Source organism: Celeribacter sp. (genome assembly GCF_048266405.1).
In the GTDB taxonomy this organism is placed as follows: Bacteria; Pseudomonadota; Alphaproteobacteria; order Rhodobacterales; family Rhodobacteraceae; genus Celeribacter.
This window is the reverse complement of sequence record NZ_JBLWZO010000003.1, coordinates 287,666-342,715: the sequence shown is the minus strand read 5'-3', so window position 1 is coordinate 342,715 and position 55,050 is coordinate 287,666. Positions and strand designations below refer to the sequence as shown.

Here is a 55,050-nt window from a genome sequence, read left to right as displayed (position 1 = left end):
TTATGGCCGCTTTGCCCAACCTGTGGGTTGGTTGATTTTTCGCGTCATTATCGGGGCATTATTTGTCGTTGAGGGCTGGGCGAAAATTCAGCACCCAATGGCGCAAGTCGGATTTGTCGAGATGATCGGATTCGCTCCGGGGTGGCTGTTTTCGCCGCTGTTGGCCTTTGTGAACTTCTTTGGCGGCCTGCTTGTCGTGATCGGCTTTTTGACCCGCCCAGCGGCGTTCGCGAGTGCGATCGTATTGGTGATTACCTATTGGTTCCATGTGACGCATCCCTATGGCGACGCATTCCTGACGCAAGAAGGGGTCGCCTATTTGAATGAACATGTGGACCTGCTTACTCAAGAGGGACAAAGATTCCTTCTGAGCGATGGCGGTGCGGGTTTTCTCATGGGGCCGACAGGAGTTCAGCTGAAGGCAGAATGGAATTCTCTGTTCTGGTCGGCAGGTATGGCGTTGATTGCGGCCTTCGGTGGCGGGGCCTACTCGATTGACCGTTTATTTATGCGCAAAGAGTTCTGATCTGAGTGTCAAAGCGGGGCCGTAGGCTGTGGAGTTTGCCTGCGGTCCCTGTTGATCGTTTTACTGGGCGGTATGAAAATGCCGCCCAGTTTTTTGTGGGGTAAGCGCGCGGTGATTGCGGCAAGCTCCCCACACTAAATCGGCAAAATCTAGGACATGAGCTTCTCGGTGTGCGCTCGGCTCTTTCATCGGGGCGCGCACCCGTGTAATAAGCGTTTAAACAAAATCTCGGAGGGGGCAGAGCATATGCGCCGCGTAGTAGTCACAGGACTTGGAATGGTTTCACCGCTTGCGTGCGGTGTTGAGGAAACATGGACACGGCTGTTGGCGGGCGAATCCGCTGCCGGCACGATCCAGCGGTTTGACGCGAGCGGTTTGGCCACGGACTACGCCTGCGAAGTCAAACGCGGCGACGGGACCAACGGGACGTTCAATCCCGACGACTGGATGCCCAAGAAAGAGCAAAAGAAGGTCGATGATTTCATTCTTTACGGGATTGCTGCGGCCGAACAGGCTCTGACTGATGCCGATTGGAAACCCGAGGACGAGGAAGACCGTCTGCGCACGGGTGTTTTGATCGGGTCGGGCATTGGCGGGTTGTCGTCGATTGCCGAAGCTGCTGTCCTTTTGAAAGAAAAAGGTCCGCGTCGGATTTCGCCCTTCTTTATTCCCGGCTCTCTGATCAACCTGATCTCCGGTCAGGTCTCGATCCAGTATGGCTTCAAAGGCCCCAACCATTCGGTCGTGACGGCTTGCTCCACGGGCGCACACGCTATTGGTGATGCCTCGCGCCTGATTATGCTTGGCGATGCCGATGTGATGGTAGCAGGTGGCGCGGAAGCGGCCATTTGTGAATTGGGCATTGCGGGCTTTAACGCCTGTAAAGCGCTCTCGACCAAACGCTCCGATGATCCCCAAGCGGCAAGCCGCCCCTATGACGAGGACCGCGACGGGTTCGTCATGGGCGAGGGCGCGGGCATTGTCATTCTGGAAGAATACGAACACGCCAAGGCGCGCGGCGCGAAAATCTACGCTGAAATCGTGGGCTATGGCCTGTCGGGTGACGCCTATCACATTACGGCGCCTGCCTCGGATGGGGACGGCGGATATCGCGCAATGGATGCAGCGATCAAGCGCGCGGGCCTTACGCCCGACGATATCGACTACATCAACGCGCACGGCACCTCGACCATGGCCGATACCATCGAATTGGGCGCGGTTGAGCGTCTGATGGGCGATGCGGCGTCGAAAGCCACTATGTCCTCGACCAAATCTTCCATCGGCCACCTTTTGGGGGCTGCGGGGGCGGTTGAGGCGATCTTCTGCCTGCTTGCGATCCGTGATCAGGTGGCACCACCAACGATCAACCTCGATAATCCTGCGGTCGAGCCAAAACTGGACCTCGCCCCCAATGCGAAACGCGAGCGCGAGATCAACGTGGCGCTGTCCAATTCCTTCGGGTTTGGTGGCACGAACGCCTCTCTCGTGATGAAGAAGGTCACTGATTGATGTGGCGATCTATCGCGTCTAACGCATTGACGCTGTTCATTTTTGTCCTCATCGCTTTGGCGGCTGTCATCGGATGGGGCAAAAATCAATATACGTCCGAAGGCCCGCTTGCCGAGGCGATCTGCTTGCGCGTGCCGCAGGGATCGACCTTTACAAAGGTGTCGGCTGATCTGGAGGATAAAGGTGCGGTGTCTAACGCGTCCATCCTGCGGATTGGAGCGAAATACACCGAGAAAACCGCGCTTTTGAAAGCGGGGGCGTTTCTTGTACCCGAAGGGTCGTCGATGGAAGAGATCGTCGATATCGTCACCCGTGGCGGCGCGTCAACCTGTGGCACGGAAGTGGTCTACCGCATCGGTGTGAACCGCACCCAAGTGCAGGTGCGCGAGCTTGACCCTGCCACGCAGAACTATGTTGTGAGCGCTGAGTTCCAGCCTGGTGAAGCGGGTGAGGAAGGCGAGGCGATCCCTGAGGTCTTTACCAAGGTGCGTGATGCCTCGGACACACGTTACCGCGTGTCGGTGGCAGAGGGCACAACGGTTTGGCGTGTGGTTGAGAGCCTCAAGAATGTGGACGTTTTGGAGGGCTCTGTGGAGGCCGACGAGATGCCCGCCGAGGGGATGCTTGCACCTGACAGCTATGAGGTCGTTGCGGGATCGGACGTTGACGATCTGATTGCCCGTATGATCGAGGCACAAAAGGCGCGGATCGATGAGATTTGGGCAAATCGTAGCGACGATCTGCCGATTTCTACGCCTGAGGAAATGCTCACATTGGCATCGATCATCGAGAAAGAGACGGGTATTCCGACCGAGCGTCGCCAAGTGGCCTCTGTGTTTGTGAACCGTCTCAATCAAGGGATGCGCCTGCAAACGGACCCGACGGTGATCTACGGCGTGACCAATGGTGTTGGCTATCTGGGACGCGGTTTGCGTCAGTCCGAATTGCAATCGGATAGTCCTTACAACACCTATGTGATCAATGGCTTGCCGCCTGCGCCAATTGCCAATCCGGGCGTTGCCTCGATGGAAGCGGCCGTTAATCCCGATAGCACGCCTTATATCTTCTTTGTGGCGGACGGGACGGGAGGTCACGCCTTTGCGGAGACCTTGGCCGAGCATAACGCCAATGTGGCGAAATGGCGCAAGATCGAAGCCGAACAATAAGACATAAAGGAGCGCCCGATCGGGGCGCTCTTTTTCATTGAGGATGCAGATGGGTTTGGAAGATTTCGCGATTTTGGCCGCGAGCCTTGCTGTGGCGGGGCTTTTGGTGTGGCCGCGTATTTCCAATGCGCCATTGTGGCGTGCGACCATTACGCCGCTCGCCTCGATTATTGGTAGCGGTTTTTTGGTGCTTGGGCCGATCCTGTCGCAATCCTATGGGCAATGGACCCCTGTGGCGATGGCGCTGCTGTGTGCCTTGGCCTATGCCATCGGGTCGGCCATTCGGTTCAATATCGCGGCTCTTGATCACGGGGATCATGGGCGCACGGGCGCAATGATGGAGCAGGCCGCCTCGTGGGTCTTGGCCTTCGCCTATGTGGTGTCGGTGGCCTATTACCTCAATCTTCTGGGGGCCTTTGCGGTCAGTTTGACCCCGTGGGATACAGATATTGCCGCGCGTGGCGTCACCAGTGCGGTGTTTGTGGTGATCCTTGTTGTCGGGTGGACAAAGGGCTTTGCCGCTCTGGAGCGGATGGAGGAGCTGTCCGTCGGTCTCAAACTGGCCATTATTGCGGGCTTGTTGGTCGGGCTTGGATGGTTCTTTGCCCAAAAGGTTGGTGCAGGGGCGCTGATCTTTAACCCCGCGCAGCGCACCGGATTGGGGGCGGCGACATTGCTGTTCGGTCTGGTGGTCACAGTGCAGGGGTTTGAAACATCACGCTATTTAGGGCGCAATTACGATGCCGCCTTGCGGGTGAGATCCATGCGTCTTGCACAGTGGCTCTCGACGGGGATCTACATGGTTTACGTCATCTTGATGGCCTATGTGTTCGAGGCGGACCAGATTGAAACGTCTGAGACGGCAATCATCGGGATGATGGCATTCGTCGCCCCTGTGTTGCCGTTCATGTTGGTAGGGGCTGCCTTGGCGGCGCAGTTCTCGGCCGCGGTGGCTGACACCTCTGGATCAGGCGGATTGATCGCGGAACTGACCAAGGGGCGGGTGTCACAGCGCACAGGCTATGCCGTATTGGTGCTGTGTGGCTTGGCTTTAACGTGGACCTTGGACGTGTTCGAGATCATCTCGTGGGCCTCACGCGCCTTTGCTGGTTACTACATGATACAGGGGCTTATCGCGGTGGTTTTGGCCCGCAGGCATGGACGGCCGACTGCGGTGATGGCCTACTTCGCGCTTGTGGCGGCACTGGCAGCACTTGCGATGGTGTTTGGCCAAGCGGTTGAATAGGCGGTTTTCGGGGCGCGGTTAATACTGGCCTTCTGTCTCGATATGCACCACTGCGCCGCAGTGCTTGCAATGGGAGGCATCGGCATCGTGGAGCATCAAGCCGCAGTCTTTGCACTCAAAGCGCACCTTTGAGGGGCGAAACAGCACTTGGGCCAGTCGCAAGAACAGGGTGACGCCAAAGAACATCACGCCGATGGACAACAGACGTCCTGTGGTGCCCTCAAGGGTGATGTCGCCAAATCCCGTGGTGGTTAGGGTGGTAATGGTGAAATAGAGCGCATCGGCGTAGTTGCGGATATTGGCGTTATGGCCGTGTTCGATGGCGTAGATCAGTCCGGTGGTCACAAAGATGAACACTAGCAGGTTGAGAGCGGCGACGATGATCTCTTCGCGGCGACGGAAAAAGGTGAAGTCTTTGCGCAGACGGTTCATCAACTGGTAGGTGTGCAACAGGCGCAAGGTGCGCAAAATCCGTAAAAATCCCAAGCCTTCACCCGCAAGGGGGGCCAGAAACGAGATCATCGCGGCAATGTCGGCCCATGTGGCAAAGCTGCGGAATAATTTTGCGCGTTTGTTCGTCACATAGACCCGCGCGGTGAAATCCATGAGGATCAATAGGCCGAACACCATGTCGAGGCCTTCGATCAACGCGGTGTGCGCGACAAAGGATGTGGCGATCACAAAGAGAATGGTGAACAGATCAAAGGCCAGAAGCGCATAGCGAAAGCGGTGCGCACGGTCGGTTTCACTTTCGTAAAGCTCGTGCAGTGTCGCGGAGAATCGCTTGGCCATCTGGGCCTCCAAAGGTGCTTTTTCTGTGCTGTCTATCATGGTTATGGCGAAAAAGGGCCTCAGGACAAGGGGCCTGCGTATCGCGCAGCGTTTCATTTGGGCGACGTGTGAAAGGGTTAACAAGACCTTGGGCCGCGCGCACGGCGCTTTAGCGGCAAATTTCCCATCTTCGCAAAATACTAGGACCATGCTGGAAGGCGTGGGTACGTGTTCTGTTTTTGCCTGAGGGGGCATTTGGAGGACACGGGTCGTGCTTGATCACCCGCAAGCTGCGGGTTTTGAGGGCGCTGCCTGCGGCTCTTGTGCGGAGGACAACAAAGCATGAGAGGCAGAATTCATGAAAGTGACTTCATCTGTGGGGGATGAGTACGAATGCGTCGACCTGATTTATGAGGCGGTCGGCGATCAGTTGAAACGGACCATAGTCGCCTTGCAAGAGGCGATGGAGGGTCTGGATAACGGCGATACGCGTGCGGGAAAGGAGATCAAAACCCTGCTTGGGGATCTGCGCCGCGCTCAAACCGCCGCCGTAACGGAAAGGCAAAAGCTCGATGAAGACCGACGCAAAAACGGAGAGCTTGGGCGGGGAGAAGTCGACCTCGACGCCGCCCGATCTCAGATCGTTGATCGCTTGGCTCGCCTGCGAGACACGACAAACGCAGGACGCGTTTCTGAATGATCTGGGGGAGGGGGCGCTGACAGCGCTCCCTTTCCTGTTCGATGCATGGGCACTCGATCATCAACTGCCGCCTGAGGGCGATTGGCGCACATGGGTGATCATGGGCGGTCGTGGTGCGGGCAAAACCCGTGCGGGCGCCGAATGGGTGCGCACGCAGGTCGAGGGGGCCAAGCCGCTGGATGCGGGGCGGGCCCGACGGGTGGCGCTCATTGGCGAGACCTATGACCAAGCGCGCGAAGTGATGGTCTTTGGCGACAGTGGCATTCTGGCCTGTTCACCGCCTGACCGTCGTCCGAAATGGGTGGCTACGCGTCGCACTTTGGTCTGGCCCAATGGCGCGGAGGCGATGGTGTTTTCTGGGTCGGATCCTGAGGCGTTGCGCGGTCCGCAGTTCGACGCGGCATGGGTGGATGAATTGGCGAAATGGAAAGACCCGCGCGGGGCGTGGGACATGCTGCAATTCGGGCTGCGTCTGGGCGATGATCCGCGTCAGGTTGTGACAACGACCCCGCGTAATGTGCAAGTGCTCAAGGACATTATGGATGCGCCGTCGAGTGTGACGACCCATGCGCCTACAGATGCGAATGCGGCGAATTTGGCGAAGTCCTTTCTGGAGGAGGTACACTCGCGCTATGCGGGCACGCGCCTTGGCCGTCAGGAATTGGACGGGGTATTGCTCGACGAGGAAGAGGGGGCTTTGTGGTCGTTGGCAAAGCTCGACGGGAGCCGTGTGGATGACATACCCGAACTGGACCGCATCGTCGTGGCGGTGGACCCGCCTGTGACGGGCCACAAGGGATCAGACGAATGCGGTATCGTGGTCGTGGGGGCTGTGACCCGAGGTGAGCCGCGCAACTGGCGGGCGTATGTGTTGGAGGATGCCACCGTTTCGGCGGCCTCTCCGACTGTCTGGGCTGAGGCGGCGCTGGGGGCTCGTGCGCGGTGGAACGCGGATAAAATCGTGGCGGAGGTGAACCAAGGCGGTGACTTGGTGGAAAGTGTCTTGCGCCAGATTGAACCGATGGCGCCGTTCAAAGCGGTGCGGGCGACCAAGGGAAAAGCGGCGCGGGCCGAACCTGTGGCGGCGCTCTACGATCAGGGTCGCGTGGCGCATACCCGCAACCTCGGGGCGCTTGAGGACCAGATGGTCAAGATGACAGCGCAGGGGTTTCAGTCGGGTGGGTCGCCTGATCGGTTGGACGCTTTGGTCTGGGCGGTGCATGAATTGATGATCGCGCCTGCTGCGGTGGCGATGTGGCCCAAGATACGGACGCTTTAAGGCCCACAAATAGGAGAAAACAACGGATCGCTTCGGCGGTCCGTTTTGCGTTTGGTGCGCGTGATGCAACGGCTGTGGGCAGCGGCATGTGCGCGAACCCCACGTCTATTGGGGGATGCGTGGGGGGTGTTGCGCGAAGGGCGGGGCAGCGCACGGCCTGCTTAGAAGTTCTTTTAACCTCTCATTTAGAACTTCTCTCAACGACGGCGCGGGCAACAGCCAAGGGCGCGAAACGATCAGGAGACGAGAGACATATGTTTGATTTTCTCAAGCGCAGCGTAGACGGTCCGCAAGAGGTCAAGGCCTCGGCCACTGGCGGTGTAGTGGCGGCCATGTCGGGGGCAGGGCGCGTGGCATGGAGCCCACGCGATACAGTCACTTTGACCCGTGTGGGCTTTACCGGAAATCCCGTCGGGTTTCGGGCGGTCAAGCTGATCGCGGAAGCGGCCAGTGCCTTGCCATTGGTTTTGCAGAGCGCCACAGAGCGGTTCGAGACGCATCCCTTGTTGCGCGTCATTGAGCGTCCAAATACGGCACAGGGGCGTGCTGAATTGTTCGAGGCGCTGTATGCGCAGATCCTCTTGTCGGGCAACGGCTACCTTGAGGCTGTGGGCGAGGGGTCGGTGGACGAGTTGCATGTGCTGCGTTCGGACCGCATGAGCCTTGTGCCTGGTGCAGACGGGTGGCCCGTGGCCTACGAATATGCCGTGGGTGGGCGCAAGCACCGCTTTGTGGTGGGCGAAGGGGCAAGCCCGATCTGCCACATCAAATCGTTTCACCCCGCCGATGACCACTATGGTCTCTCCCCGATCCAGGCGGCAGCCACGGCGATTGACGTGCATAACTCCGCAAGCCGTTGGTCCAAGAGCCTGCTCGATAACGCGGCGCGGCCATCGGGAGCGATTGTCTATAAGGGTGTCGATGGTCAGGCGGCGATGAGTGCCGATCAATATGACCGTTTGCTTAGCGAGATGGAGAGCCATCATCAGGGCGCACGCAATGCGGGCCGTCCGATGTTGCTCGAAGGCGGGTTGGACTGGAAGCCGATGGGTTTTTCACCCTCCGACATGGAATTCCAAAAGACCAAGGAAGCCGCCGCTCGCGAGATTGCTGTCGCCTTCGGGGTGCCGCCCATGTTGCTCGGCCTCAACGGTGACGCGACCTATGCCAATTACCAAGAGGCCAATCGTGCCTTTTTCCGTCTGACGGTGCTGCCTTTGGTGTCGAAAGTCACAAGTTCGGTGGGGCATTGGTTGTCCGAGATGACGGGCGAGGCGGTGACGCTGAAACCCGATCTCGATCAGGTCCATGCTCTCTCGAGCGAGCGCGATGCGCAGTGGAACCGCGTGGCGGAGGCGACATTCCTCACCGCCGACGAGAAACGCACCATGCTCGGCCTGCCGCCTTTGGCAGAGGATGATGTTCTGGATGAAGGGGAGCAGTGAGATGACAAACGACACAGATTTTAAGGCGGGTTTTGGCCTTGAGCACAAGTTTTGCCGTCTCGGTGAAACCGAAGTGATCGCGGATGGTGTGCAGATCGAAGGCTATGCCTCGCTGTTTGGCACAAAGGACCAAGGCGGCGATATCGTGGCCAAGGGGGCCTATGGCAAGTCTCTCAAAACGCTCGAGAAAAAGGGCGCAAACGTCAAAATGCTCTGGCAGCACGATCCTGCGCAGCCCATCGGCATTTGGGATGAGGTGCGTGAGGACGGCAAGGGGCTTTACGTCAAGGGCCGCATTCTGACCGACATTGAAAAAGGCCGTGAAGCGGCCGCGCTCATCGGGGCGGGTGCGATTGACGGATTGTCGATCGGCTACCGCACGGTTCGAGCGCAAAAGGATGGCAGCGGCGCTCGCGTCCTGTCTGAACTGGAGCTTTGGGAGGTGTCGCTCGTGACCTTCCCGATGCTTCCCGAAGCGCGGCTTGTCGCAGAAGCCAAAGGGGACGACCCATTGGCGGCTGAGACTATGTTGCGTGACATCGCGGAGGCTCTGACGAGCGCCCGCACGTTGCTGGCCGATGGGAACTGAAGCCGGTGCACTCACCGCTAACCGACAAACAAAGGATTGTTTGGATGAGCAAAACCGAGACGAAGGCTCGGGTCGCAGATGCTGTGATCCGTACCGGGGCAGAACCTGCCACGGAGGTGAAGGCCGCGCTGGCCGGTTTCATGAGTGATCTCAAGGACTTCCAGTCCGAAATCAAAACGAAGCTGAAAGAACAGGAAGAGCGTTTGACCATGCTTGATTATAAATCACAAAACACTGGCCGTCCGGCCCTTTCCGCCTCTTATGAGGTGGACCTTTCCCACAAGTCCGCAATGGAGACCTATGTGCGCAATGGCGACGATGACGCGCTGCGCTCTCTCACGCTTGAGGGAAAATCCATGTCCACCGCCGTCAATGGTGACGGGGGCTACCTCGTCGATCCACAGACGTCTGCGACGATCCAGACGGTGCTTAAATCCACCGCTTCGATCCGCTCTATTGCCAATGTGGTGAATGTGGAATCGACGTCCTACGACGTGTTGATCGACACCACCGATATCGGCTCTGGCTGGGTTTCCGAAACAGGGTCTGTGAGCGAAACATCGACACCCACCATCGACCGTATTTCCATCCCGCTCTACGAGCTGTCGGCCCTGCCGAAAGCCTCGCAGCGCCTCTTGGATGATGCGGCCTTTGACATCGAAAGCTGGCTTGCGGCCCGTATCGCTGACAAATTCGCGGCGTCTGAGGCCTCGGCGTTTATCAATGGTGATGGCATCGACAAGCCCACAGGCATTCTGGCCCATGCGCAGGTTGATAATGATGTCTGGACCTGGGGCACGCTTGGCTATGTCGCCACTGGCACAGATGGCGCGTTTGACGCGACCAACCCTGCGGATGCGATTGTCGAGTTGGTCTATGCGCTTGGGGCGCAGTATCGCTCCAACGGTGCTTTCGTGATGAACTCGAAAACAGCGGGTCAGGTGCGCAAGCTCAAAGACGCCGATGGCCGCTTCTTGTGGTCCGACGGTCTGGCGGCAGGCGAGCCTGCGCGTCTCATGGGGTATCCCGTCTTGGTGGCCGAAGACATGCCAGACATCGCGTCCGATGCGGCTGCGATTGCCTTTGGTGACTTCAACGCGGGTTACACCGTCGCAGAGCGTCCTGATGTGCGCATCCTGCGTGATCCGTTCTCTGCCAAGCCACATGTTTTGTTCTACGCCACCAAGCGCGTGGGCGGTGATGTGTCCGACTTTGCAGCGATCAAATTGCTGAAGTTCTCGGTCTCCTGATCCTGAAACGAACCTGCTTCGGCTTGCGTCATTAGGGCGTGGGTCGGAGCAACGGGATGCGCGGCACAACGCCCGACGTGTTGTCTAGCTGCTCCCCCTCCGTCCGAGCGACACGGGCGGCCGCGCATCCTTCACAAGAGTTGGTCAGGGGGACCGGTATTCGGAGATATGCAATGATGTTGATGGAGCAGACACAGGTTCCCACGGGTGCGCTTCCCATGTCTGGGTTCAAGGACCACCTGCGCCTTGGCACGGGGTTCGGTAATGAGAGCGTGCAGGACGCTGTGCTTGAAACCTATCTGCGTGCGGCTATGGCCGCTGTCGAGGCGCGCACATCCAAGGCGCTGATATCGCGAGACTATTCTTACACGCTGACGGCGTGGCGTGATTTGGGGGCACAGGTGTTGCCCGTGGCTCCGGTGAGCGCGATTACGGCGTTCGTGATTGTGGATCGCACCGGAGGCGAGGCCATCGTCGCTGAGAGCAAGTATATGCTCGAAGAGGACATGCACCGTCCCCGTCTTGTCTCGACGGGGTTTGTCCTGCCGCAGGTGCCCGTGGGTGGCAAGGCGCGGATCGAATTTACGGCGGGTTTTGGCCCTGCGTGGAGCGACGTGCCAAGCGACCTCGCTCAGGCGGTGTTCCTGATGGCGGCGCATTACTACGAGCATCGCCAAGAGGGCGCGTCCTCGGAAAGCACCATGCCGTTCGGTGTCTCCACGCTGTTGGAGCGCTACCGCAACATTCGTTTGTTCGGAGGGCGTGGTTAATGGGCGCTGTACCGTATCTCAATCGTCACCTGACGTTGGAGGAGCCGCAGCGCGTCTCTGACGGGGCAGGCGGCTATGTGGAAAGTTGGGTGCCCCTCGGGTCTCTCTGGGCCTCTATTGAGGCGGGCACAGGGAGCAAGCGGAGTGAGGATTTCGCGACGATTTCTGTGGTGCCATTGCGCATCACAGTGCGCGGCACACCTGTGGGCAGCCCGAGCCGCCCAAAGCCCGAACAGCGGTTTACCGAAGGGGCGCGGACTTACGTGATCCTATCGGTCACGGAAGCAGATCCGATGGGGCATTATTTGATTTGTCAGGCCCGCGAGGAGGTGTCGTCATGAGCTATGGAGTTTCAGCCGCTCTTCAGACCGCAGTCTATCAGGCCCTCGTCAATGACGCGACGATCACGGGATTTGTGGGAACGGACGTGTTCGATGCGCCGCCCACGGGCACACTGCCGTCCCTTTACATCAGCCTTGGCCCCGAAGACGTCGTTGACGCTTCGGATCAGACCGGGCGCGGGGCCCGACATGCGTTCATCGTGAGCTTGGTGTCTGACACGGCAGGGTTTCTGACAGCCAAGCAAGTCGCGGCGGCGGTGTCCGACGTGCTTTTGGGGGGCAATTTGACCCTCACACGGGGCCGCGTTGTCGGGCTCTACTTCGTGTCCGCAAAAGCGCGGCGCGTTCAAGACAGTGATGTGCGTCGGATCGATCTGACCTTCCGCGCACGCGTTGAAGATAACTGATTTCACACGAGAAAACGGAGCACGACATCATGGTTGCGCAAAACGGAAAAGATCTCCTGATCAAGCTGGACATGGACGGCGCTGGTCTATTTGAAACCATCGCGGGGCTACGCGCCCAGCGGATCTCATTCAATGCGGAAAGCGTTGATGTGACCTCACTTGAAAGCGGCGGCGGTTGGCGCGAGCTTCTGGCTGGCGCGGGCGTCAAAAGCGCTGCGATCTCTGGCTCTGGCGTGTTCAAAGACGCCAATACCGACGAACGGGCCCGTCAGATTTTCTTTGACGGCGAAGTGCCCAATTTTCAGGTGATCATCCCTGATTTCGGCGTCGTCGAAGGCCCGTTCCAGATCACATCGATTGAATACGCAGGCAGCCATGACGGTGAAGCCACGTATGAATTGTCGATGGCTTCTGCGGGGCAAATGACCTTCGTGGCGGATTGATCGCATGGCCAACCCGTTTCAAGGCGAAGTGGCTCTGACACTCAACGGTGAGCGGCGCGTTCTCAAGCTGACGCTTGGGGCCTTGGCCGAACTGGAGGCGGGGCTTGAGGTGGACACGCTTGTGGGGCTCGTCGAGCGCTACGAAGCGGGTCAGTTCTCCTCGGCGGATGTGCTGCGGGTCGTGGTCGCGGGGTTGCGCGGCGGCGGCTGGCAGGGCGGATATGGCGACATCCTCACCGCCGAAATCAAGGGCGGACCGCTTGAGGCGGCACGGGTCGGGGCGGAGCTGATTGCGCGCGCCTTCACCGTGCCGAGCTGAGGGGGCGCCGATGGGATTGATGTCAGATCAGAACCTGGATCAGGGCGGCGTCGATTGGCCCGCGTTGATGCGGGCGGGCATTCGCGGGCTTGGCCTGCGCCCGTCCGAGTTCTGGGCGCTCACGCCCGCCGAGCTGTTGATGATGCTCGGGTCGGGCAGCGGATCGGCCCCGATGGGACGGGCCCGTTTGGACGAATTGGCGCGGGCCTATCCCGATGCGCCGGATAACTCACCTGAGAAGGAAGGGTAACACGATGGACGATATCAATGGTCTGGACCGGTTCGAGGATCGCGTGTCCGAGATGGAAAGCGTCATGGGCGGGGCGGGATCTATGGCCTCTGCTTTTAACGCCGAGATGGTGCGCTTGCAGGCCACTGCGGCGCAGACCCAACGCGAGATCGGCACGTTGGAACGTGGCATGTCGCGTGGATTGCGCCAAGCCATCGACGGATTGGTGTTTGATGGGGATACGCTCTCAAGCGCACTCAAGGGTGTTGGCCGCTCTATGCTGGACGCTGCCTATACCGCTGCGGTGAAGCCTGTGACTGATCATGTGGGATCGATTTTGGGCACAGGACTAGAGGCCGTGATCCAAGGGCTGATGCCGTTCGAGAAAGGCGGGGCCTTTGCGCAAGGTCGAGTGCAGCCCTTTGCCAATGGTGGGGTGGTGTCGCAGGCGACCTATTTCCCGATGCGCGGCGGCACGGGGTTGATGGGCGAAGCGGGGGCGGAGGCGATTATGCCGCTGTCGCGCGGGGCCAATGGCAAACTCGGTGTGCAGGCCACAGGCAGCAGCCGTCCCGTCAACATCACAATGAATATTTCCACGCCCGACGTGCAGGGGTTCCAACGCTCGCAGTCCCAGATTGCGGCTCAGATGGCCCGTGTGATGGGGCGCGGGCAACGCAACCGCTAGGGCCGCACCCTGACGCAGATTTGACATCCGCAGCGCCATACGTGGCCCGCCAGATCGGCGATTTTTCGGAGGATAAGACATGGCTTTCCATGATGTAAGATTTCCCGCGAACTTGAGCTTTGGCTCGGTGGGTGGCCCTGAGCGGCGCACCGATGTGGTCACATTGGCCAACGGGTTCGAAGAGCGCAACACGCCGTGGGCGCATTCGCGTCGCCGGTATGACGCGGGACTTGGTATGCGCTCGCTCGATGATATCGAGACCTTGATTGCGTTTTTCGAGGCGCGTCAGGGGCAGATGTTTGGATTTCGCTGGAAGGACTGGTCGGATTTCAAATCCTGCGCGGCGTCTGCTGCGGTGGCCTATGACGATCAGGAAATTGCCAAGGGCGATGGCGAGACGCTGACCTATCAGCTCAACAAGCTCTATGCCTCTGGCACAGCCAGTTACCGCCGTCCCATCATCAAGCCCGTGTTCGGCACGGTGGTCGTGGGAACGGGCGGTGTGGAGCTGCAAGAGGGCATCCACTGGACGGTTGATATCAATACGGGGCTCATCACATTTGACTCGCCGCCAGAGGAAGACATTCCGATCACGGCGGGGTTCGAGTTTGACGTACCTGTGCGTTTTGATACCGACCGCATCGCTACCTCCGTGGCTTCGTTTCAAGCGGGTGAAGTGCCCAATGTGCCGATTGTGGAGGTGCGGGTCTGATGGCTGTTCCTTCCGATCATTTCCCAAGTGCAATGAAAGCGCACCTTGAGAGCGGCAACACCACCGTGGCGCGGTGTTGGGCGCTGACGCGGCGCGATGGGATCGTGCATGGCTTCACCGACCACGATCTCGACCTGAGCTTTGAGGGGATAACCTTCAAGGCGGACACGGGGCTAACGGCGCAGGCGCTTGAGCAGACCACAGGGTTGTCGGTGGACAATACCGAGACCCTTGGCGCGTTGTCGTCGGCGGCGGTGGATGAGCGCGATATCGAGGCAGGGCGCTATGATGGTGCCAAGGTCCGCTCGTGGCTGGTCAACTGGGCCAACACGGATGAGCGCGTGATGCAATTCAACGGCACCTTTGGCGAGATCACCCGCGTGGCGGGGGGCTTTCGCGCCGAATTGCGCGGTCTGACGGAGATGCTGAACCAGACGCAGGGGCGGGTGTATCACTCGGCCTGTTCGGCGGTTTTGGGTGGCAAGGGCTGCGGGTTTGACCTCGACAGCCTTGGCTACACCGCGACGGTAGCCGTCGAGGCGGTGGAGAGCGCCCGCGTGTTCCGCTTTGCCGATATGGTTGAGTTCGATGATCGGTGGTTCGAGCGTGGCCGCCTGATTGTCCAATCGGGCGCTGCGGCGGGGCTGATCGGGATCGTCAAGAATGATCGCCTGAGCGGTGATGGTCGTATCGTCGAACTTTGGGATCCGATCCGCGGCGAGATTGCCGTGGGTGATACCATTCGCATTGAGCCGGGTTGTGACAAGCGAGCCGAAACCTGCCGCCTGAAATTCAACAACTTCAATAACTTTCGTGGCTTTCCTCATATTCCTGGTGAGGACTGGATGGCCGCTTATCCATCGTCGCAAGATGACAACGATGGTGGCAGCCTGATCGGAGGCGCGTGATGAACGGGCAGGATGTCGTCGCTTTGGCGCGGGCGTGGATTGGCACGCCGTACCGCCATCAAGCCACCGTTAAGGGCGCAGGCGCGGACTGCCTTGGGCTGCTGCGCGGGGTGTGGCGCGAGGCCTTCGGGACCGAGCCTGCGCCTGTGCCTGCCTATAGTTTTGACTGGTCCGAACCTGCGGGAGACGAGCGGCTGTGGCGGGCCGTGGCCACGCATATGACCGAGACCTCCGTGGCCGATATAGCGGCGGGCAAGGTCGTGTTGTTTCGGATGCGTTCGGGGGCGGTGGCCAAGCATCTCGGTATCGTGTCGCAGATGGGTGATCACCCCACATTCATCCATGCCTATAGCGGGCATGGGGTGGTGGAGAGCGCGCTATCGGCCCCTTGGATGCGTCGCATTGTGGCGTGTTTTGCCTTTCCTGACCTGAGCTGTGCCCCAGATGTGGGGGCGCCGCTGTCCCAAGAGAATTTCCAGAACGGAGGCCTGTGATGGCGACGATTTTACTTTCTGCTGTAGGTGCGGCTGCGGGGGCATCCGTGGGCGGTGGCGTTCTGGGCTTGTCCTCGGTGGTCATTGGTCGCGCCATTGGCGGCACCATTGGCGCAAGCATTGATCAGCGGATCATGGGGGCCGGCAGCACGGCGGTAGAGACGGGCCGCGTGGACCGTTTCCGTCTGACAAGTGCCTCTGAAGGCGCTCCGATTGCGCAGCTTTATGCGCGGATGCGTATGGGTGGTCAGATTATTTGGGCCACACGGTTCAGCGAGACGTCGACCACCACCGAGACGCGCGGCGGCAAAGGCACGCCATCGTCTTCGGTAACGGAGTATAGCTATTCGGTATCGCTCGCCATTGCGCTGTGCGAGGGCGAGATTGCGCGGGTGGGCCGTGTTTGGGCGGACGGGCAGGAAATCAGCCCGAACGACCTCAATATGCGCGTCTACACAGGCTCTGAGGATCAGCTTCCCGATCCAAAGATCGAAGCGGTCGAAGGTGCAGGTGCGGCCCCTGCCTATCGCGGGATTGCCTATGTGGTGCTTGAGGATCTCGATCTGTCGCCCTACGGCAACCGTGTGCCGCAATTCACCTTTGAGGTGGTGCGCCCCGAACAGGAAGGCGAGCCGGAGGTCGGCACGGGTGTTGAGCCTGATCTGCACGAGATCGTCAAAGGGGTCTCGATGATCCCCGGCACGGGTGAATATGCGCTGGCCACCACGCCGGTTTATTTCGAGGACGGATTGGGCAATGTGGAGAATGCCAATGTGCATTCCGCATCGGGCAAAACCAACTTTGCCACGGCGCTTGATGATCTGGTGGGTGAATTGCCCAAGGCCAAGTCCACCTCGCTTGTGGTGTCTTGGTTCGGCAATGATCTGCGCTGCGGCTCCTGCACGCTCAAACCCAAAGTCGAGCAGAACAGCATTGACGGCTCGCCAATGGAATGGAGTGTTTCTGGGCTGACCCGCGACACCGCCGAGACCTTGCCGCGTTTGCCTGATGACCGTGTGGCCTATGGTGGCACGCCCACCGATCAATCGGTGGTGGAGGCTATTCAGGCGCTGCATGACGCAGGCCGCGAGGTGATGTTCTACCCGTTCATCTTGATGGATCAGATGCAGGGCAACAGTTTGATCGACCCGTGGACGGGCGTTGCGGGGCAACCGCATTTGCCGTGGCGCGGACGTATTACTACCTCGCTCGCACCCGGTGTGGCGGGCAGCCCCAATGGCACCGCTGCGGCGGACGCCGAGGTTGCGGCGTTTTTCGGGACGGCTCAGGTCTCCGATTTCACCCAAGAGGCGGACCGCGTCCACTACACAGGGCCAGAGGAATATTCCTATCGCCGCATGATCCTGCACAATGCGCATTTGTGCGCGGCGGCGGGGGGCGTGCATTCGTTTTGTATCGGCTCGGAGATGCGCTCGCTCACTACGATCCAAGGCGCAAACGGCTTTCCTGCTGTCGATGCCCTGATCCAACTGGCAGCGGATTGTCGCGCTATTTTGGGACCGGAGTGCAAAATCGGCTATGCGGCGGACTGGTCTGAGTATTTCGGCTACCAGTTCGGGGGCAATCTCTATTACCACCTTGATCCGCTTTGGGCCGATGACAACATCGACTTTATCGGTATAGACAACTACATGCCGATTTCCGATTGGCGCGACGGCGACGATCATGCCGATGCCGCCTATGGCTCGATCTATAATCTCGACTACCTCAAAGCCAATATCGAGGGCGGCGAGGGCTATGACTGGTATTATGCTCACCTCAACCATGCAGCGGCCCAAATCCGTACGCCGATCTATGACGGCTTGCACGGTGAAGACTGGATCTGGCGCTACAAGGACATCCGCGCGTGGTGGGAGAATGACCACCACGACCGTATCGACGGGGTGCGTATAGAGACGCCCACCGCGTGGGAGCCACGGATGAAACCCGTGTGGTTCACCGAGATCGGCTGTGCTGCTGTGGACAAAGGCTCAAATGAGCCGAACAAGTTTCTGGACCCGAAATCCTCCGAAAGCTCCTTGCCCAAATACTCCAATGGGCGGCGCGATGATTTTATTCAGTTGCAATATTTGCGGGCGCACACCCAATATTGGACGGACCCTGAGAACAACCCGACCTCGGACGTCTACGGCGGGCCGATGATCGACATGGAGCGTGCTTACGTCTGGGCGTGGGATGCGCGGCCATACCCCGCGTTTCCCAATGCCACCTCCGTGTGGTCGGACGGGATCAACTATGTCAAAGGGCACTGGCTGAACGGGCGGGCAGGATCGCGATCTCTGGCCGATGTGGTGGCCGAGATATGCCGCCGTTCTGGCGTGACGGATTACGATGTGAGCGAGCTTTGGGGCGTCTTGCGCGGTTACACCGTGGGCGATGTCACAGATGCACGCAGTGCGCTTCAGCCGTTGATGCTGGCCTATGGGTTCGACGCGATCGAGCGCGAGGGGAAGCTCATTTTCCGCACGCAGGACGGCAAGACCTCGACGGTGATCGACGAGCCAAATCTGGCGCAGATCGACACGCTTGACGGTGTGGTTGAACGCACCCGAGCGCCCGAGGCCGAGATTGCAGGGCGCGTGGCGATGACCTTTGTCGAGGCGGACGGCTCCTTTGCCGCGCGCACCGAAGAGGCGATTTACCCCGATGAGGAAACCCGCGCGGTGTCGCTCTCTGAGTTGCCACTGGCCCTCACACGTTCCGAGGGCAAACAAGTGGTTGAACGGTGGCTCGCGCAATCGCGTGTGGCCCGTGACACCGCCCGTTTTGTGCTGCCGCCTTCCATGGGGGCTTACGGCGCGGGGGATGTGGTTGAAATTGAGGAGGACGCAGGACCAGCGCTCTACCGCATTGATCATTCGACCCTCGACACCGCCCGTCAGGTCGAAGCGGTGCGCATAGAGCGCGCCAATCTGGAGCCATCTGACGCGGCAGAGGAGATTGTCGAGGCGCGGGCCTTCGCAGCACCTGTGCCTGTGTTCCCGCTGTTTCTCGATCTGCCGCTGTTGTCGGAAAGCCAAGTGCCTCATGCGCCCTTTGTGGGGGCGGTGGCCAAACCGTGGCCGGGATCGACGGCGGTTTATGCGTCAGCCTCGGATGAGGGCTACACGCTCAACACGCTGTTGCCGACATGGGCGACCTTTGGTGTGACCGAGACGGCGATGGACCCTGCTGTGGCGGGGCAATGGGATCGCGGTGTGCCGCTGCGCATCAAACTCACCCGTGGCACCCTGTCGTCCGCCACGCAAGACGCCGTTTTGAACGGGGCCAATGCGATGGCCATCGGCGATGGCACGTCGGGGCGTTGGGAGGTGTTTCAGTTCGCCAATGCCACTTTGGTCGGCGCGGGCACCTATGACGTCTCGCTGCGCCTGCGCGGTCAGGCGGGCACCGATGCGCTTGAAGACGGAGCCTTGCCCATCTGGCCTGTCGGTTCGCAAGTGGTGCTGCTCAACGAGGCGCTCAAGCAGATCGACCTGCCATCGTCCGAGCGCGGACTGGCGCGTCACTACCGTATCGGCCCTGCGCAGCGCAGCTTTGCCGATCCGAGCTACAAACATCGGATTGAGGCCTTTGACGGCATCGGATTGCGCCCCTATGCGCCAACCCATTTGCGGGCTTCGCGCGATAGTGCAAGCGGCGATCTCGCCCTGACATGGGTGCGCCGCACACGCATTGACGGCGACAGTTGGGCCTCGGTCGAGGTGCCACTGGGCGAGGGGATGGAAGCCTATAGCGTCCGCGTCGTCAAAAACGGTGTGGTGCTGCGCGAGGCGACCACGGGCTCGCCCGCGTGGAGCTACGATTTTGCCACCCAAACATCGGACGGGGCCGTGCCTCCGTTCACCATCGAAGTTGCTCAGCTGTCCGACAGTTTCGGCGCGGGCCTGTTCACAAGGACCATGATCAATGACTGATACATCCCGTCTCAACCTGCCACTTCTCGCCCCGTCACAGGCGCAAAAACACGTGACCGTCAACGAGGCGCTCTCGCGTCTTGATGCCTTGGTGCAACTGGCGTTGTCCTCTGTGACCCAAACCACTCCACCGTTGTCGCCCATGGAGGGTGATGCCTATGGCGTGCCGGTGGGCGCGGTGAACGATTGGGCGGGCCAAGAGGGCCAGATCGCCATCTTCGTCAACGCGGGATGGGCCTTTGTGCCTGCCACGCAAGGGATGCGGGCCTATGTTGTCGATCAGGGCTTTTACGCGTCCTTCAATGGCACCGATTGGGTAGAAGGCATGCAATCGCTGTCGCCAAGCGGCGCGGGCATGATCCAACGCACCATCGAGATCGACCATGTGATCGGCGCTGGGGCGACCTCCAACGTGCCTTTCGCGCTGCCCGCGCAATCGGTGGTCTTTGGCGTTACAGGGCGCGTGACCACCGCCATTACGGGCACGGCTACGGGATTTTCGCTCGGTGTTGCGGCGTCCTCAAATCGCTACGGTTCGGGGCTTTCGCTGCCGCAAGGCTCATGGCTGCGCGGTCTCACAGGCACACCTGTGACCTATTACGGGTCCGAAGATTTAATCCTCACAGCCGAGGGCGGCAATTTTGCGAGCGGTGAAATCCGACTGGCGGTGCATTGTTTGCAATTTGCCCTGCCGAACTAAGCGGCTAGGATTTATTGAGGAAAAGACCCATGAAGCAGGGGCGCATCCGCAGTATCGCGGTTGCGCCTTTGTGGTGTATGGGGATCATCACGCGCTGAAATTCTCCACATCACACTCTTGCGTTTTGGAACTTGGCTCTATCTATAGTACGCTCCTGCGCAAAGAGGATGTGAGACATGGCAAAAACCAAAGTCCAGATTTCAAAGATTGATCCTGTGTGGACACGGATCGTGACCGAGGCACGTCAGGCTGTCGGTGACGAGCCGTTGCTCGGTGGGATGGTGCATGCCTGTATTTTGCATCACGAGACCTTTGAGGATGCACTGGCGTACCGTTTGGCGCAAAAACTGGCCTCGCCCGAGATGTCGGAGCAGTTGATCCGCGAGATTGCCGATGAGGCCTACGCCGATGACGAGGGGCTTGCCGATGCCGCGCGTGCCGATCTGGCCGCTGTCTTTGATCGCGACCCTGCGTGCCATGCCTACATTCAGCCCCTGTTGTATTTCAAAGGCTTTCAAGCGATCCAAGCCCACCGCGTGTCGCATTGGTTGTGGAAACGGGGGCGTAAAGACCTGTCGTATTTCTTCCAGATGCGGGTCTCGGAGCTGTTCTCCATCGACATTCACCCCAATTGCCGCATCGGCAAGGGGATTTTCCTCGACCACGCTCACAGCCTCGTCTTTGGCGAGACTGCGGTGATCGGGGATAATTGTTCAATCCTCCACGATGTGACGCTCGGCGGGACGGGTAAGGAAGAGGAAGACCGTCACCCGAAGATTGGCGATGGCGTATTGATCGGGGCAGGGGCCAAGGTGCTTGGCAACATCCAGATCGGTCATTGCTCTCGCATTGCTGCGGGATCGGTCGTGTTGGCTGATGTGCCGCCCAAAACCACAGTCGCGGGCGTGCCTGCAAAGGTCGTGGGCGAGGCCGGCTGTTCACAGCCATCCGTGTCGATGAACCAGTTGATCGGTGCACGGGCCTCCGACAGCTAACCCGCGAGAATTATTGCATTTAGACAAGAACAATCCCCCACGGAGTAATCCTTGGGGGATTTTTGTTCGATTTGTGCAAGTTTAAATCGGGATGCCCTTTGCGTAGAGCGCGTCATATTTTGAACCCGCCAATGTTATGTCGAACGCGCCGACGCCATATTCGCGCGCGCCAATGTTGCGGGCTGCGGTGGCCACCACGTCAAACGGGACGGCTTTGAAACCTGTCGTTTGTGATCCGAGCACCGCGTAGTGCGGCTGTGTGCCAACGGGCGCAGGGGTTAATGTGCGCACGCCCTCTGCCAAGGAGAAAATCGCAGCCCCTGTGGGAACGCCACCTTCCGACTTTGCCTCAAGGCCAAGCCATTGGCGCAGTTTACTGACAACAGTAGGCCAGATGGAGGGGGCGTTTTTTCGGAGCAGTTTGGCGACAAAAATCTCTTCGTCGCGGTCGATCTCTTGGAGCGCAACGCCGTCCGCCATGACCGCGTCGATGCGGGCGCCCAATGAGCCCTTCGCGCCTTTGAACATCGCTGTTGTGACATTGAACGGGCGGCGGTAGCCGAAAATGGTCAGCGGGTTGTGCGGATCGGTCCCCTTTTGGTGACGTGTCACCATATGCGCCTCTGCCATGCGGTCGGCGACCCACGCCGCGCCGCCGTAAAGCGCCACTTCGTCGCTCGATACTGCGACATCGCTGTCCTCGGGTTTTACCTCGGCTTGCGTCACCCTGCCCAAACATTCTGCGAGATCACGGGCCAAGATGGCGTCACAGGCGGGGGTGAAGGCGTTGACGCCGACTTCATACCCGTCCTTGCGGGGGTAGACCATCGCACCGCGCAACGACTGCTTGGGGATGTAGAAGGCCAGATCTCCGTCCTCGGTTTTCATGACCTCGACCTCGGGGCGTGCCAGTGCGGACAAAATATCGTGGGGCTCGGGGCGTTGATCGGTTTTGACGTAGAAATAGAAGCTCATCGTTGACCTTGCCTGATTTGGTTCGCGCTTTTGATCTTACCATATGCCCATAAAAAACCCGCCGAAAAGCGGGTTTTCTAAAGGGTTTTGATTGGTGGAGCGTGCCTTAGGCGAGCATTGCCACGGGGTTTTCGAGATTGTCCACGATGGCCTTGAGTAGGTTCGCACCCACGGCGCCGTCGATCACACGGTGATCCACAGACATGGTCATCGACATCACGGTGGCCACTTTCAACTCGCCATCCTCACCCACAACAGGCGTCGGCTTGCCTGCGCCAACGGCGAGAATGCCCGCGTGTGGCGGGTTCACGATGGCGTCGAAATTGTCGATGCCGAACATGCCGAGGTTGGAGATTGCGAAAGAGCCGCCTTGGTATTCATGCGGTGCCAGTTTGCGATCCCGTGCGCGACCTGCGAGGTCTTTCATCTCTTTGGACAGAGCCGAGAGAGACTTCATATCGGCGTCTTTAAGCACAGGCGTAAACAGCCCGCCCTCAATCGCAACAGCCACCGCCACATCGGACGGTTTGAGTTGCAACACACGGTCGCCCGCCCAGACCGCATTGGCCTCTGGGACTTCTTGCAGCGCGTTGGCCACGGCCTTGATGATGAAGTCGTTGACCGACAGCTTCACGCCCTTGCTCTCAAGCTGCTTGTTGAGCTGCGAGCGGAACTTGAGCAGTGCGTCCAGTTGGACATCGCGGCGCAGGTAGAAGTGCGGGATGGTCTGCTTGGCCTCGGAGAGACGCGCGGCAATGGTCTTGCGCATCCCGTCGAGTTTGACTTCCTCGTAGTCGCGATCCGCATACATCTGGGCCACGACATCGGCGGACATACCCGTGGGGGCAGCTGTCGGTGCAGCGGCGGTAGCGGCTTTGGGGGCTTCGGCCTTGGGCGCGGCTTGTGCGGCTTCAACGTCGGCTTTCACAATGCGACCTTTGGGGCCTGTGCCTGTGATGCTTGCCAGATCAATCCCGTTTTGCGCTGCGATGCGCCGCGCCAAAGGCGAGGCAAACACGCGGGTGCCATCCTTGGACGGAGCAGCAGGGGCAGGGGTAGCGGCAGGGGCGGCTGCGGGAGTGGCTTCGGCCTTGGGCGCGTCTGCGGCGGCAGGTGCAGCAGGGGCCGCGCCCCCACCGACATTGTCCATCGCAGAGGCGTCTTCGCCCTCTTCGAGCAGCACCGCAATCGGGCTGTTCACTTTGACGCCTTCGGTGCCTTCCGCGACGATGATCTTGCCGATCACGCCCTCGTCCACGGCTTCGAATTCCATCGTCGCCTTGTCGGTTTCAATCTCTGCAATCACATCGCCAGATGTGACCGTGTCGCCCTCTTTGACGAGCCATTTTGCAAGCGTGCCTTCCTCCATCGTTGGAGAAAGCGCGGGCATAAGTAGTTCAATAGCCATTGTTTTTCTCCTTAACGGTAGGTGACTTCTTTGACAGCGGCGACCACCTCGTCAGTGGTGATCAGTGCGTGTTTTTCAAGGTTCGCGGCATAAGGCATCGGCACATCTTTACCAGTGCAGTTGATCACAGGCGCGTCGAGATAGTCGAAAGCACGTTGCATGATCGTCGCGGACAAGTGGTTGCCAATCGCGCCTACGGGCCAGCCTTCTTCGACGGTGACACAGCGGTTGGTTTTCTGAACCGAGGCCAGAACCGTGTCGTAGTCGATGGGGCGCAGGGTGCGCAGGTCGATGACTTCGGCGGAAATGCCCTCTTCGGCCAGCTTGTCGGCGGCTTCGAGTGCGTAGGTCATGCCGATGCCAAAGGAAACGATGGTCACATCTGTGCCTTCGCGCCAGATGCGGGCCTTGCCGAATGGCACCGTGTAATCCTCAATGTCAGGCACATCGAATTGCTTGCCGTAGAGGATCTCGTTTTCGAGGAAGATTACAGGGTTGTCGTCGCGGATCGCGGTTTTCATCAGACCTTTGTAGTCGGAGGCGGAGTAGGGCATCACGACCTTGAGGCCCGGAACCTGTGCATACCATGCGGCGTAGCACTGCGAGTGCTGCGCGCCCACGCGGGCGGCGGCACCGTTGGCCCCACGGAACACCATCGGAGCGCCCATCTGACCGCCAGACATATAAAGTGTCTTGGCCGCCGAGTTGATGAGGTGGTCAATGGCCTGCATCGCGAAGTTGAAGGTCATGAATTCCACAATGGGGCGCAAACCGCCGAAGGACGCGCCGGTGGCGATACCGGCAAAGCCGTGCTCGGTGATCGGCGTGTCGATGACGCGCTTGGCGCCGAACTCGTCGAGCATCCCTTGCGAGATTTTATACGCACCTTGGTATTCTGCGACTTCTTCGCCCATCAGGAAGACGTTTTCGTCGCGGCGCATTTCTTCGGACATCGCGTCACGGAGCGCTTCACGCACCGTTTGCTTTTTCATCGGTGTGCCCTCGGGCCAATCAGGCGTGACCTCTTTGACCTCGATGGGCGCTGCGGCGGTCGCAGGGACCGAAGCAGGTGCAGCGGCGGGGGCCTCAGGGGCCTCGGTCGTTGCGGGCGCAGATGGGGCGGAGGCGCTGAGGTTGGAGGCGTCTTCGCCTTCTTCCACGAGGATTGCGATGACATCGTTCACTTTGACACCTTCGGTGCCCTCGGCGACGAGCAATTTGCCAACCACACCTTCGTCTACAGCTTCGAATTCCATCGTCGCTTTGTCGGTTTCAATTTCCGCGATGATGTCGCCAGCGGAGACAGTGTCCCCTTCTTTGACGAGCCATTTCGCGAGCGTGCCTTCTTCCATCGTCGGGGAGAGGGCGGGCATAAGAAGTTCAGTAGCCATTGTCTAAATTCTCCCTCGGATCACGCGTAAATATCGGTCCAGAGTTCTTCCAAAGCGGGCTCGGGGCTCTCTTTGGCAAACTCTGCCGAGGCGTTGACCACCTCTTTGATTTCTTTGTCGATCGCCTTGAGGTCTTCCTCAGTGGCGTGGTTGCCTGTCAAAAGTAGCCCGCGGATGTTCTCGATCGGATCGCGTTCCTCGCGCATTTTCTGCACCTCTTCGCGGGTGCGGTATTTTGCGGGGTCGGACATGGAGTGGCCGCGGTAACGGTATGTTTTCACTTCGAGAATGTAGGGGCCTTTGCCTGCGCGGCAGTGTGCGACGGCCTTCTCGGAGGCTTCTTTCACGGCCAGAACGTCCATGCCGTCAACCTCTTCGCCTGCAATGCCATAAGCGGCACCACGTTCCCAAAGGGAGGGTGATTTGGTGGAGCGTTGCACGGAGGTGCCCATTGCGTATTGGTTGTTCTCGATGACGAAAATCACCGGAAGATCCCAAAGCTGCGCCATGTTGTAGGTCTCGTAGACCTGACCTTGGTTTGCCGCGCCATCACCGAAGTAGGCGAAGGTCACGTTGTCATTGCCTTTGTATTTGTCGGAGAACGCCAGACCCGCACCGAGCGGCACCTGTGCGCCGACGATGCCGTGGCCACCGTAGAAATGCTTCTCTTTGGAGAACATATGCATCGAGCCGCCCTTACCTTTGGAATAGCCGCCTTCGCGACCGGTAAGTTCCGCCATCACCCCTTTGGGGTCCATGCCGCAGGCGAGCATATGCCCGTGGTCGCGGTAGGATGTGATGCGTTTGTCGCCCTCTTTGGTCGCGGCCTCCAGGCCCACAACAACGGCTTCTTGACCGATATAAAGGTGACAAAAACCGCCGATGAGACCCATGCCGTAAAGTTGGCCTGCTTTCTCTTCAAATCGGCGGATAAGGAGCATGTCCTTGTAATAGGCGAGCATCTCGTCTTTCGACACATTGGGCTTGCTCGCCGCTTTTGCGGTGGTTTTTTTGGCTGCCATACGGCTACCTCCTCCAAAGTCGCGGCTCACTCTGTCGCTCATTCAACAGAGTTTCGTTAGATAGTTTAACGTTAAACAATACAATACAGCACTCCCGCGCCGATTGCACCAAGAAATTACGGTGCGTCGTGGAAGGCAGCTATGCGCCGCACGAATGCCTTGCGCGCAAAGCGCAACAAGGGTTCGGGAATGGTGAAAAAAAGGGGATAGGGGCGCTTGGTGTGACCGCAAGGGCGGGCTTTAGCGGATGACGATTTCGTCGGCGCGAAGATAGCCAAGCACGTCGCGGGCCTGCTGGTCGAGCAGGTCGAGATCGAGATACCCGTCGGACAGGCGCATGGATTTGTTGCGCATATCGGTGAGTTGGAGTTCCAGCTCGCCCGAGACCTCTTGCAACTCGCTCAGCTCGGCTTCGATCTGAATACGGCGAAACAATCCGTATTCGCCCTGCACGGATGCAAACGTGAAATACCCGCCGAGTGTCACAACCCCGGCGGTGTAAATCAGAACAGCGATAGAAGGACGGCGTTTTGTGACGGCCATAGTGTCCACTTGCCTCGTATGAAAGTATCTGCCTCACGGCCACCTCTTGAACGGGTGATCCGTTGGACCTCTATGCCACAGGTGATTCGCCTTGTGAATCCCCTTTTTGAATCAGGGGCCTAGAAACGCGAAAAGGCGCTCGAAAGCGCCTTTCCTTTATCGATTTGTGTCTTTTGTGACTCACATAGGAGGGGATGCCCCGCCTCAGGCTTTGCCTTTGTAGATGTCCACGAGTTGCGACAGCATGGCCAAGGCCTCTGGACGCGAGCGTTGGAAGGAGTTGCGCCCGATGATCGAGCCGTTGCCGCCCCCGTCGCGGATCGCGCGGGCATCGTCATAGACCGCATCCGCATCTTTGGACGCTCCGCCCGAGAAGACGATGATACGACGACCGCCAAGGGAGGCATCGACGCAGTGCTTGACCCGCTCGGCCATTGTGGCAATCGCGATCTCTTTGTCTTCGTAAACCTTTTTCGCTTCCGGCAGCATCAGGTGATCGGTGGAGAGTTTGATCTTGATGATATGCGCGCCAAGAGCGGCGGCCATATAGGCGGCGTAGGCGGCCACGTCGATGGCGGTTTCGCCCTCTTTGGTGATCGCTTCGCCACGGGGGTAGGACCAGATCACGGTGGCGATGCCTTTGGACGCGGCCTCGCGGCGCATTTCCTTGATCTCTTCCATCATGTCCACGGCCATGTCGGAGCCGGGGTAGATGGTGAAACCGATGGCGGCACAGCCAAGACGCAGCGCGTCATCGACGGAGGCGGTCAGGGCTTGGTTCTTGCCTGCACCTTCGCCCATGAGCGAGTTGGCGGAGTTCACTTTAAGGATGGTTGGAATTTGACCGCAGAAGGTATCCGCGCCTGCTTCAAGCGGGCCGAGGGGGGCGGCATAGGCGGACATGCCCGCGTCGATGGCCAGTTGGTAATGGTAGTGGGGATCGTAACCTGCGGGGTTGCCGGCAAAGGAGCGGGCAGGGCCGTGTTCAAACCCTTGGTCAACGGGCAGGATGATCAGTTTACCCGTGCCGCCGAGTTTACCTTCCATCAAAATCCGCGCGAGGTTGGCCTTTACGCCTGGGGTTTCGCCTTCGTAGTTGGCGAGAATTTTCTGGACGATACGTGTGGTTTTCATCGGGTAGCTCCCTCGGTTGTGACCTGATTTGGAGAGCGGTTTAGCAAGCCTTCACGCAGGGGCAACACAGGTTGCGCTAACACTGGAAATGATTGCGCTCACATCAGCCTGTTGGGCGTATCAAATACGGATTTGCAGCATTGAAACATTGATTTAGGGCAATGTGTCACCGTTTTGGGTCTTGTGAAAACAGGGCAGGGAATCGCAGGCCAAGACGGGTTTGCGCGACGGGGAGGAGTCGTTAGCGACCCGTTTTGGCCATGATCCGTTTCATCGCCATGGCCAGCCATGCGCGGGGGAGGAACCGTTGCGAAAACACGGTCAGCTTGTTGATCCCGCCTGTGACAATGGTTTTGCGTCCCGCCATCATGCCGCGCCAACCTGCGCGGGCCACGGAGGCGGCATCGCCCATCGGAAAGAGCCGCATCACCCAAGTCTCGGACACGTCAGCGTCCTCGAAGAACCCCGTGCGCGTCGCGCCGGGGCATAGGGTGGTGACGGTGACACCCGTGCCTGTAAGTTCGCTTCTCACGCTGTCGGAGAGCGTTTGTAGATAGGCTTTGGTGGCATGATACACCGCCATATTGGGACCGGGGATAAAGGCCGCGACGGAGGAGACGTTGAGAATGCGACCCGCCCCGCGCGCGGACATCGCCACGGCGGCGTGCCGCATCAGGCATGTGGCGGCGCTGATGTTCACTGCGATGGACGTCGCCTCACGTGCAGCACCATCTGTGTCGGTGAAGGCTCCATGACGTCCAAGACCCGCGTTGTTGATAAGCACGTCGATCTCGCCAAGCGCAGTTGCGCGGTGCCACAGGTCGTCTGCGGCACCCTCTTGTGCCAGATCAGCCACAAGCACCTCGACGGTGAGGGTAGGGGCGGCTGCATGTAGGGCGTCGGCCAGTTCGCAAAGCGCACCCTCATCACGGGCGGTCAGGATCATATCGTGACCATCGCGGGCGGCGGCGTGGGCAAAGGCCACACCCAATCCGCCCGTCGCACCTGTGATGAGGGTAAAGCCCATGACGGTTATCCCAGAGCCGCGACGCCGGGGAGGGTTTTGCCCTCCATCCATTCGAGGAATGCGCCCCCTGCGGTGGAGATGTAGGTGAAATCCGCACCTGCACCCGCTTTGTTGAGCGCGGCTACGGTGTCACCACCACCTGCGACCGAAATCAGATCACCCGCTTTGGTCATCGCTGCGGCCTGTTGGGCGGCGGCGTTGGTTGCGGTATCAAAAGGTTCGATCTCGAACGCGCCGAGCGGGCCGTTCCAGATCAGGGTTTTGGCGGATTTGAACACCTCGGCCACGCGCTCGACAGAGGCGGGACCGGCATCAAGGATCATGGCGTCCGATGGCACGGCGGTGACATCGACGATCTCGTTCTTGGCGTTGGCGGCAAATTCCCATGCCACGCGGGCGTCCACGGGCAAGATGATCTCGCATCCGGCTTCATCCGCTTTCTTGAGAATGTCGCGGGCGGTTTCGGCCAGATCGTGTTCGCACAGCGATTTGCCCACGTCGATGCCCTGTGCCGCGAGGAAGGTGTTTGCCATGCCGCCGCCGATCACGAGGTAGTCGACTTTGCGCACAAGGTTGCCCAAGAGGTCCAGTTTGGTGGAGACTTTCGCCCCGCCCACAACCGCGACAACGGGACGTTTGGGCGTGGTCAGGGCCGCTTCGAGTGCCGACAGCTCCGCCTGCATCAAGCGCCCTGCACAGGAGGGCAGCAGGTGCGCCACGCCCTCGGTCGAGGCATGGGCGCGGTGGGCGGCCGAAAACGCGTCGTTGCAGAACACATCGCCCAAAGAGGCCAGAAATTGCGCCATTTTGGGATCGTTGTCGGTTTCCATATTGGTAAAGCGCGTGTTCTCGACCAGAACCACCGTGCCTGCGGGCAGCGCGTCAAGCTCTTCGCGGCTGGGTTTCTCGATAAAGGTCACGTCACGGCCAAGGGTCTCTTTGACAGCGGGCAGGATGTGCGAGAGCGACATCTCGGCCACGTATTGCCCTTTGGGGCGGCCAAAGTGGGCGAGCATCACGGGTGTGCCGCCCTTGGCGATAATGTCGTCAATCGTCGGCTTGATCCGCGCGATGCGGGTGGCGTCGGTGACGCGGCCATCGGCCATCGGCACGTTGATATCTACACGAGTGAGGACGATTTTCCCGTTCAGGTCCATGTCGTCGAGGGTTTTCCAAGCCATGATCTTTGTCCTTGTCCAAAATGCGGGGCCAAAAACGGGTTCTGGCCAGTTGCCCCTGTTTGCGCCGAGCGGGCCGTAAGGTCAACTGGCAGGTGGTGCAGATGTGGTCGCGCCGACGTGTTCGCGCGGGGCCTTTCCCTTCGGCGCTGCGCAGATTAAACTGCGCGCGAAACATCCATTTGGAGGCATTAATGGCCGAGTATAAAGATCCCGAAAACACCATCCTGATTGAACTTGAACATGGTCAGGTCGTCATCGAACTGATGCCCGACATCGCGCCTGAGCATTGCGCGCGGATGAAGGAACTGGCCCGTGCAGGTCAATATGACGGCGTGGTGTTCCACCGTGTGATCGACGGATTCATGGCGCAGACGGGCGACGTGCAATTCGGTAACCAGAACAAGGACTTCGAATTGCGCCGCGCAGGCACAGGCGGGTCTGATCTTCCGAATGTGAAAGCCGAATTCTCTGGCATCCCGCATGACCGTGGCACCATCGGCGCGGCACGCAGCCAAGATCCGAACTCCGCCAACTCGCAGTTCTTTATCAACTTCTCCGACAACCACTTCCTCAACCGTCAGTATACGGTCTATGGCCGCGTGATTTCGGGTATGGAGCATGTGGACAAGATCACCCGTGGCGAACCTGCGCCCTATCCCGACGCGATGATCTCCGTGAAGGTGGCCGCCGATGTTGCGTAAAACGGTTGCACTGATCGCTGCGCTGGCCGCTGGCCCTGCCTTTGCCACGGGTCTCGATATCGAGATCGCGGGCGAGGCCAATGGCACCGTTCATATTGATCTGGCTGAGGATCTGGCCCCGAACCACGTGGCCCAGATCACCAAGCTCGCCAACGAAGGTGCCTATGATAACGTGGTGTTCCACCGCGTGATCGAGGGCTTCATGGCGCAAACGGGTGACGTCGAATTTGGCAAGATGGGAACCGAAAAGTTCTCCATGCAAATGGCCGGGCGCGGTGGGTCGCAGTATGACGATCTCGCCGCAGAGTTCTCCGACGAGAACTATGTGGCTGGCGTTGTCGGGATGGCGCGTAGCCAGAGCCCCGATTCCGCTAACTCGCAGTTCTTCATCATGTTTGCACCCGCACCCAGCCTCGACGGCCAGTATACCGTTGTCGGTCGGGTCACGAGCGGCATGGATGTTGTGAATGCGATCAAACGCGGCACAGGTCCGAACGGCGCTGTGGTTGGCGAACCTGACGTCATGACGAAAGTGACCGTGACCGAGTAACGGCACCTGCCTCAATCATAGGCAAAACACGGCTGAACACGGCGCGGGGGCTTGCCTCTCGCGCCGTTTTTCGTCTGACTGGGGCAAAGCAAACGGAGTGCCCCATGACCGATTTCACCAAGTCCCTCACCGCCATTCGTGCCGCGGCTCCGAAGGCCCGCCCGCGGATCGGGTTTATCCTCGGTTCCGGCCTTGGTGCCTTGGCGGATGCGGTCGATGGCGTGTCGATCCCCTACGCCGATCTTGCGGGATTTCCCCATGCGGGCGTGTCGGGACATACGGCGGCGCTGACCCTTGGCACCTTGATGGGCGTCGAGGTGGCGATCTTGGGCGGGCGTGAGCATTACTATGAAAACGGACGCGCCGACGCGATGCGCTTGCCCTTGGAGGTGCTTCGGGAGTTGGGGGTCGAGACGCTCTTTGTCACCAATGCCTGCGGCTCGTTCCGTGCGGATATTCCCCCCGGAAACCTGATGCTGATCAATGATCACATCAACTATTCAGGCCGCTCGCCTCTCATCGGGGAGCCTACGGATGGGCGGTTTGTAAACCTCACCGAAGCCTATGACACTGAGTTGCGCAGCGCGCTACATGCGGCGGCGAAGGCCGAGGGGGAACCTCTGCTTGAGGGCGTCTATGCGTGGTACTCTGGCCCGAACTTTGAAACCCCCGCCGAGATCAAAATGCTCAAACTCTTAGGCGCAGATGCGGTCGGCATGTCGACCGTGCCCGAAGTGATCCTCGCGCGGTTCTTGGGCCTTAAATGCTGTGCCGTTTCGGTCGTCACCAATATGGCGGCGGGACTGGGAAACGAGCATATTAGTCACGAACATACCAAGGCTTCCGCTCCAGTAGGGGCCGAAAAACTCGGGCGTATCATCCGCCGCTTTCTATCTGATTTCTAACGAAAAACGGCGCCGCCTCATGGGTGTGAGGGGCGCCGTTTGATCGTTGTTGTCGCGAAGGATCAGCCTTTGATCTGCACCAAGGCGTGACGCTTTTTGCCTGCGGAGAGTTTCATCGGTGTGGCGAGCATTTCGGCTGTGACCATCAGGCCCGCATCCTTTTGGTCCGCATCATTCACCTTTGCGCCGTTGTCCGCGAACAGGCGTTTGGCCTCTTTTCCAGAGCTTGCAAGACCCGAGCGCACAAAGAGTTGCACGATGGAAATGCCGTCGCCGATCTCGTCGGCGGTCAGATCAAGGGTCGGAAGGTCATCGCCCATGCCGCCCTTTTCAAAGACTTCGCGTGCGGTGGCTTCGGCGGCTTTGGCGGCCTCCGCGCCGTGGAGCAGCGTGGTGACTTCGTTGGCGAGGATGATCTTCGCGGCGTTGATCTCGGAGCCTTCAAGCGCGCCAAGACGCTCACATTCGTCCACGGGCAGTTCGGTGTAGAGCTTGAGGAAGCGGCCCGTGTCGGCATCCGTGGTGTTGCGCCAGAACTGCCAGAATTCGTAAGGGGAGAGCATGTCGGCATTGAGCCAGATCGCCCCGCCTTGGCTCTTGCCCATCTTCTTGCCATCCGAAGTGGTCAGAAGCGGCGAGGTCAACCCGTAAATCTCGTGGTCCAGCACGCGGCGCGTGAGGTCGATCCCGTTGACGATATTGCCCCATTGATCCGAGCCACCCATTTGCAACAGGCAACCGTAACGGCGGTTAAGCTCAAGGAAATCATAGGCTTGCAGGATCATGTAGTTGAATTCGAGGAAGGACAGTGACTGCTCGCGGTCGAGCCGTGATTTCACGCTTTCAAACGACAGCATGCGGTTGACCGAGAAGTGGCGGCCAATGTCGCGCAGGAATTCGAGGTAGTTGAGATTGTCGAGCCATTCGGCGTTGTTGAGCATGAGCGCATCTTTCGCCCCGTCGCCGTAGTCGAGATATTTGGCAAAGACCTGCTTCATGCCACTGATATTGGCGTCAATTTGGTCGGCTGTGAGCAGGGGGCGCTCATCCGCACGGAAAGAGGGATCGCCCACCTTGGTCGTGCCGCCTCCCATGAGCGTGATCGGTTTGTGACCGGTCTTTTGCAACCAACGCAGCATCATGATGTTGAGCAGGTGGCCGACGTGGAGCGACTTCGCCGTGGCGTCATAGCCGATATAGGCGGGGACAACACCCTTTGCGAAAGCTTCATCAAGGCCTTGATAATCGGTGCAATCCGCAAGGAAGCCGCGTTCGATCATCACTGACATGAAGTCCGATTTAGGGTGGTAGGTCATCGTGTTCTTTGTCCTTTCAATGCCTTGGTGCGGCCTGATATATCTGGGCAAAGACCAAAGGGGAAGAGTGGTATGAGGAAGGTGGCACGTGGTGAGCCGATTTGGGTGGCGGGATGTATGTCGGGAACGTCGCTCGACGGGGTCGATGTGGCACTGGTCAAGACCGACGGGGTGGATATATTCGACTTCGGAGAGAGCCATTTCCGCGCCTATGCCCCTGAGGAACAGGCGCTTTTGCGCGCCGCATTAGGCACGTGGGATGCGCCCTCAGAAACCGTGGAATTCATCGAGACGGCCCATGCCGAGGCGCTGTCCCACCTTGACGAACTCTATGATTTAATTGGATTTCATGGCCAGACTTTGAACCATGATCCCGACAATGGCCGCACCTATCAGGCGGGCGATGGCGCGGTTTTGGCGGAGGTGATGGGGGTGCCCGTGGTGTGGGACTTTCGGTCGGCGGATGTGGAAATGGGTGGGCAGGGCGCGCCGCTTGCGCCGTTTTACCATCACGCCTTGGCGCGCCACATCCATGCGACGGCTCCCGTAGCTTTTCTCAATATGGGCGGGGTTGGCAATCTGACATGGGTTGATCCGCGCATTGACGACCCCGCCGAGAGTGGCGCGTTGATCGCCTTTGACACGGGGCCCGCCAATGCGCCGGTGAACGATCTGATGCAGGTGCGCCGCGACCAATCCTATGACGAGGGCGGCGCTTTGGCGGCGCAAGGCACGCCCGATATGGAGATCGTGGCGCAGGGATTAGAGCATGGATACTTTCTTAAAATTCCGCCTAAGTCATTGGATCGAAATGATTTTCACGATGTTCTGACGGCGGTGAAAGACCTGTCTGATGCGGATGCCGCCGCCACACTCACGGCCTTTGCCGCTGCCTGTGTGGCCCGCGGAATGGAGCATTGCCCAACGCCGCCAACCGCGCTCTATGTCACGGGGGGCGGGCGTCATAATGCGACATTGATGGCGATGCTGGCCGCCGGAGTGGACTGCCCTGTGGCCCCTGTCGAGGCGGTGGGATTGGACGGCGATATGCTTGAGGCGCAGGCCTTTGCCTATCTTGCTGTGCGGGTCAAACGCGGCTTGCCCACCTCCGCCCCAAGCACCACTGGGGTGGGGGCTGCGATTGGTGGCGGGCGGGTGTCGAACCCGTTGAATGTGTAACTTTTCCACCGCATTGTGACGCGGTTGTTAAACTCTTTACGGGCTTTTGGGCGCGACTTTTAACGTTTCTCTTCGCTGCGCGGGATGTCGAATCCGTCCTTGGCCAACTCGAACCCGTCAAAGGAAAACCCGGGCGAGACGGTGCAACTCACAAGCGTCCAGTCGCCCGTGGATCGCGCGGCTTGCCAATGGCCTTCGGGGACGATGAGCTGCGGCGATTGCCCGCCAAGCACATCCGCGCCGAGGGTGTGATCCGTGGCGGGGCCATCGGCGGTGGCGGCCATAGACAGGACGAGCGGCGCGCCCGCGTGGAAATGCCAGATCTCGACCGCATCGACGCGATGCCAATGGCTGGCCTCACCCGCCTTGAGCAGAAAATAGATGCAGGTGCCCACGGGACGCGCGCCTGCCTCGGCCTCGGCCACCCATGTCTGACGGTAATGCCCGCCCTCGGGATGGGGGGCGAGGTTCAAACGGGCGATGAGGGCCTCGGCGGTGGTGTCGGTCGGGCTTTGCGGCATGGGGCTGTCTCCAGTCTGTCGTGTGCGGGGCATCTGCCGTCAAAGCGCAAATATGTTGCACTTTTCGTCCAATTGGGTGAGCGTATCAGGATAGTACGTAAAAAACAGGGAGGGTAAACACATGGAAACGATTATTGCACAGCTCGTCGGCGGCGTCCTTGGCGGGGCGACAGGGGGCAAACTCATGCCGAGCGCCGACATGGGCAAGGTCGGCAATCTGATCGCAGGGGCCGCAGGTGGCCTTGGCGGCGGGCAGTTGCTCGGCGGTCTGTTGGGCGGTGGTGCAGCGGCTGCGGGCGGTATGGATATTGCCGCGATGGCCAGCAGCCTCGTCGGCGGCGGTGTCGCGGGCATGGTGGTTCAAGTCGTCGCTGGCATCGTGGTCAAAAAACTACGCGGCTAAAAGCGGCGGTATCGGCGTAAGACAAATGGAAAACCGAGGCGGGAGCCTCGGTTTTTGTGTTGGGGCTTTGGGAATTTAGAATGGAATACAGTCGTCGGGGTTATCCCACTCTGTGAAGTCCAAGATGTTGTCCAGTAGCTTTACTTCGCAATTAGCGCCAACTGCGTCTTTCCAGAACGTTATTGCATCTATTTCTTCGCCCTCAAGCACGCCGCTGTCTTTCGAATAGTGCTTTGACCCCGACCATTCAATCACCCATTTTTTCTTGTCAGATTCTTTGAGAAGTTCGTTTAGGTGGTCGTCGAGACCACTGTAACCAAATACGATGATTTCTTCCGCTTCGCGAATGCATCTCGGAAGTTGCACGTCCCAAAAGTTCTTAAGAATTTCTGATTGGTCGATAATGTCTCGCTTGTCCTTTGGATTGGCGAGAACAATATGGCGGCGGCGATTTTCATTCTTGAACTCTACTTCGTTGCGGCCGAGTTTAATGTTCCGTTTATCTTTCGTGGCGAACAAGGGGGTGCCATGAAGATGGAGGTAAAACCCGCAGTCGCCGCCCCAATCAAAACACTCTGCGCGAAACTCGCCCGAAATGAAGCCGTCTTTTGAGGTAGCAGGGCCATTCACACCTTGTCGACGGCTTGGAACCAGCCATTCACCGTCTACACAAACCCCTTCTACGATTTTTTCATAAATCAGGTCGTCATAATTGAGTGTGGCGACATGGCTTTTTGTCTCCATGATGAAGCGAATGAAGCTTTGTGTAAATTCAGCCCATTGCCCTAGTTTGTCGTCTGGAATTCCATAATTGTAGAGATCGAAAGCGACCTCAAACACGTATTTTCTCAACGTCAGTGGAAAAGTCTTTGCGGTGTCTGTGAACCATGTTTCCAGTGCATCCGCGCCTAACCGACTTCGAAAGTCTGTGAGCAAGCTCAGTGCTATTTGGGTGGAAATCAAATCGGTCTCGGACCTCGGTCCAGTTTCGGGTTCGATGCCTTTGAGTGCGCCTATTAGGTCTTTTGCTTCATTCGTTAGGGCATCGCTTTTCCAAACGCGTTTCATTGCATTCGTTAGTAGGAAATGGTTGGGGTCTAAGGCCATGCCTAAACCGTTTCCGATGATGATTAGTTTTTTACTCAATCCTGAACACTCCACTATGAAAAAAGCCCCACCATAAGGCGGGGCTTTCTCACGACCGTCAAGCTCACGGTCACATCTAAATTGGCTGCCTGCCTCAGGCCTTCAGGATGGAGCGGCCTGCGTATTCGGCGGTTTCGCCCAGTTGCTCTTCGATGCGGATCAGCTGGTTGTATTTGGCCATACGGTCGGAGCGCGAGAGCGAGCCGGTTTTGATCTGGCCGCAGTTGGTGGCGACAGCGAGGTCGGCAATCGTGGCGTCCTCGGTTTCGCCCGAGCGGTGCGACATCACGTTGGTGTAGCCTGCGCGGTGGGCCATATCGACGGCTTTGAGCGTCTCGGAGAGGGAGCCGATCTGGTTCACTTTGACGAGCATGGAGTTGGCCACGCCCTGTGTGATGCCGTCTTTGAGGCGTTTGGGGTTGGTCACGAACAGGTCGTCGCCCACGAGTTGGACTTTGCCGCCGATTTTCTCGGTGAGCAGTTTCCAACCGTCCCAATCGTCCTCGTCCATGCCGTCCTCGATCGAGATGATCGGGTAGTCGTCGCACAGGGCGGCGAGGTAGTCGGCGTTCTCGGCGGAGGTCAGCGATTTGCCTTCGCCTTTGAGTTCGTATTTGCCGTCCTTGTAGTATTCGGAGGAGGCGCAATCGAGTGCGAGGTAAATGTCCTCACCCGCTTTGTAGCCGGCTTTGTCGATGGACTTCACAATGAAATCAAGCGCTTCGCGTGCGGAGTTGATCGCGGGGGCAAAGCCGCCTTCGTCGCCGATACCGGTGTTGTAACCTGCGGCGGACAGCTCTTTCTTCAGCGTGTGGAAGACCTCAGCGCCCATGCGGATGGCTTCCTTAACGTTGGAGGCCGAGACGGGCATGATCATGAATTCTTGGATGTCGATGGGGTTGTCGGCGTGTTCGCCGCCGTTGATGATGTTCATCATCGGAACAGGCAGGACACGGGCCGAGGAGCCGCCGACGTAGCGGTAGAGCGGCAGGGCGGAGTAGTCGGCTGCGGCTTTGGCCACGGCGAGGGAGACGCCGAGGATGGCGTTGGCGCCGAGGCGACCTTTGTTGGCGGTGCCGTCAAGCTCGATCATGGTGGCGTCGATGGCTTCTTGCTCGGTGGCGTCCATGCCGACGAGGGCTTCGCAGATTTCACCGTTCACGGCGGCAACGGCCTCAAGCACGCCTTTGCCCAAGTAGCGGGATTTGTCGCCATCGCGTTTTTCGACCGCTTCGTGTGCGCCTGTGGAGGCGCCCGACGGGACGGCTGCGCGGCCCATTGTGCCGTCTTCGAGGATCACGTCGACTTCGACGGTGGGGTTGCCACGGCTGTCGAGAATCTCGCGGCCGATGATGTCAATGATGGTGCTCATGGGGTCTATCCCTCTCGGTAAAGTATGATCTGGGGCCAGTCACGTGTTTGATAGCAGAGGCGGCCCCAAGGTCAACCTATTGCGCGGAGTTATGCGCGAACATTCAAAGCATAGGCGGGGCGCGTAACAGGCGTGTGGCGTGTTAATGCTTGATCGGGTCGAGGGGGCGTTTGGCCTTGTTCAGGCGGCGCTCGCGCAGGGTGATGGCGGTGCCTGCGCCCACGATGAGGAGTGCGCCGAGCAAGGTGGCGAGATCGGGGCGTTCGCCCAAGAACACCGCGCCGATGATCAGGGCAAAGACCAGGCGGACATAGCGGAACGGGGTGACGGCGGAGGGCTCGCCGATGCGCATGGAGGTGACAATGGCGAGGTAGCCGAGTGCGCCAAAGGTGACGCCCGTGATCCACATGCCCAGTTGGGCGGGGGACGGGGCGACAATCACCTGCGGGGACAGCACAAGGATTGTCAGGCCAAAGATCAGCGTCGCGCTATAGGCCTGAAAGGACAGCACCTCAGGTGCGGCGTCTGTGTCGATGAAGCGGGTCAACAAATCGCGCACGGCAATGGCCACGACCGTTACCAACATCCACAGGGCTTGCGGCGGCATGTCGGCGTTCGAGGGGCGAATGATCAGCAAGACGCCGCAAAAGCCGATGAACACCGCGCTCCACCGGATGAGGCCCACTGGCTCTTTGAGGAAAATCGCCGCCATTGCGGTGACGACGATGGGCATGGCCATCAGGATGGAGGTGACAAGCGAGAGATCGGCATGGACAATCGCGGTGAAAAATCCGGCGGAGGCGATGCCCTCACAGGCCCCGCGGATCAGGGGCAGCCGTTGCCAGTTCGCGGCGGCAAAGACCGCGCGGCGGCGGGCGAGGGCGAGCAGGGCGAAGAGCACCATGCCGCCAGTTGAAAACATCACCATGACCTGTGCCGATTGCAACGGCGCACTCAGGAGTTTGATGAAGAGATCCTCGACAACGAACAGAGCCATCGAGAGGATGATCAGACCAATCGCGCGGACATTATCCGTCTCGCGCAGCGCCGTGGGTGCGCGCGATGTCATTGTTTTTTCACGCCGTAAAGCTCAAGGCGGTGGCCCTTGAGCTCATAGCCGAGTTTGGCGGCGATGCGCTCTTGGAGGATTTCGATCTCGGGATCGTAGAACTCGATCACCTTGCCTGTTTCCATGTCGATCAGGTGGTCATGATGGGCGCGGTCGGCGGCCTCGTAGCGGGCACGTCCGTAGCCGAAGTCGTGACGCTCCAGAATGCCCTCTTCCTCAAACAGTTTCACGGTGCGGTAGACCGTCGCCAGCGAGATGTTCGGATCTTTCTTGACCGCGCGGGCGTAAAGCTCGTCAACGTCAGGGTGATCTTGGGCCTCTTCCAACACGGCGGCAATGATGCGGCGTTGTTCCGTCAGGCGCAGGCCCTTTGCCTCGCAACGCGTAAGAATGGTGTCGGTCATGGGGGCTCCGTGCTAACTGACCGGACAGTAAAAAATTGCGGGCGCGGGGTCCAGTGCAATTGCGAGTGAAGTCGCAACTGGCGCGAAGGTGTGATTTGCGCGGTCGCGATCAAAACACCAATCGCCCTTCCATCATCCGCCGTGCTTGGCCGCCGATGGTTACGCCCGTGGTGTCAGCTTTCACGGAAATGCGTGACGGGCGGCCCATGTCGTCGCCTTGGTGGATCGTGATTGAGAGCGGTGCGTCGGCCTCGGCGCTCAAAAGGCGCCCCAAGGCGGCAGCCGCCGATCCTGTGGCGGGGTCTTCGGGGATGTTGTCGAGCGGGGCGAACATCCGCATATGCACGGTGTCGCCATCGCGCCAATAGGGGGCTTGGGCGAAATCAAGTCCTTTCGGGTAACGGGCATGGCCCTCGCGCATCGTAGCAATGTCGACGCTGGCCCGCGTGAGCGCGGCGCGACTGGTCAACTCGGTGAAGGTAAAGGTCAGCCCCATGCCTGCCATAACGGGCGCACCTTTGAGGTCCGCGGCATCGAGGCCAAGCGTGCGGGCCACCAAGTCCGCCTCGGGATGGGCCAAGACGTCAAGGTTCTGCGTGGCGGTGAAGGCGGCGTGGCCCTGCGCCGATTGGGCCAAGATCAACCCGACATCAAGCTCTAGGCGTAGTTCAGGCCCGTGTCCCAAATCCGTCAGCGCTACCGCCGCCCCAATGGTTGGATGGCCTGCAAAGGGCACCTCCATCGTCGGGGTGAAAATCCGCAACCGCGCGGTATTGGCGGGGTCTTGGGGGGGTAGGATAAACACCGTTTCCGAGTAATTGAACTCGCGGGCGATCTGTTGCAACTGCGCCTCGGGCAGGGCGTCGGCCTGTGGGATCACGGCCAATGGATTGCCGCCAAACGGCGTGTCGGTGAACACATCATAGGTAAAATATTGCGTCATACATCCAACTCCGGTTCGCGGCCCAGACGGGTGGCCAAGGGGGCGACGGTGAGGCCTTGGACGATGATGGAGAACACCACGACGATATAGGTGGCGGTGAGGATCAGCGATTTCCATTCGCCATCGGGTAATGAGAGCGCAAGGGCCACGGAAATCCCGCCTTTGAGCCCGCCCCATGTCATGATCGGGATCACGCCCTTTGAAAAGCTGCGGAACGGTTTGAGCAGCGTCACCGGCACTGCGACGGCAAAGAACCGCGCGACGAGGGCCAGAACAATCGCCATGAGACCCGCAAGCACGGCCTGCATGTCAAAGGTGACGGCAAAGACCTCGAACCCGATCATCAGGAACAGCACGGCGTTGAGGATTTCATCGACCATTTTCCAAAAGGCCTCGACATAGTGGCGCGTCTCTGCGGACATGCCGAATTTCGTGCCGACATCGCCGATGAGCAGCCCTGCCACAACGGCCATGATCGGCGCGGAGACGTGCAAGGCCACGGCAAGCTCGTAGCCGCCAAAGGCAAGACCAAGGGTCAGCAGCACTTCGAGGGAATAGTCGTCAATGCGCCGCATCAGGCGGAAGGTCAGCCACCCCAGAATGAGGCCAAGAGCAGCACCGCCCACGGCCTCTTGGAAGAACAGTTGTGCGGCGGCGGCAACGGGTCCTGCTTCGCTTGTGGCGTGTCCGTCATCGTGGCCTGTGGCGGCAAAGGCCAGACCCGACAGGACCAAGAACACCACATAGCCGACGCCATCATTGAACAGGCTTTCGCCGGCAATCTTGGTCTCCAAGGATTTGCGCAACGACGCTTGGCGCAAGACGCCCAGAACGGCGACGGGATCGGTGGAGGAAATGAGCGCGCCAAAGGTGAGCGCGATCAGCAGCGGCATCCCCGTGAGCCATGAAAAGCCGACGCCGACGATGGTGGTGGAGAGCGCCACGCCTAATGTGGCCATCAGGAACACAACCCGCCATTCGCCGCGCAGGTCGGAGGTTTTGACATGCAGTGCGCCCGCAAAGAGCAGCATCCCCAACATGCCTTCAAGCAATGCATCGGAGAAATCAATCGCTGTGACTTGGGCGCGGATGGTTTCCTCGACGCTCATTACGGGCCAGATCGAGTCCATGCCGATGATCGCAAGCGAGGCGATGAGTGACACGATCAGGATGCCGATGGCCGAGGGGAGTTTTAAAAACAGGTAGTTGATCGACCCGAAGGCCCCCGCCAGAACGATGAGAAGCGACGTGATTTGAAGAAGGGTCATGGGCGGGCCTTTTGCGGTTGGATTGGTCTGTTTGTATCAGACAACCGCGCAGGGCAAAGAAAAAACGGGAGGGTTACTTGCGGTCTGGTGCCGTGATGTCCGCCGTGATCCCCGCCAGATCGGCCCAGATCGGCAAATGATCCGAGGCCTGCCGCGACAGCGCCGTTTCCACCACACCCGCATCGCGCAGGCTCAGTGCGTGCGGCACGGCAATACGGTCAAGCGCCGCGATAGGTCGAGCGGCGTGAAAAGAGCGACCAGGGGCGATTACGTCAAAGGCATCGCGCAGGGGATCAAGCCCGAGGGTGCGCGACCATTCGTTGAAATCGCCAAGGATCACCGTGGGGCGGTCGTCGAGCTTGCCGAGATAGGCGCGGATTGCGTGCAGTTGCTTTTGGCGCGAGCTGCGCAAGAGGCCCAGATGCACCCCGACGATGCGCAGTCCTGCGAGGTCTACCGCCACAGCACCGCGTGGCTCCAGTCCGGGTAGGTCGATGCGATGCGTGGTCTCCACCTGTGTGCCTTTGCGCACAAGGATCGCATTGCCGTGCCACCCAAGCGAGACGGGCGAGGCGGCCACGGGCAGGGGTGTGAAATCGGTGTGGCTCTCGATCAGACGCGCGGGCAGGGCGGCGGGGCGTGCGCCCAGACGCATATCGGCCTCTTGCAGCGCGACAAAATCGGCCTCAATCCCGTTGATCACATCCAGAATGCGTGCAGGCGCCCGCGCTCTATCCGTCCCGCGACATTTGCGCAGGTTATAGGAGGCGAGGCGCATGGCACCGATTTGGGGTTTGTGTGTCATAGGTTTAAGATAGGTATGATACCGTTGAAATACAGCCCCTTTGCGTCCATATGACGGGTCTGACGAGTCATAGAAAGCAGTGCCTCCCCATGTTTCTATCCCGCGCCACCCTGAACGCCATCCTCAAATCCGTCCCCCGCGTGACATGGGCGATTTGGCTGTTGTTGTTGAGTGAGTTTGTCGCAGGGCTCTGGACCGCGCGCTATTCGGCGTCTTTTGTGGCGCTTGGCACCTTGGCGCTGACCCTTGCGCCGATCTTCTTTGCCCGCAGATACCACATCTACGTCCCGCGCAGCTTTATGGGGATGATCATCCTGTTCATCTTTGCCACGCTGTTTCTGGGCGAGGTGGGCGATTTCTACGAGCGCTACTGGTGGTGGGACATCGCGCTGCATGGTGGCTCGGCCATCGGCTTCGGCCTCATCGGCTTTGTCGCGATTTTCATGTTATTCCAAGGGGATCGCTTCGCGGCACCGCCCTTGGCCATCGGGCTGTTCGCCTTTTGCTTTGCCATGTCCATCGGCGGGCTGTGGGAGATTTTCGAGTATCTCATGGATCAGTTTGTTGGCACCAATATGCAAAAATCGGGCATCGACGACACGATGGCGGATTTGATGGTGGATGCGATTGGCGGGTTGATCGGCGCGGGCGCGGGGGTGTTGTACCTGTGGTATGAGCGCTCGGTGTTTCTTGCAGGATGGATCAACGAGTTTATCACCCGCAACCGCCGCTTTTTCTCCAAATACCGCTCGAAATAGCGCTCACGTCCCGCAGAAGGTGGCGGGCACGATTTCGTCTTGGGTGGGTGGGGCCATCAGGTCGCGGTCCGCATCCGCGAGATCAAAGGGCGCGGACAGGACACGGGCCAATCGCTGTGCTTTGGCAAAATCGCCCTCGGTCGCGGCGACAATCGCCTCTTCCAGACGGTGGGTGCGGGGAATGACCTGTGGGTTTGCACGGGCCATTAATGCCGCGCCTTCAGGGCCGCGGTCGCATCGGGCGTGCCACCGTGCCGCCCATGCGTCAAAAGCGGGGCGGTCGGTGAACTCGTCGCGGGCTTTATCGGTGCCCAAGCGCGCAAAGACATTGGTGAAATCCGCGCGGGTCTGAGCCATCAGCGACAACAGGTCTTGTGCCAGATCCTCATCCCCGTTCCGTGGATCGGTGATCCCGAGCTTGGCGGCAAAGGTCTCGCGCCATGCCGTTTGATAAATCGCAGGAAACTGGTTCAACGCCTGTGTGAGTGCCTCAACGGCGGCGTCTTGCGTGCCTGTTTCCTCTGTGAGCATCCCGACAAAGCACGAGCCGAGTTGGGCCAAATTCCAACCCGCAATATTAGCCTGTTGATCAAAGGCATAGCGGCCCCGTTGGTCGATGGACGAATAGCAGGCATTGGCGGCATAGGCGTCGATAAAGGCACAGGGGCCGTAGTCAATCGTCTCGCCCGCGATGCTTGTATTGTCGGTGTTCATCACGCCGTGGACAAAGCCGAGGCCCATCCATCGCGCAATCAGACGCGCCTGTGCGGCGACGATCTGGCTGTAGACATCCAACATGGTCTGCGCTTGCGGGTAGTGGCGGTCGCGGACGTGTTCGGCCAATAGCCGCACGGCCTCGTGGTCCTCTTGGGCAGTGAAATACTGAAAGGTGCCAACGCGGATATGCGACGCGGCCACGCGGGTCAGAACGCCACCGGGATAGGCGCGTTCGCGTTGGACTCGTTCGCCCGTGGCCACTGCGGCCAAGGCGCGGGTGGTTGGCACGTCACAGGCGGCCATGAACTCGGAGACGATATATTCGCGCAGCACGGGGCCAAGCCATGCCCGTCCGTCGCCATTGCGTGAATAGGGCGTGCGTCCTGCGCCTTTGAGCTGAATGTCAAACCGGCCTTGATCGGTGACAACCTCGCCAAGCAGGATGGCCCGCCCGTCGCCCAAGCGCGGCACCCATCCGCCGAATTGATGCGCGGCGTAGACCTGTGCCAGTGGGGCGGCCCCCTCGGGCACCACATTGCCCGCAAACACCGCTGCGTCGCGCTCGGTCACGCCGAGGGCTTCGGCCAGATCCGTGTTGAACAGGATCATCTCGGGCGCGTCGACGGGATCGGGGGCGATCCGCGCATAAAAACGGTCGGGCAGGCGGGCGTAGCTGTTGTCGAATTGGGTCATGTGATCTTACTTAGCCCGCCTTTGAGGTGCGTAAAGAGGTGGATTACAGCGTGGCGAGCCGTGAGGTGAGCAGCGTGAAGAACGCATCCGCGTCGGCCTCGCTCATAAACGTGGCGTTGGGGGCGCGGTCGGTGACGCCCCACCAATCCGCCACGGTCATGCCGCGCGTCAACTCCGACTGCGTTTCGATCTCTACGTTGATGAAACGGCCAGAGAATATCTCGGGCGCGATGAGATAGGCGATCACGGTCGGATCGTGCAGCGGGCCACCCGCCGAGCCGTATTTTTCAATGTCAAAGCGTTCAAAGAAATCGAGCCATCCCGCGACCACATCGCCCACGTGGTTGCCAAAGGCGGCAAACGCCTCAAGGCGCGGTTTGGTCACAAGCACTTTATGGGTGACGTCGAGCGGCATGACAGTGAGTTTGACGCCGGATTTGAACACGATTTCAGCGGCTTCTGGGTCCACGTAAATGTTGAACTCGGCGGCGGGGGTGATGTTGCCGACCTCGAAATAGGCCCCGCCCATCAGCACGATTTCTTGGACACGCTCGATGATGTCGGGCGCTTGGGTAAAGGCCGTGGCGATGTTTGTCAGCGGCCCCATCGGGCAGAGCGTCACTGTGCCTGCGGGCTGTGTGCGCAGGGTGTCGATGATGAAGTCCACGCCGTGTTGTGGCTGTGGCGTCATCGTGGGCGCGGGAAGTTCAATCCCGTCGAGGCCCGTTTTGCCATGCACATGTTCGGCGGTCACAAGCGTGTGGGCGAGGGGGCGGTCGCAGCCAGCAAAGACTTTGACATCTGGACGTCCTGCCACTTCGCAGACCTTGAGCGCGTTCTCGGTGGTGCGCGCAATCGGCACGTTCCCCGCAACGGTGGTCAGGCCAAACACCTCAATCTCGGGTGACGACAGCGCCAAGAGAATGGCGACGGCATCGTCCTGTCCGGGATCGGTGTCGATGATGATTTTTCGTGCATCTGCGTGTGGGCGTATTGGGGCCATGTGCCGTGTCCTGTGTGGTCGTCGTCAAAGGGCCACACTGGCCAAGCTATGCGCGGATGTAAAGCGCTCAGCGCCGTGTTTGACGCGATCCGTTTGCGCCGCGCACAACGACGCGGCGGACGCCGTCCAACTCGGGGAAGCTGAGCGAATAGGCCACGGTGATACGGCGCTGTTGTTCGGTGCCGAGACCTGGTGAGGTTTCGGGGGCGCGGATGCGGAAATCATAGGTGAGGGTGCTGGCATCCTCGGACGGGACGGGCACGAGTTGCGCGTCGTAATAGCCAAGGGCGGGGACCACGCCCGTTGCGGTGACAATCGCGCCTGTGGTTGTACGGGCGATCGACATATCGGCGATGGCAGGGACCAAGGGGCGGGTGTCGACGAATTCGGGGAAGCCCTTGCGCGGGGCGAGCGTTTTGAGCACCGTCACGGGGGTGCCGTCAACGGTCGTGGTGACAGCTTCGGATTTGCCGAACCAGTTGAGAGGGTTGAGTTTGGATGTGCCGAAGGAGGCACAGCCCGATAGGCCAAGCACAACAAGTCCTGAAAGTATCACCTGACGCCGCATCGGATTTCCCCCTTGCTCTCAATTAGTCGCTGCGAAATGCGTAACGGATGTGACGCGGCTTGAAAAGGGGGCGTTGCGTGTTCCGCGTGCGGTCGGTGTCTGGACGTCTGATCCTGAGAGGATTATGTCACGAAGGCAGCACAGTTGCGGTAACGTGAAAAGGAAGACCGACGATGGCCAATGCCCGTTTCGAAGATCTCGTGGAAACATTTGAGTTTTTGGACGATTGGGAAGACCGCTATCGCCATGTGATAGACATGGGAAAGGCCTTCCCCGCGATGGACGAGGGGCTCAAGGTGCCCGCGACCAAGGTTGAGGGCTGTGCCTCTCAGGTGTGGATCGTGCCAACGGTCGAGGGCGGCAAGTTCGATTTTCAGGGCGCCTCCGATGCGATGATCGTGCAAGGGCTGATTGCGGTGCTGCATGAACTCTATGCGGGGCTAAGCGTGGACGAGGTGCGCGACGTGGATGCAGCCGCCGAATTGGGACGTTTGGGCTTGAACGAACACCTCTCGGCGCAGCGCTCTAACGGATTGCGGGCCATGGTCGAACGTATTCAGGACACGGCAGCCCGCGCGGCAAGCTAGGCGGTTGCTGGGCCTTCGGGCGCGAGGAACCGATCCAGATCGCCGTAGCCCGTGAAGCGGCGCTCGAAAGTGAGGCCAAGGCGTTTCGCGCAGTCCTGCGCCGTTGTGGTCAGGTCGGGATCTTCGGTCTGAGCCAGATAGACCAGTTTTTCGTAATTGCCGAAATACATCTCCAACAGATCGGGATAGCGGTCCAGACCCAAAGGACGCCACACAAAGGCGTCGAACTGGCGGGCGAGAAAGTCGGTGAGATAGAAACTCGTGACTTCGCCGCGCTCGGCAAAGATTTTAGAACCTTCAAAAAACGAATAACAATGCGGCGCATCAACCAGTTGTGCCCCGTATGTCTCACACATGTTGGCCAAAAGCCCCCCCGTGCCGCAATCGCCGTAAGCCACGAGGATATGCTCGTAGTCGTCGCGGTGTTTGAGGATGGTGGCCTCAACGGCAGGGGTGATCTTTTGCGGGGTGTTGTGCAGGATCGCGGGCAGGCAGGTCAGCGTGAGGTGTGACAGACCATTGGCCTCGATCAGCGCCAAGACCTCGCGGGCCAAAGCGCCGCAGGCAATGACCAAGGTCTTGCCCGTGCCGATCTGGTCGAGGCCTTGGTCACGCAGGGTCTCGTCGCTGGCGTTTTTTGCGTCGCTGAGGCGGTCCTGTGTCACCTGCGCCACATCACAACTGGTTGTGACGGGCGAGCATCAGGCGTTTTGCTGTTTCCACGGCAATCGCCGCGTCGTCGCAGTAGGCGTCCGCACCGATGGCGGTCCCGAATTCCTCGTTAAGTGGCGCACCGCCACATAGCACGATGTATTTGTCGCGCAGCCCTTGGGTTTTGAGGTTCTCGATCACGGTTTTCATGTAGGGCATTGTTGTGGTCAACAGCGCCGACATGCCGATGATCTGAGCGCCTTCGCGCTCGGCGGTGTCGATATATTCGGAGGCCTCGGTGTTGATGCCAAGGTCGATGATCTCGAAGCCCGCGCCTTCCATCATCATCGCCACAAGGTTCTTGCCGATGTCGTGGATGTCGCCCTTGACCGTGCCGATGACCATTTTGCCCATTTTGGGCGCACCGGTTTCGACCAAGAGCGGCTTGAGAATGAACATGCCTGCTTTCATCGCTTGGGCGGCTTTGAGCACTTCGGGGACGAACAGAATGCCATCACGGAAATCGTCGCCCACGATCTGCATCCCTGCGACCAAGGATTTGGTGAGGATGTCATAGGGGGTCCAGTTGCGGTCCAAAAGAATGCGCACAGCCTCTTCGATCTCCTCTTTGAGACCGTCATAGAGATCGTCCATCATCTGCTCGCACAGCTCGCTGTCGTTGAGGTTGGCGAGGATCAGATCGTCGTTATCGTCAGACATGTGCGTTTCCTTTATGCGCCCGTTTGGCCTGTGCCTGTGTGGCGGGGCGGTACGGGAATGTGTGGCGGGGTCGTCCCGCCAAAATCAAGAGTTAGCCGCGGCGACCACGGCGGCCTGTGCGCTCGCGTGCGGCGGGGCCTTTGTCGTCGGTGCCATCCGAGGTCGAGGAGAACGGCCCAAGCGTTTCGACGATCTGCTCAAGCGTCGGACGCTCGCCGCGTGGGCGGGTTTCCAAGGCGGCTTTCATCGCCACCAGATGCTCGGGCGTGGTGCCACAGCACCCGCCAATGATGCGCGCGCCGGCGTCACGGGCCATACAGGCGTAATCGGCCATCAGCTCGGGGGTGCCGTCATAGTGGATATGGCCGTCCATGTAGCGGGGGATGCCCGCGTTGCCCTTGGCAATGATAGGACGTTCGTGCCCTTGAGCGGCAAAGCCTAACACGGTGCGCATGAGGTCGGACGACCCTGTGCCGCAATTGGCCCCGTAGGCCACAGGCGGAGTTGGCATTTTCTCGACCATATCGGCCAGTTGCGCCGAGGTGACGCCCATCATGGTGCGCCCTGCGGTGTCGAACGACATGGTGCCGACCCACGCAAGGCCCGCTTTGGTAGCGCCTTCGGCGGCGGCTTTGTATTCTTCAGGGGCCGATATTGTCTCGATCCAAGCGACATCTGCGCCGCCTGCCTTGAGGCCTTTGGCCTGTTCGTAGAACAATTCGACCGCGTCTTCGTAGCTCAGCGATCCCATAGGGGCCATGATTTCGCCTGTCGGGCCCATCGAACCTGCGACGATCACGGGGCGACCTGCGGCGTCTGCCACTTTGCGGCCGATCTCGGCGGCGGCTTTGTTCAATTCGAACACGCGGTCTTCGGCGTTGTGCAGTTTGAGACGCGCTGCGGTGCCGCCAAAGGAGTTGGTCAGGAAGATGTCCGACCCTGCGTCCACGGCACCTTGGTAAAGGGCTTCGATGTTTTCGGGTTTGTCGACGTTCCAGAATTCGGGCGAGTCGCCAGACTCCAGTCCCATGTTGAACAGCGTCGTGCCCGTTGCCCCATCGGCCAAGAGCCACTCGCGTGTCTCAAGCAGTTTGGTTAGGGCATTCGGGGTTGGGGCAGCAGTCATAGGCGGGTCTCCAAAACGGGGCGAGGGTGCAAGCCATGCGGCGCACACCCGTGAAACTATGCGCCCATGTGCCATGCGGGAGCGGATTTGGCAAATTCATTCCCGTCATAACGATTATGAGGATGCCACACATTTACGGCATTTCGGGGTGGGCGCGCGTATCCGGAAACGGCATACAAAAAGACCCGCACAGGGGGTGCGGGTCTTGATCGGTGTTTGTTGCGGCCCCGTGGGAGCGTCGCTTAGTTTTCTTCGAACAGTTGCGCTTTGGCAATGGCGAGACAGTCGGCGCGTTTGGCGCGGATCTCGTCTTCGGTGGCTTTGCCTTCGAGATCGCCCGCGACCTTGCGGATCACGTCGTCGTGGCCTGCCTCTTCGAAATCGGCTTTGATCACTTCGAGGGCGTAGGCTTCGCTGTCGGCTCCGGTTTTGCCGAGAACTTCAGCCGCCCAAAGGCCCAAGAGTTTGTTGGCGCGGGCGTCAGCCTTGAACACCATTTCGGCGTCATGGGCGAATTTGTTTTCAAACGCGGATTCGCGATCATCGAAACTGGACATAACTTTGGGTCTCCTCAGAGTAAGTGTTACCTAACCATATGCCTGTGCCTGCGCTAAGGTTCAAGACGCGAATTGGACTTTGGCGGGCGGCATGAGGCGGGTTTTGGCAGGCTGTAGGACTGGTAGCGCTCGCAGCCTCACATGCCTCAGGTCCACTGTGGCGGGGTCGGGTGCGTCCATCGGGCCCTAAAAGAGGGCGTCGGCGTCCTTGCTCCCGTGCGCCCCTTGGCCTAAAGAACGCGTGACAGAGGCGCGATCTTATGATTCTGCGCCTTGCAATCCATTGGAGGCCCACATGGCGCGCCGTAAAAAGATTTACGAAGGCAAAGCAAAGACACTCTTTGAGGGTCCAGAGCCAGGCACCATTGTTCAATATTTCAAAGACGACGCGACCGCATTCAACGCCGAGAAAAAGGCGACGATTGAGGGCAAGGGCGTGTTGAACAACCGTCTGTCCGAATTCTTTATGACCGGTTTGACCAATCTGGGGATTCCCAACCACTTCATCCGCCGTCTCAACATGCGCGAGCAACTGTGCCGCCAATGCGAGATCGTGCCGCTTGAAGTGATCGTGCGCAACTACGCGGCGGGCTCCATGTCCAAGCGTCTCGGGATTGAAGAGGGCACACGTCTGCCCCGTCCGATCATCGAGTTTTCCTACAAGGATGACGCGCTGGGCGATCCGCTTGTGCCCGAAGAATACATCATCGCCTTTGGTTGGGCCTCACAGCAGGACATGGACGACATCGTGGCGCTTGCGCTGCGCGTGAATGACTACCTGTCGGGTGTCATGTATGGCGTGGGAATCAAGCTCATCGACTTCAAAATCGAGATTGGCCGTGTGTGGGACAATGACTTCATGCGTCTGGTCGTGGCCGACGAGATTTCGCCCGACAGCTGTCGCTTGTGGGACATCGAGAGCGGTCAGAAGCTCGACAAAGACGTGTTCCGTCGCGATCTCGGCAACCTCACGGACGCCTATACGGAAGTGGCGCGCCGCCTTGGCGTTCTGCCCACCAACGGTCCTGTGGCCGCGGGCGACAAGCCCACACTGATTAACTGATCTAAAGACAGAAGGTTTGAGCCTATGAAAGCCCGCGTAAACGTCATGTTGAAAACTGGTGTTCTGGACCCACAGGGCGCTGCCGTGCAACACGCACTCGGCGCACTCGGGTTTGAGGGCGTCAACGAAGTGCGCCAAGGCAAGGTGATCGAGCTTGATCTCGCTGATGGCACAACGGAAGCCACGATCAAGGAGATGTGCGAGAAGCTGCTCGCCAATACCGTGATCGAAAGCTACACGATCGACATTCTGTAAGACCCGTTCAGAACAGATTGAAAAAGCCGCTCCATTCGGGGCGGCTTTTGTCGTTTTGCGCTAAGGCGAAGGTGGCAGCCTATGCCTGTGGCGGGATGTGGAGTGTGGCAGCAACGCCTGTGTCACATGGCAGCGGGGTCCATTCGCCACCAAGCTGCGCCGCCGAGGCTTCGATCACCCGCAACCCGAGACCCGATCCTGTGGGAGGCTGCGTGGTGTCAAAGCCCACACCGTCGTCGCTGAAGGTCAGGCGGATGGAGGCGTCGGGGGTCATCTCGCCCTTCATCGTGACAGCCCCTTTGCGCCCGTCAGGAAAGCCGTGCTTGAACGAATTGGTCGCAAATTCGTTGAAAATCACGGCCACGGCGGAGGCCTGCTCCGAGGTGAGCAACAGGTCGGGCAGATCGGCGTTGAGGCTAACGCCTTTGGGTGCAATCGCGGCGATGATCTGCACGAGTTTGCGGGCATACTCCGCCATGTCGACGCGGTTGCTGGCCGAGGTGCGATACATCGCTTCGTGCAGAGCTGCGACGGTTTGAATGCGGGTCTCGACGTGTTTGAGCGCCTCGCGCGTGTCGTCGGAGCGATGTGCGCGGGCCTTGAGACGGATTTGGGCTGCCACGGATTGCAGCGAGTTTTTCACGCGGTGGTCGACCTCCTGACGCAGAACTTCGGCGTCTTTGACCGCGCGGCGCAGCGCGATCTGGCTGGCCACTTGGGCGGCGAGCGTTTTGAGGGCCTTGCGTTGCAGTTCTGTGAGTCTGCGCGGCTCCATGCCAATGACGCAGACCGTCCCCATCAAGACCCCGTCGCTATTGCGCAATGGCACGCCTGCATAGAACCGTGCGCCGCCTTGGGTCACAGGGGCGAGGTCACGGGTACGCGGATCAAGGCAGAGATCGGGGATCTCCACCATATCCGAGCCCGTCAGAACCCGCGTGCATAGTGCGTCCTCGACGCGGTTGGACGGATCGGTCAGCCCGCAGGCCGCCTTGAACCACTGGGTGTCACCGCCAAAGAAGCTGACAAAGGAGACAGGCATTCCGCAGATGTCCGACAAAAGCTCGGCCACATCGTCAAACATGTCCTCGCGATCCGCATTGAGCAGGTTCAACCCCGCAAGCGTCTCTTCGGGGGCGATTTCAATGGTCTGCGTCACGGGGGTCGCGTCGGTCATGGGCGGGCGTCCTTGTCGTCGGTGTCGAGGTGAGATGTAGTAGCGTTTTTTACGGGCGGCCTTCAACGAAATCCGAGCGCACCTGTGTTCATTTTCCCGTGTGAATTTTGTGTGATGGGCGTGAGCGGGGCAGGGAGGCGTGTCGTATAGGTAGGGGCGTCACGCGCCTTTTCCACTAGGGACGTGTTTGAACGCGTATCCGCGCTTGAATGCGGCTCTGTCCTGCTTTATTGCCTGCGGCAAGAGAGATCCAAGGCGCATCTGCGCCGCTGCCCCTTCTGCTGACCCATCGGAGACGCCCCATGAAAGCTGCCGTCCTGCAATTCCCCGGTTCCAACTGCGACCGCGATATGGCCGTGGCCCTGCGCAATGCGGGCGCGGATGTCACAATGGTCTGGCACAAGGAGGCACAGTTGCCCGACGGGGTTGATGTGGTTGGTGTGCCGGGCGGGTTTTCCTACGGCGACTATCTGCGTTGTGGGGCTATCGCGGCCAACTCGCCCATCACCGCGGCACTGAAGGCGCATGTGGCGCGTGGCGGTTTTGCTTTCGGGATCTGCAACGGCTTTCAAGTGCTTGCCGAGGCGCAATTGCTGCCCGGCGCGCTGCTGCGCAACCAAGGTGTGAAATACATCTGTAACACCCAAGAGCTGATCGTCGAGACAACGGATAGCCCCTATACTGCCGACTATGAGCAGGGTCAGCGCATTCAAATCCCGATTGCCCACCATGACGGCAATTACACCGCTGACAAAGACACGTTGGACCGCCTTGAGGGTGAGGGCCGCGTGGCGTTCCGCTATGCCAACAACCCCAACGGCTCCGACCGCGATATTGCGGGCATTCTGTCCGAGAACCGTCGTGTTCTTGGCATGATGCCGCACCCCGAGCGGGCCGCTGAGCCTGCGCATGGCAATGAGGATGGCAAAGCCTTCTTTACCTCGCTGCTCTCGGCGGTTGTCAGCGCCTAAGGCCAACAAAGCACAACAGAGTTTCTGCCCTCTTTCGTGGCGGATTGCGGCTGATCTCAAGCGGAAAACCGCCAGATAACAGGGGCGTGTGGCAAAGGTGAGCTGCGCCCTCTTGCGGCTCCCGCGTCTGCGTGCATACCCTTTGGACATGAGTGATCACGGGCTTCCTTCTCCATCCGGCGGTGCCGCCGAGGTACAAAACACGTCTTTGACGTGGCTTGGCCGTTTGGCGATTGTGGCGTTTATCGGCGTGGCTGTTGCGGTGGTTTGGGTGTCGAACCTGTTGCTGACCGAGCGCTACACCATCCTCACGCGCAACCGCGCCGAGGTGCGACAGGCGCTCTATGCGGGCAACCTGATCTCCGAGTTACAGCGTAATTCGATTGTGCCACTGCTGTTGTCACGCGATCCCGTTCTGGCCTCGGCCCTGTCGACGGACGATTATGTGACGACCTCACAGCACCTGATCAACTATGTCGATGAAATCGGCGCGGCGGCCCTGTTGCTGCTCGACGAATCCGGCCGTGTGGTGGCGGCAACCGACCGATCCGAGCTAGGCCGTAACGGGCGGTTGAGCCCGTATTTCGTGGACGCGCTGCGCTCCAATGACACCACGTTCAAAGCCTCCAAACTTGAGAGCGGCGCCTATGAGTTCACTTACGCGCGCCGGATCGAAGTGGGCGGTGTTCTGGCAGGGGTGATCGTTGTCGAGGTCAATCTGGCCAAGTTCGAAACCCAATGGGCGAGCATTTCCGACGCGGTTCTGGTGGTGAACTCCGAAGGGGACATCATCCTGTCGACGGAGCCGAAGTGGCGGGCACGCAAAGAGGCCGAGGCCTTGGAAGTGCGCGATGCCCCCACGGCCATCGAGCGGGCGTTGCGGGCCACCTCCGACTGGTCCAATAAGTCGCCCGATGTCTATTTGGGTGGTGAGGCGGTCATGCGCCTTGAAAGCCGCATTCCGTTTCGCGGGTGGCGCATGGCGTCCTTTAGCACCTACACCTCGGTGCGTGAGCGGGTGAATGCGGTTCTGGCCTTGGAAATCATGGGCTTTGCCATTTTGCTCTCGCTCGGGTTCTATCTCACCTCTCGTCGGGCGGTCTCGCGGGCAGGGTTGTTTCAGCGCGAAAGTGCCGAATTGCGCCAACTCAACACGCGATTACAGCGCGAGATTGCCGAACGTGAACGGGCCGAAAAGAGCCTTGAAGTTGCCGAGCAAACTCTTGCGCAATCAAGCAAACTGGCTGTTTTGGGTGAAATGTCGGCGGCGGTTAGCCATGAGTTGAACCAACCGCTTGCCGCGATGAAAACCTATCTGGCGGGGGCGAAACTGCTGTTGCAACGCAAACGTCCCGACGAGGCTCTGGCGTCCTTTGGCCGCGTCGATGACCTGATCGAGCGGATGGCGGCGATTACCAAACAGTTGAAATCCTACGCCCGTAAAGGCTCCGATCATCTGGAACCCATCGACCTGCGCGGCTGTGTCAATTCGGCGCTCTCAATGATGGAGCCGCAG

The 55,050-nt window shown here is 59.7% G+C and carries 59 protein-coding genes (2 of these 59 only partly in view); 33 read left to right on the top strand and 26 right to left on the bottom strand.

Annotated elements, in window-relative coordinates; genetic code table 11:
• The 4 genes from ACN0TS_RS09105 to ACN0TS_RS09090 all read left to right on the top strand — a co-directional run.
• Positions 1-526, top strand: partial view of a DoxX family protein gene (locus ACN0TS_RS09105; protein ID WP_417259035.1) — the 3' portion only. 59 nt of this gene lie to the left of the window's left edge; only the last 526 of its 585 coding nucleotides appear in the window; its start codon lies beyond the left edge, outside the window; the stop codon is at positions 524-526.
• A 246-nt stretch (positions 527-772) separates the two neighbouring features.
• Positions 773-2,035: a beta-ketoacyl-ACP synthase II gene (gene fabF, locus ACN0TS_RS09100; protein WP_417259034.1), complete on the top strand. Its 1,263-nt coding sequence runs from the start codon at positions 773-775 to the stop codon at positions 2,033-2,035.
• On the top strand, positions 2,035-3,201 hold the full coding sequence (mltG, locus tag ACN0TS_RS09095; RefSeq protein ID WP_417259033.1) for an endolytic transglycosylase MltG: 1,167 nt from the start codon (positions 2,035-2,037) through the stop codon (positions 3,199-3,201). Before fabF ends, mltG begins: the two co-directional genes overlap by 1 nt.
• A 49-nt stretch (positions 3,202-3,250) precedes the next feature.
• Positions 3,251-4,447 carry a hypothetical protein gene (locus ACN0TS_RS09090; protein WP_417259032.1) on the top strand — a complete coding sequence of 399 codons (1,197 nt, stop codon included), beginning with the start codon at positions 3,251-3,253 and terminating at the stop codon, positions 4,445-4,447.
• Between the two features lie 18 nt (positions 4,448-4,465).
• Here the strand turns inward: ACN0TS_RS09090 and ACN0TS_RS09085 are convergent, their stop codons facing one another.
• Positions 4,466-5,239 carry an ion channel gene (locus ACN0TS_RS09085; protein ID WP_417259031.1) on the bottom strand — a complete coding sequence of 258 codons (774 nt, stop codon included), beginning with the start codon at positions 5,237-5,239 and terminating at the stop codon, positions 4,466-4,468.
• A gap of 337 nt (positions 5,240-5,576) precedes the next feature.
• Between ACN0TS_RS09085 and ACN0TS_RS09080 the strand changes: the two genes are divergently transcribed.
• From ACN0TS_RS09080 to cysE, 18 genes are all read left to right on the top strand, one after another.
• Positions 5,577-5,918 (top strand): hypothetical protein, encoded by a 342-nt coding sequence (locus ACN0TS_RS09080; RefSeq protein ID WP_417259030.1) that lies wholly within the window; start codon positions 5,577-5,579, stop codon positions 5,916-5,918.
• Position 5,919: 1 nt separating this feature from the next.
• On the top strand, positions 5,920-7,197 hold the full coding sequence (locus tag ACN0TS_RS09075; protein WP_417259092.1) for a DNA-packaging protein: 1,278 nt from the start codon (positions 5,920-5,922) through the stop codon (positions 7,195-7,197).
• A gap of 254 nt (positions 7,198-7,451) precedes the next feature.
• Positions 7,452-8,642, top strand: coding sequence for a phage portal protein (locus ACN0TS_RS09070; RefSeq protein ID WP_417259029.1), 1,191 nt, complete (start codon positions 7,452-7,454; stop codon positions 8,640-8,642).
• A gap of 1 nt (position 8,643) precedes the next feature.
• Positions 8,644-9,231, top strand: coding sequence for an HK97 family phage prohead protease (locus tag ACN0TS_RS09065; RefSeq protein ID WP_417259028.1), 588 nt, complete (start codon positions 8,644-8,646; stop codon positions 9,229-9,231).
• Positions 9,232-9,275: 44 nt separating this feature from the next.
• Positions 9,276-10,481, top strand: coding sequence for a phage major capsid protein (locus tag ACN0TS_RS09060; RefSeq protein ID WP_417259027.1), 1,206 nt, complete (start codon positions 9,276-9,278; stop codon positions 10,479-10,481).
• A 173-nt stretch (positions 10,482-10,654) separates the two neighbouring features.
• A complete protein-coding gene (locus ACN0TS_RS09055; protein ID WP_417259026.1) occupies positions 10,655-11,251 on the top strand; it encodes a head-tail connector protein in 597 nt (198 codons plus the stop codon).
• Complete coding sequence (locus ACN0TS_RS09050) at positions 11,251-11,592, top strand: head-tail adaptor protein (protein ID WP_417259025.1); 342 nt, start codon at positions 11,251-11,253, stop codon at positions 11,590-11,592. Before ACN0TS_RS09055 ends, ACN0TS_RS09050 begins: the two co-directional genes overlap by 1 nt.
• Positions 11,589-11,999: a DUF3168 domain-containing protein gene (locus ACN0TS_RS09045; protein ID WP_417259024.1), complete on the top strand. Its 411-nt coding sequence runs from the start codon at positions 11,589-11,591 to the stop codon at positions 11,997-11,999. The genes ACN0TS_RS09050 and ACN0TS_RS09045 overlap by 4 nt, the downstream gene beginning before the upstream one ends.
• 29 nt (positions 12,000-12,028) lie before the next feature.
• The gene (locus ACN0TS_RS09040; RefSeq protein ID WP_417259023.1) at positions 12,029-12,442 is read left to right on the top strand and encodes a phage major tail protein, TP901-1 family; all 414 of its coding nucleotides are present in this window, start codon (positions 12,029-12,031) and stop codon (positions 12,440-12,442) included.
• 4 nt (positions 12,443-12,446) lie between these two features.
• Positions 12,447-12,761 (top strand): gene transfer agent family protein, encoded by a 315-nt coding sequence (locus ACN0TS_RS09035; protein ID WP_417259022.1) that lies wholly within the window; start codon positions 12,447-12,449, stop codon positions 12,759-12,761.
• 10 nt (positions 12,762-12,771) lie between these two features.
• Entirely contained in the window at positions 12,772-13,011 is a 240-nt protein-coding gene (locus ACN0TS_RS09030; RefSeq protein WP_417259021.1) for a rcc01693 family protein, read from the top strand.
• A gap of 4 nt (positions 13,012-13,015) precedes the next feature.
• Positions 13,016-13,678, top strand: a complete 663-nt coding sequence (locus tag ACN0TS_RS09025; RefSeq protein WP_417259020.1) for a phage tail tape measure protein — start codon at positions 13,016-13,018, stop codon at positions 13,676-13,678.
• 79 nt (positions 13,679-13,757) lie between these two features.
• Positions 13,758-14,390: a TIGR02217 family protein gene (locus ACN0TS_RS09020; RefSeq protein WP_417259019.1), complete on the top strand. Its 633-nt coding sequence runs from the start codon at positions 13,758-13,760 to the stop codon at positions 14,388-14,390.
• Positions 14,390-15,298 carry a DUF2163 domain-containing protein gene (locus ACN0TS_RS09015; RefSeq protein WP_417259018.1) on the top strand — a complete coding sequence of 303 codons (909 nt, stop codon included), beginning with the start codon at positions 14,390-14,392 and terminating at the stop codon, positions 15,296-15,298. Before ACN0TS_RS09020 ends, ACN0TS_RS09015 begins: the two co-directional genes overlap by 1 nt.
• Positions 15,298-15,792, top strand: coding sequence for an NlpC/P60 family protein (locus ACN0TS_RS09010; RefSeq protein ID WP_417259017.1), 495 nt, complete (start codon positions 15,298-15,300; stop codon positions 15,790-15,792). The genes ACN0TS_RS09015 and ACN0TS_RS09010 overlap by 1 nt, the downstream gene beginning before the upstream one ends.
• The gene (locus ACN0TS_RS09005) at positions 15,792-19,730 is read left to right on the top strand and encodes a baseplate multidomain protein megatron (protein WP_417259016.1); all 3,939 of its coding nucleotides are present in this window, start codon (positions 15,792-15,794) and stop codon (positions 19,728-19,730) included. Before ACN0TS_RS09010 ends, ACN0TS_RS09005 begins: the two co-directional genes overlap by 1 nt.
• Positions 19,723-20,430 (top strand): DUF2793 domain-containing protein, encoded by a 708-nt coding sequence (locus ACN0TS_RS09000; protein WP_417259015.1) that lies wholly within the window; start codon positions 19,723-19,725, stop codon positions 20,428-20,430. Before ACN0TS_RS09005 ends, ACN0TS_RS09000 begins: the two co-directional genes overlap by 8 nt.
• 176 nt (positions 20,431-20,606) lie before the next feature.
• Entirely contained in the window at positions 20,607-21,425 is an 819-nt protein-coding gene (gene cysE / locus ACN0TS_RS08995) for a serine O-acetyltransferase (RefSeq protein WP_417259014.1), read from the top strand.
• Between the two features lie 81 nt (positions 21,426-21,506).
• On the opposite strand, the gene ACN0TS_RS08990 is transcribed toward cysE, so the two are convergent.
• The 8 genes from ACN0TS_RS08990 to ACN0TS_RS08955 all read right to left on the bottom strand — a co-directional run bounded on the left by ACN0TS_RS08990 (position 21,507) and on the right by ACN0TS_RS08955 (position 30,106).
• Positions 21,507-22,400: a hypothetical protein gene (locus tag ACN0TS_RS08990; RefSeq protein WP_417259013.1), complete on the bottom strand. Its 894-nt coding sequence runs from the start codon at positions 22,398-22,400 to the stop codon at positions 21,507-21,509.
• Between the two features lie 106 nt (positions 22,401-22,506).
• Positions 22,507-23,808 carry a pyruvate dehydrogenase complex dihydrolipoamide acetyltransferase gene (locus ACN0TS_RS08985; RefSeq protein ID WP_417259012.1) on the bottom strand — a complete coding sequence of 434 codons (1,302 nt, stop codon included), beginning with the start codon at positions 23,806-23,808 and terminating at the stop codon, positions 22,507-22,509.
• An 11-nt stretch (positions 23,809-23,819) separates the two neighbouring features.
• Complete coding sequence (locus ACN0TS_RS08980; protein WP_417259011.1) at positions 23,820-25,199, bottom strand: pyruvate dehydrogenase complex E1 component subunit beta; 1,380 nt, start codon at positions 25,197-25,199, stop codon at positions 23,820-23,822.
• Between the two features lie 20 nt (positions 25,200-25,219).
• Positions 25,220-26,221 (bottom strand): pyruvate dehydrogenase (acetyl-transferring) E1 component subunit alpha, encoded by a 1,002-nt coding sequence (pdhA, locus tag ACN0TS_RS08975; RefSeq protein WP_417259010.1) that lies wholly within the window; start codon positions 26,219-26,221, stop codon positions 25,220-25,222.
• 240 nt (positions 26,222-26,461) lie between these two features.
• Positions 26,462-26,764 (bottom strand): FtsB family cell division protein, encoded by a 303-nt coding sequence (locus ACN0TS_RS08970; protein ID WP_417259009.1) that lies wholly within the window; start codon positions 26,762-26,764, stop codon positions 26,462-26,464.
• 204 nt (positions 26,765-26,968) lie between these two features.
• The gene (locus ACN0TS_RS08965) at positions 26,969-27,898 is read right to left on the bottom strand and encodes a class I fructose-bisphosphate aldolase (protein ID WP_417259008.1); all 930 of its coding nucleotides are present in this window, start codon (positions 27,896-27,898) and stop codon (positions 26,969-26,971) included.
• A gap of 241 nt (positions 27,899-28,139) precedes the next feature.
• Positions 28,140-28,925 (bottom strand): SDR family NAD(P)-dependent oxidoreductase, encoded by a 786-nt coding sequence (locus ACN0TS_RS08960; protein WP_417259007.1) that lies wholly within the window; start codon positions 28,923-28,925, stop codon positions 28,140-28,142.
• 5 nt (positions 28,926-28,930) lie between these two features.
• Complete coding sequence (locus tag ACN0TS_RS08955; protein ID WP_417259006.1) at positions 28,931-30,106, bottom strand: phosphoglycerate kinase; 1,176 nt, start codon at positions 30,104-30,106, stop codon at positions 28,931-28,933.
• Positions 30,107-30,297: 191 nt separating this feature from the next.
• Here ACN0TS_RS08955 and ACN0TS_RS08950 point away from each other — a divergent pair, with 191 nt between their 5' ends.
• From ACN0TS_RS08950 to ACN0TS_RS08940, 3 genes are all read left to right on the top strand, one after another.
• Positions 30,298-30,807 carry a peptidylprolyl isomerase gene (locus ACN0TS_RS08950; RefSeq protein ID WP_417259005.1) on the top strand — a complete coding sequence of 170 codons (510 nt, stop codon included), beginning with the start codon at positions 30,298-30,300 and terminating at the stop codon, positions 30,805-30,807.
• Positions 30,797-31,357 carry a peptidylprolyl isomerase gene (locus ACN0TS_RS08945; protein ID WP_417259004.1) on the top strand — a complete coding sequence of 187 codons (561 nt, stop codon included), beginning with the start codon at positions 30,797-30,799 and terminating at the stop codon, positions 31,355-31,357. Before ACN0TS_RS08950 ends, ACN0TS_RS08945 begins: the two co-directional genes overlap by 11 nt.
• 104 nt (positions 31,358-31,461) lie before the next feature.
• A complete protein-coding gene (locus tag ACN0TS_RS08940; protein WP_417259003.1) occupies positions 31,462-32,262 on the top strand; it encodes a purine-nucleoside phosphorylase in 801 nt (266 codons plus the stop codon).
• 62 nt (positions 32,263-32,324) lie between these two features.
• Here the strand turns inward: ACN0TS_RS08940 and tyrS are convergent, their stop codons facing one another.
• Positions 32,325-33,578: a tyrosine--tRNA ligase gene (gene tyrS, locus ACN0TS_RS08935; protein ID WP_417259002.1), complete on the bottom strand. Its 1,254-nt coding sequence runs from the start codon at positions 33,576-33,578 to the stop codon at positions 32,325-32,327.
• 81 nt (positions 33,579-33,659) lie between these two features.
• Here tyrS and ACN0TS_RS08930 point away from each other — a divergent pair, with 81 nt between their 5' ends.
• Entirely contained in the window at positions 33,660-34,757 is a 1,098-nt protein-coding gene (locus tag ACN0TS_RS08930; protein WP_417259091.1) for an anhydro-N-acetylmuramic acid kinase, read from the top strand.
• A gap of 59 nt (positions 34,758-34,816) precedes the next feature.
• Here the strand turns inward: ACN0TS_RS08930 and ACN0TS_RS08925 are convergent, their stop codons facing one another.
• Positions 34,817-35,278, bottom strand: coding sequence for a cupin domain-containing protein (locus ACN0TS_RS08925; protein ID WP_417259001.1), 462 nt, complete (start codon positions 35,276-35,278; stop codon positions 34,817-34,819).
• A 121-nt stretch (positions 35,279-35,399) separates the two neighbouring features.
• Between ACN0TS_RS08925 and ACN0TS_RS08920 the strand changes: the two genes are divergently transcribed.
• Positions 35,400-35,681 (top strand): hypothetical protein, encoded by a 282-nt coding sequence (locus ACN0TS_RS08920; RefSeq protein WP_417259000.1) that lies wholly within the window; start codon positions 35,400-35,402, stop codon positions 35,679-35,681.
• Between the two features lie 75 nt (positions 35,682-35,756).
• Here the strand turns inward: ACN0TS_RS08920 and ACN0TS_RS08915 are convergent, their stop codons facing one another.
• The 7 genes from ACN0TS_RS08915 to ACN0TS_RS08885 all read right to left on the bottom strand — a co-directional run bounded on the left by ACN0TS_RS08915 (position 35,757) and on the right by ACN0TS_RS08885 (position 42,688).
• A complete protein-coding gene (locus ACN0TS_RS08915) occupies positions 35,757-36,827 on the bottom strand; it encodes a hypothetical protein (RefSeq protein WP_417258999.1) in 1,071 nt (356 codons plus the stop codon).
• A 94-nt stretch (positions 36,828-36,921) separates the two neighbouring features.
• On the bottom strand, positions 36,922-38,199 hold the full coding sequence (gene eno / locus ACN0TS_RS08910) for a phosphopyruvate hydratase (RefSeq protein WP_417258998.1): 1,278 nt from the start codon (positions 38,197-38,199) through the stop codon (positions 36,922-36,924).
• Between the two features lie 142 nt (positions 38,200-38,341).
• Positions 38,342-39,268, bottom strand: a complete 927-nt coding sequence (locus ACN0TS_RS08905; RefSeq protein ID WP_417258997.1) for a DMT family transporter — start codon at positions 39,266-39,268, stop codon at positions 38,342-38,344.
• Positions 39,265-39,672, bottom strand: a complete 408-nt coding sequence (locus tag ACN0TS_RS08900) for a Fur family transcriptional regulator (RefSeq protein ID WP_417258996.1) — start codon at positions 39,670-39,672, stop codon at positions 39,265-39,267. The genes ACN0TS_RS08905 and ACN0TS_RS08900 overlap by 4 nt, the downstream gene beginning before the upstream one ends.
• A 109-nt stretch (positions 39,673-39,781) precedes the next feature.
• Positions 39,782-40,615, bottom strand: coding sequence for a PhzF family phenazine biosynthesis protein (locus tag ACN0TS_RS08895; RefSeq protein WP_417258995.1), 834 nt, complete (start codon positions 40,613-40,615; stop codon positions 39,782-39,784).
• Positions 40,612-41,883: a cation:proton antiporter gene (locus ACN0TS_RS08890; RefSeq protein WP_417258994.1), complete on the bottom strand. Its 1,272-nt coding sequence runs from the start codon at positions 41,881-41,883 to the stop codon at positions 40,612-40,614. The genes ACN0TS_RS08895 and ACN0TS_RS08890 overlap by 4 nt, the downstream gene beginning before the upstream one ends.
• Positions 41,884-41,956: 73 nt before the next feature.
• The gene (locus tag ACN0TS_RS08885; protein WP_417258993.1) at positions 41,957-42,688 is read right to left on the bottom strand and encodes an endonuclease/exonuclease/phosphatase family protein; all 732 of its coding nucleotides are present in this window, start codon (positions 42,686-42,688) and stop codon (positions 41,957-41,959) included.
• Positions 42,689-42,777: 89 nt separating this feature from the next.
• Here ACN0TS_RS08885 and ACN0TS_RS08880 point away from each other — a divergent pair, with 89 nt between their 5' ends.
• Positions 42,778-43,446 carry a hypothetical protein gene (locus tag ACN0TS_RS08880; protein ID WP_417258992.1) on the top strand — a complete coding sequence of 223 codons (669 nt, stop codon included), beginning with the start codon at positions 42,778-42,780 and terminating at the stop codon, positions 43,444-43,446.
• A 3-nt stretch (positions 43,447-43,449) separates the two neighbouring features.
• On the opposite strand, the gene ACN0TS_RS08875 is transcribed toward ACN0TS_RS08880, so the two are convergent.
• The 3 genes from ACN0TS_RS08875 to ACN0TS_RS08865 form a co-directional block, all read right to left on the bottom strand.
• Entirely contained in the window at positions 43,450-44,856 is a 1,407-nt protein-coding gene (locus ACN0TS_RS08875) for a protein adenylyltransferase SelO (protein ID WP_417258991.1), read from the bottom strand.
• A 43-nt stretch (positions 44,857-44,899) separates the two neighbouring features.
• A complete protein-coding gene (locus tag ACN0TS_RS08870) occupies positions 44,900-45,859 on the bottom strand; it encodes a nucleoside hydrolase (protein WP_417258990.1) in 960 nt (319 codons plus the stop codon).
• Between the two features lie 67 nt (positions 45,860-45,926).
• Positions 45,927-46,427, bottom strand: coding sequence for a hypothetical protein (locus ACN0TS_RS08865; protein WP_417258989.1), 501 nt, complete (start codon positions 46,425-46,427; stop codon positions 45,927-45,929).
• Between the two features lie 173 nt (positions 46,428-46,600).
• On the opposite strand from ACN0TS_RS08865, the gene ACN0TS_RS08860 reads away from it, so the two are divergent.
• Positions 46,601-47,014, top strand: coding sequence for a SufE family protein (locus ACN0TS_RS08860; RefSeq protein ID WP_417258988.1), 414 nt, complete (start codon positions 46,601-46,603; stop codon positions 47,012-47,014).
• Here ACN0TS_RS08860 and ACN0TS_RS08855 read toward each other — a convergent pair.
• From ACN0TS_RS08855 to ACN0TS_RS08840, 4 genes are all read right to left on the bottom strand, one after another.
• On the bottom strand, positions 47,011-47,679 hold the full coding sequence (locus ACN0TS_RS08855) for a DUF1638 domain-containing protein (RefSeq protein WP_417258987.1): 669 nt from the start codon (positions 47,677-47,679) through the stop codon (positions 47,011-47,013). The two genes, ACN0TS_RS08860 and ACN0TS_RS08855, sit on opposite strands and share 4 nt — an antisense overlap.
• A 10-nt stretch (positions 47,680-47,689) precedes the next feature.
• Positions 47,690-48,385, bottom strand: coding sequence for a corrinoid protein (locus ACN0TS_RS08850; protein ID WP_417258986.1), 696 nt, complete (start codon positions 48,383-48,385; stop codon positions 47,690-47,692).
• A gap of 91 nt (positions 48,386-48,476) precedes the next feature.
• Positions 48,477-49,511 (bottom strand): betaine--homocysteine S-methyltransferase, encoded by a 1,035-nt coding sequence (gene bmt / locus ACN0TS_RS08845; RefSeq protein ID WP_417258985.1) that lies wholly within the window; start codon positions 49,509-49,511, stop codon positions 48,477-48,479.
• 242 nt (positions 49,512-49,753) lie between these two features.
• Positions 49,754-50,068 carry a DUF1476 domain-containing protein gene (locus ACN0TS_RS08840; protein WP_417258984.1) on the bottom strand — a complete coding sequence of 105 codons (315 nt, stop codon included), beginning with the start codon at positions 50,066-50,068 and terminating at the stop codon, positions 49,754-49,756.
• A gap of 295 nt (positions 50,069-50,363) precedes the next feature.
• Between ACN0TS_RS08840 and purC the strand changes: the two genes are divergently transcribed.
• Positions 50,364-51,131, top strand: coding sequence for a phosphoribosylaminoimidazolesuccinocarboxamide synthase (gene purC / locus ACN0TS_RS08835; RefSeq protein WP_417258983.1), 768 nt, complete (start codon positions 50,364-50,366; stop codon positions 51,129-51,131).
• A gap of 24 nt (positions 51,132-51,155) precedes the next feature.
• The gene (gene purS, locus ACN0TS_RS08830) at positions 51,156-51,386 is read left to right on the top strand and encodes a phosphoribosylformylglycinamidine synthase subunit PurS (RefSeq protein WP_417258982.1); all 231 of its coding nucleotides are present in this window, start codon (positions 51,156-51,158) and stop codon (positions 51,384-51,386) included.
• A 79-nt stretch (positions 51,387-51,465) separates the two neighbouring features.
• Here purS and ACN0TS_RS08825 read toward each other — a convergent pair whose 3' ends face one another.
• Positions 51,466-52,563 carry a sensor histidine kinase gene (locus ACN0TS_RS08825; RefSeq protein WP_417258981.1) on the bottom strand — a complete coding sequence of 366 codons (1,098 nt, stop codon included), beginning with the start codon at positions 52,561-52,563 and terminating at the stop codon, positions 51,466-51,468.
• Between the two features lie 302 nt (positions 52,564-52,865).
• Between ACN0TS_RS08825 and purQ the strand changes: the two genes are divergently transcribed.
• Together purQ and ACN0TS_RS08815 are read left to right on the top strand one after the other, a co-directional pair.
• Entirely contained in the window at positions 52,866-53,534 is a 669-nt protein-coding gene (gene purQ, locus ACN0TS_RS08820) for a phosphoribosylformylglycinamidine synthase subunit PurQ (RefSeq protein ID WP_417258980.1), read from the top strand.
• A 148-nt stretch (positions 53,535-53,682) separates the two neighbouring features.
• On the top strand, positions 53,683-55,050 hold the 5' portion of the coding sequence (locus ACN0TS_RS08815; RefSeq protein ID WP_417258979.1) for a sensor histidine kinase. Its footprint extends 447 nt past the window's final position; only the first 1,368 of its 1,815 coding nucleotides appear in the window; the start codon lies at positions 53,683-53,685; its stop codon lies off the right edge, out of view.

Coding starts and splice junctions, on each gene's coding strand:
- fabF (WP_417259034.1), top strand. CDS start 773: ATGCGCCGCGTAGTAGTCACAGGACTTGGAATGGTTTCACCGCTTGCG.
- mltG (WP_417259033.1), top strand. CDS start 2,035: ATGTGGCGATCTATCGCGTCTAACGCATTGACGCTGTTCATTTTTGTC.
- ACN0TS_RS09090 (WP_417259032.1), top strand. CDS start 3,251: ATGGGTTTGGAAGATTTCGCGATTTTGGCCGCGAGCCTTGCTGTGGCG.
- ACN0TS_RS09085 (WP_417259031.1), bottom strand. CDS start 5,239: ATGGCCAAGCGATTCTCCGCGACACTGCACGAGCTTTACGAAAGTGAA.
- ACN0TS_RS09080 (WP_417259030.1), top strand. CDS start 5,577: ATGAAAGTGACTTCATCTGTGGGGGATGAGTACGAATGCGTCGACCTG.
- ACN0TS_RS09070 (WP_417259029.1), top strand. CDS start 7,452: ATGTTTGATTTTCTCAAGCGCAGCGTAGACGGTCCGCAAGAGGTCAAG.
- ACN0TS_RS09065 (WP_417259028.1), top strand. CDS start 8,644: ATGACAAACGACACAGATTTTAAGGCGGGTTTTGGCCTTGAGCACAAG.
- ACN0TS_RS09060 (WP_417259027.1), top strand. CDS start 9,276: ATGAGCAAAACCGAGACGAAGGCTCGGGTCGCAGATGCTGTGATCCGT.
- ACN0TS_RS09055 (WP_417259026.1), top strand. CDS start 10,655: ATGATGTTGATGGAGCAGACACAGGTTCCCACGGGTGCGCTTCCCATG.
- ACN0TS_RS09050 (WP_417259025.1), top strand. CDS start 11,251: ATGGGCGCTGTACCGTATCTCAATCGTCACCTGACGTTGGAGGAGCCG.
- ACN0TS_RS09045 (WP_417259024.1), top strand. CDS start 11,589: ATGAGCTATGGAGTTTCAGCCGCTCTTCAGACCGCAGTCTATCAGGCC.
- ACN0TS_RS09040 (WP_417259023.1), top strand. CDS start 12,029: ATGGTTGCGCAAAACGGAAAAGATCTCCTGATCAAGCTGGACATGGAC.
- ACN0TS_RS09035 (WP_417259022.1), top strand. CDS start 12,447: ATGGCCAACCCGTTTCAAGGCGAAGTGGCTCTGACACTCAACGGTGAG.
- ACN0TS_RS09030 (WP_417259021.1), top strand. CDS start 12,772: ATGGGATTGATGTCAGATCAGAACCTGGATCAGGGCGGCGTCGATTGG.
- ACN0TS_RS09025 (WP_417259020.1), top strand. CDS start 13,016: ATGGACGATATCAATGGTCTGGACCGGTTCGAGGATCGCGTGTCCGAG.
- ACN0TS_RS09020 (WP_417259019.1), top strand. CDS start 13,758: ATGGCTTTCCATGATGTAAGATTTCCCGCGAACTTGAGCTTTGGCTCG.
- ACN0TS_RS09015 (WP_417259018.1), top strand. CDS start 14,390: ATGGCTGTTCCTTCCGATCATTTCCCAAGTGCAATGAAAGCGCACCTT.
- ACN0TS_RS09010 (WP_417259017.1), top strand. CDS start 15,298: ATGAACGGGCAGGATGTCGTCGCTTTGGCGCGGGCGTGGATTGGCACG.
- ACN0TS_RS09005 (WP_417259016.1), top strand. CDS start 15,792: ATGGCGACGATTTTACTTTCTGCTGTAGGTGCGGCTGCGGGGGCATCC.
- ACN0TS_RS09000 (WP_417259015.1), top strand. CDS start 19,723: ATGACTGATACATCCCGTCTCAACCTGCCACTTCTCGCCCCGTCACAG.
- cysE (WP_417259014.1), top strand. CDS start 20,607: ATGGCAAAAACCAAAGTCCAGATTTCAAAGATTGATCCTGTGTGGACA.
- ACN0TS_RS08990 (WP_417259013.1), bottom strand. CDS start 22,400: ATGAGCTTCTATTTCTACGTCAAAACCGATCAACGCCCCGAGCCCCAC.
- ACN0TS_RS08985 (WP_417259012.1), bottom strand. CDS start 23,808: ATGGCTATTGAACTACTTATGCCCGCGCTTTCTCCAACGATGGAGGAA.
- ACN0TS_RS08980 (WP_417259011.1), bottom strand. CDS start 25,199: ATGGCTACTGAACTTCTTATGCCCGCCCTCTCCCCGACGATGGAAGAA.
- pdhA (WP_417259010.1), bottom strand. CDS start 26,221: ATGGCAGCCAAAAAAACCACCGCAAAAGCGGCGAGCAAGCCCAATGTG.
- ACN0TS_RS08970 (WP_417259009.1), bottom strand. CDS start 26,764: ATGGCCGTCACAAAACGCCGTCCTTCTATCGCTGTTCTGATTTACACC.
- ACN0TS_RS08965 (WP_417259008.1), bottom strand. CDS start 27,898: ATGAAAACCACACGTATCGTCCAGAAAATTCTCGCCAACTACGAAGGC.
- ACN0TS_RS08960 (WP_417259007.1), bottom strand. CDS start 28,925: ATGGGCTTTACCCTCATCACAGGTGCGACGGGCGGATTGGGTGTGGCC.
- ACN0TS_RS08955 (WP_417259006.1), bottom strand. CDS start 30,106: ATGGCTTGGAAAACCCTCGACGACATGGACCTGAACGGGAAAATCGTC.
- ACN0TS_RS08950 (WP_417259005.1), top strand. CDS start 30,298: ATGGCCGAGTATAAAGATCCCGAAAACACCATCCTGATTGAACTTGAA.
- ACN0TS_RS08945 (WP_417259004.1), top strand. CDS start 30,797: ATGTTGCGTAAAACGGTTGCACTGATCGCTGCGCTGGCCGCTGGCCCT.
- ACN0TS_RS08940 (WP_417259003.1), top strand. CDS start 31,462: ATGACCGATTTCACCAAGTCCCTCACCGCCATTCGTGCCGCGGCTCCG.
- tyrS (WP_417259002.1), bottom strand. CDS start 33,578: ATGACCTACCACCCTAAATCGGACTTCATGTCAGTGATGATCGAACGC.
- ACN0TS_RS08925 (WP_417259001.1), bottom strand. CDS start 35,278: ATGCCGCAAAGCCCGACCGACACCACCGCCGAGGCCCTCATCGCCCGT.
- ACN0TS_RS08920 (WP_417259000.1), top strand. CDS start 35,400: ATGGAAACGATTATTGCACAGCTCGTCGGCGGCGTCCTTGGCGGGGCG.
- eno (WP_417258998.1), bottom strand. CDS start 38,199: ATGAGCACCATCATTGACATCATCGGCCGCGAGATTCTCGACAGCCGT.
- ACN0TS_RS08905 (WP_417258997.1), bottom strand. CDS start 39,268: ATGACATCGCGCGCACCCACGGCGCTGCGCGAGACGGATAATGTCCGC.
- ACN0TS_RS08900 (WP_417258996.1), bottom strand. CDS start 39,672: ATGACCGACACCATTCTTACGCGTTGCGAGGCAAAGGGCCTGCGCCTG.
- ACN0TS_RS08895 (WP_417258995.1), bottom strand. CDS start 40,615: ATGACGCAATATTTTACCTATGATGTGTTCACCGACACGCCGTTTGGC.
- ACN0TS_RS08890 (WP_417258994.1), bottom strand. CDS start 41,883: ATGACCCTTCTTCAAATCACGTCGCTTCTCATCGTTCTGGCGGGGGCC.
- ACN0TS_RS08885 (WP_417258993.1), bottom strand. CDS start 42,688: ATGACACACAAACCCCAAATCGGTGCCATGCGCCTCGCCTCCTATAAC.
- ACN0TS_RS08880 (WP_417258992.1), top strand. CDS start 42,778: ATGTTTCTATCCCGCGCCACCCTGAACGCCATCCTCAAATCCGTCCCC.
- ACN0TS_RS08875 (WP_417258991.1), bottom strand. CDS start 44,856: ATGACCCAATTCGACAACAGCTACGCCCGCCTGCCCGACCGTTTTTAT.
- ACN0TS_RS08870 (WP_417258990.1), bottom strand. CDS start 45,859: ATGGCCCCAATACGCCCACACGCAGATGCACGAAAAATCATCATCGAC.
- ACN0TS_RS08865 (WP_417258989.1), bottom strand. CDS start 46,427: ATGCGGCGTCAGGTGATACTTTCAGGACTTGTTGTGCTTGGCCTATCG.
- ACN0TS_RS08860 (WP_417258988.1), top strand. CDS start 46,601: ATGGCCAATGCCCGTTTCGAAGATCTCGTGGAAACATTTGAGTTTTTG.
- ACN0TS_RS08850 (WP_417258986.1), bottom strand. CDS start 48,385: ATGTCTGACGATAACGACGATCTGATCCTCGCCAACCTCAACGACAGC.
- bmt (WP_417258985.1), bottom strand. CDS start 49,511: ATGACTGCTGCCCCAACCCCGAATGCCCTAACCAAACTGCTTGAGACA.
- ACN0TS_RS08840 (WP_417258984.1), bottom strand. CDS start 50,068: ATGTCCAGTTTCGATGATCGCGAATCCGCGTTTGAAAACAAATTCGCC.
- purC (WP_417258983.1), top strand. CDS start 50,364: ATGGCGCGCCGTAAAAAGATTTACGAAGGCAAAGCAAAGACACTCTTT.
- purS (WP_417258982.1), top strand. CDS start 51,156: ATGAAAGCCCGCGTAAACGTCATGTTGAAAACTGGTGTTCTGGACCCA.
- ACN0TS_RS08825 (WP_417258981.1), bottom strand. CDS start 52,563: ATGACCGACGCGACCCCCGTGACGCAGACCATTGAAATCGCCCCCGAA.
- purQ (WP_417258980.1), top strand. CDS start 52,866: ATGAAAGCTGCCGTCCTGCAATTCCCCGGTTCCAACTGCGACCGCGAT.